The following is a 57,671-nucleotide window of genomic DNA, read 5'->3' on the forward strand; positions in this document are numbered from 1 at the left end:
TGAAACGACCCAGTTTGCAGAGGAACTTGACACATACTCCCCTGTTATTGTAACTAGTGAGAAATTAATTGCCGAAGACCCAGAAACAGTAAAAGCATTTGTTGAGGCAACAGTCAAAGGGTATGAATATGCGATTGACAATCCTGCTGAGGCAGCGGAAATATTAATTAACGCCGAGCCTGATCTAGATCCTGAACTTGTAAAACGTAGTCAAGAATGGTTATCCCCTCGCTATCAAGATGATGCGGACAAATGGGGAATCCAAGACGAAAATCGCTGGGAAACATTTGCCGAATTTATGTTTGAAAACGGCATTACTGAAAAAGAAATTGACGCAGCAAAAGCATTTACAAATGAATTTCTTGAGTAATCGGGGATAAATAAGATGAAAAAAATACTTTTAACTAGTTGGCGTCCAGCCATTGCAATCGCCCTTTTTATATGTATATGGGAATTTTCGACTCGGATCTTTCAAATAGAAACTTGGATACTTCCTGCACCAACCGTTATTGTAATGGAAATGCAGGAAGTTCTCCCTGCTTTTTTCCCTCATATGGTTTCGACGATTCGACTTGTTCTGATTGGCTTTTCAATCGGAACAACAATTGGAATTGGAGTTGCTACCCTTCTCCACCATTACGATAAGTTACGCGAAACAATTTATCCTTTTTTAGTCTTATCGCAAAATATTCCGATTATCGTACTTGCACCTCTTTTACTTATTTGGTTCGGTTTAGGGGATACACCAAAAATCATTATTATTGCGATGACTTCCTTTTTTCCAATCACAGTCGCAACTTTAAGTGGATTTCAGCAAACAGATCGGGAACTAATTCATTATATGAAAATGATGGGCGCATCAAAACGCCAATTATTTATGAAATTGGAGCTTCCCCATGCATTGCCAGCAGTTTTTTCTGGAATAAAAATTGCTGCCACGTACAGTATTCTTACAGGAGTTGTCGCTGAATGGCTTGGAGCCCAAAAAGGTATTGGCGTATTTATGACACTCGCCTCCTCTTCGTATCGAACGCCACGAGTATTTGTTGCAATTATTATTACGATGTTGCTTAGTTTAAGTTTCTTTGCACTTATTTTATTGCTGGAACGTATGTTTATTAAATGGAATAGAGAGGAAATAAAGTGATGGATCTAACACTTGAAAACATTAGCAAATCATTCGGAGAAAAAGAAATTTTACGCAATATTTCATTATCCATAAATTCAGGTGAATTTGTTTCCTTACTTGGACCATCAGGAAGTGGAAAAAGTACGTTATTTAGTCTAATTGGCGGACTACTAAAACCAGATGTAGGTGATATCTTTTTAAACGGGAAAAAGATCACGAATAAAACAGGCTATATTAGTTATATGCCACAACAACCTTCCCTTTTTCCGTGGCGGACTGTTTTGGAAAATGCTATTCTAGGACAGGAACTAAGTAGAAAACGAGACGAAGAAAAAGCAAAAATGCTACTTGAAAAAGCGGGTTTGAGAGAATTTATCCATGCTTACCCCCATCAATTATCTGGTGGGATGAAACAACGGGTTGCTTTTATTCGCGCCCTGTTAAGTCCGCAATCGATGATGTGTTTAGACGAACCGTTTTCTGCATTAGATGCTTTTACACGTTTAGATATGCAAAAGTGGCTCCTCGAGACGTGGGAAGCCTATGAACAGTCGATTTTTTTTATTACACATGATATCGAAGAAGCACTCTTTTTATCAGATAAAATTGTCGTGTTATCGTCTAGACCAGCACAAATCAAAGAGATTATTCAAGTCCCTTTTGAACGGCCACGTAATGAATCACTCTTATTAACGTATCCATTTTTAGAAGCAAAAAAACAACTAGCGAAGATACTCGACCATACTAATTTATGAAGAGGCCGGGACAAAAGTGTTTTCACCAAAGAAAACCCAAACAATGGTGCTGCATATAACCCGCTCCGGAAATATACTTCGCTTTCCACGGGCAACGCCTCAACTAATTTCAAACGTTTTATCCAAAACGTTTGAAATGGATTTTCGGCTGTTGCTTTTCCCGCAGGAGTCTACGTATATTTCCTCTGCTAAAGTAATGCATTGTTCGTCTTTAGATTTTGTCGTTTTAGTTATGTCCCGGTCTCTTTAAAATAGAAACTTTCTGTTTAACTTATATAAATTTTCTACATCTTTAAAAGATACACGGAATCCAATAAACCATTATTTCATAAAGGATTTAGTTACTCTGTTATTTTTGTTTCCGTTTGTTTTTCTTTCCATCAAGATTGACGAATTCACTTTCTTCTCCCATTTCCACATGATGCTTTGGGCTCGTATCATATTTTCTGGCAATATTCCGCTGCTTTCCTTTATCTTTGTTCCGGTTTTTATTCTCTTCCGCCATGATTCATTCCTCCTCCACATGTTCTTTTTTACTTTCTCCAGTGAAGTAAAAATTTATTCCAAGTTCTGTAATCTCTAGCAAATTAACATAAATAACATATGAATCTAACGTTTAATTTACTTTCGCTTGTTATTCTATGGATTGATTAAATAATTAGTAGAGGAGAATTCGGAAAGTGAAAAAGAAATTAGTTTTATTCATCATGATGTTACTCATTATTTTCACACCAATTTTACCGGCTATTTCACATGCGGAACTGAACGTAAATCCAGCGGAACTAGACGGACAGGAAGAAATGGTTTTAGAAGGAGAAGGAGACGAACAAAAAGATGAAGAGAATTCAGAAGAAGGGACTACTGAATTAAGGGAGGAAGAGCAAGCTGAATCAAAAGATGAAAAAAAAGAAATTGATCAAGTAACAAAGCAACAACCCCCCGCTGTAAAAGAGCAAATTGGAGAAAATGCAGATTCTCAACTTAAAGTACCTGCACCAGAAAATGAATCTAATCTAGAAGCGGAAGAAGCATTAGAAGAAGATACAATAAAAGAAGTTACTAAGCCCAATATCATTTTAGCAGATTTTGAAAATGGCTTAGGTACTTGGACTGTTTCAGGTGCTCGTTATCATAGTGTTGATGTTTCCATTTCTAATCAGATTAAACGTTTTGGATCAGGATCTTTAAAAATAGATTACGATTTTACGAATCAAGAAGGAACATCAGGCGTGTACGCGTCTTTAGGCAAACCGATTGAAATTCCTGGCGAACCGAAAAAAATTGGTATGTGGGTTTATGGTGATGGAGAAAAACATTGGTTACGCCAACAACTTACCGATGCTAACGGACAAAATTTTAATATTGATTTAACACCAAGCTACCCATCTGGTGTCACGTGGGAAGGTTGGAAATATGTTGAAGCAACGATTCCAGATACGTGGAAAGCTCCTTTTACTTTAGGGAATCAAGCGATACGTTATATGGCAACTAGCGAACAAGCCAAAGGTGCTGGAACGATTTATATCGATCATATTCGTGCTATCTATGAAGATGTGCAGGAAGATGTAAAAAATCCTGAACTTTCCGCATTTACCCCATCAGATGAGCAATTGGTGTATACGAACAAACCAGAAATTGCTGTCATTGCAACAGATGATGATTCAGGAATTGATTTTACTAAAACGAATATGACGGTGGACGGAAAAACAGTCACACCCGAAGTAAAAGAATCAGAGGGAATTATTTCATACATACCTGAAAAACCTTTAGCGGAAGGATTACATACCATTTGGATTGAAGTTTTCGATAAAGCAGGAAATCATACATTTACGACTTGGACTTTTACCGTTGAGACAGATGGTCCTTCTATTCACTGGAGTGGAGATACAGAAGTATATGCAGGAAGTACATTTGATGTAGATTTGGTCGTAAAAAATGGACTTGCTTTATCAGGTGCAGACTTCATCATTAACTATGATCCAAACTTATTAACGATCATTGATAGTGATGAGGCAACAGATGGCGTTCAACTTGCCATTCCAAATCAATTAAAAGAGACTGTCATCAAAAATGAAGTAAACACTGAAACAGGAGAAATTAAGTTACAATTTAAAAATTTAAAACAACACCAATTCGAAAAAGAAACGAAAATTGCAACTTTATCTTTTGAGCTTGGTTTAGATGCTAGCGGAGAATTTAAATTAGCGCTACAAGACGGAAACTACTATTATGCTGAAGAAAAAAATGAAGCAGTTCCTTTCTTTTTAGCACCTTTTAAAGGAAACATTGCTCAACCTTTGACATTGGAAGTGATTGGGAAATCAGTAGGGACACCTTCCACATTCATTGTCACAGATCAATATAACGAACCTGTTGCCGATGCAACGATTACTGTGTTAGGCAATCAAAAATTAATTGAAGTAATAGAGCCTACATCCATTTATAAAGGTGGAAGTGGAATTGCTGGAGAACCGTTTGAAGAATTAGCGGTAGGAACGATTATTCCTGTTGCAAACGAACCATACAGTGGGTTCGATTTTTACCGGATTTTTATGCCAAACGGAGAACAACGTTATTACCATGTTCCAAAAGAAGATGTGAAGGAAGTGGATTGGGGAGCGTTATTTGGTAAAACAAATGCGCAAGGGGAAATTAAAACAGAGCAGTTAACCATTTCACGCATTCCAATAAAACTTCAAGCAACAAAAGATGAATTAGTAAGTCAAGTCGAGTCTTTTACGATCTCACCACAATTGGGCAAAAAAAAGCCAGAAAATATTTTCTTGACGTGGACAGATGATCCGAAAACGACTCAACATATATCTTGGCGAACAGATACACATACAAAAAACTCAATCGTTGAATTCAAAGTTAAAGCAGATGTAGATACGGCACCAAAACAAGTTCATGGTAACTCAGAATTATTTACTGATCCAACAGGTGAAATGAATATCCATAAAGTGCAGCTCACACAACTTACACCTGGCACAACCTATGAATATCGTGTAGGTGATGGCTCACCAGATGGATGGAGTGATTATCGCACATTTACAACTGAAGCGGATAACAAAGATGCCTTTCGATTTTTACTTTTTGCAGATACACAAGCATATGATAAAGAAGGATTTGCCCTCTTTACAGCATTACATGAGCTAGGTTTACGTAAGTTTCCTGACACGAAATTTGCCGTTCATGCGGGCGACATTGTAGAAGAAGGAAATAAATTAAAGCAATGGGAAGACTTTTTAGAAGCATCACAAGGTCTCACAGATCAAATGGCCATGATGATGGTGCTGGGAAATCATGATGTATATGGTAATGGGGCTAATACATATAAATCTTTATTTACATACCCACAAAATGGACCAAATGGAAAAGGAAACTTTGTCTACTCTTTTGATTATGGGAATGCACGATTTATTATGTTAAATTCTGAGTTCGGTGTACAAGATATGAATGAACAGTTAGCTTGGATAGAAGAAGAATTACAAACTGCAGATGACAAATGGACGATCGTCATGTTCCACCGATCACCATATAAAAGTAATCCAAAACGTGGACAAGATGCAACAGTTGATATTTTTGCACCATTAATCGAGGAAATGCAGGTTGACCTTGTTTTAACAGGACATGATCATGCATATATGCGCACCCACCCAATGCAAAACGGGAAACCACAGGTAGATGGAGATGGAACGTTATATATCATAGGTGGATCCGCGGGACCAAAGTTTTATCCAGGAAGTGCTGAAGACTATGTCGATGTATTATATGATGAACAAAAACAATTATTTACTTCCTTACTCGTTGACGGCAATACAATTACAATCGAAGCATACACAATTGATGATGAATTAGTTGATTCATTTATATTGGAAAAGCGTGAAAAAACAATCGCCGAGAAAGCAAATCTGCAGGCGCTTATCAATGAAATAATGGAAGAAAAATTAGATGAAGGAAAATACACACCTGATAGTTGGACAACATTTACATCATCACTACAAGTTGCTGAAGATGTTTTAGCTGATCATACTGCAACGAAAAAAGAAATTAATGAAGCTAGACTGAACTTACATCAAGCTTATGAAGCATTGCAATTAAGTGAACAACATGATTCAGACGAAGATTCAAGCAATGATGGTGATAAAGACACGAATGATGATCCAAGCAATGATAAAAATGAAGATACGGACGATGAATCAAACGATAAAGAAGACGTAGACTCAAATAATGATTCGGACAATGATCCACTTGATAACATAGATGGAAAGGAGAACAAAGAAAAAGAACTACCACAGGAATCACCAGAACAAGATCATGAGCAAAAAGGCAATAATCAAGCGGTTGATAAGGAAACATCCAAGCAAAATGCAGGCGAGCAAACAGAAAAAGTTCCAGCAACTTCAACTGACTCACTAAAAGTAGACAAAAAAGATAATATATTACCAAGTACAGCTACAAATCTATTTAATTTGTTATTATTCGGTTTTGCGACCGTTTTAGTAGGGATAACTATTATTGTATATCATAGATTTATTAAGAATCAAAATAATGAATGATAAAATTAAATGAAAATTTATACTTTATGATCTAGGTTGCCAGATTTAGTAGTAACCTAGATCTGTTTTTTTATTTATTCTGTCTCATTTTGCCAATAGAACCTATTAATAATAAATTGCTCCTATCTTTACCCAAAAGAAAACTACTTTTAGACTAGGATTTAATAAATGTGCAATTATTGGTTCTATAACTCTTGCCAATTAAGATAAATCCCTACATGTTTCCACTTGTTATACTTATCATAAATTGATTTTCATTCTCTTGAACTGTTGCATTATAATCCTCCTTCTCTTGATTCGTATCCGTCTCCTAAGTTGTGCATGCAAACAAACTTAAAACGAACAGAATGACAAACATTTTTTTCAACACAAGCTTTGCACAATATGTAGGTGGTGACTATTTAAGTCGAGCACCCCCCTATTAGTTCATGAAAATACTTCCTCCATTTCTCTTTAATCATACTACTCTAATTTTCTATTTCCAAAAAACCCTTATACTCGTTTTTCCATAAAGGGGTATCTTTTCCTGTGCCCATATCCTCATGAAATGAAGTGGAATACATGATAATATGAAATCGTATCAAAGGGAATACACCCTTTCAATTTAAAAAGGAGGTTGAATGATCCTATGGAAGTAAAAGTGAAACGCAGAACTGGCTTTATGGGAGCTGCATCAAAAGTTGTTTTACTCGTAGATGAAAAAGAAGAAACAAAACTGAAAAACAACGAAGAATATAACGTTACGTCAAATAAAAATAGCATTACACTTAAGGCAAAGCAAATGTTTTTCGGCAGTAATGCGTTAGAAGCAAAAAATGGGGACAATGTAGAATTAAAAATAAATCCAATTTGTCTACTACTTTATGTTGTATCATTTGTCCTTTTATTTATCGCCGTCTTCAACGACGGACGTGAAATCAAACTCCTTTTTTTAGCTGGAGCATTAATATTGCTTATTATTACCTCCATTTTTTCAGTTAAATCATGGTTTGTTTTAAAATAAACTTTCCATCATTTTTCTGCCATCACATAACACATCGGTATGGTATAATGTAGATAAAGTCCCTCTATATTAGGGGGGTATTTGGCAAAAAGGAGTACCGTATATGATTGAAGTGTATACTGATGGCGCATCCAACGGCAATCCAGGAGTTAGTGGAGCTGGAATTTATATAAAAGCAAATGGAAAAATGGATGAATATTCTTTATCCCTTGGAATGATGTCAAACCATGAGGCAGAGTTTTATGCTGTTATCAAGGCGTTAGAGATTTGTGACAAACAGTTTCCAGGTGAAATCTTATCCTTTCAATCTGATTCACAAGTAGTGGTCGATACAATTGATAAAAATTTCACCAAAAATAAAGTTTTTCAACCTTTACTTGCACAAATTATGGAGAAAGCGCACTCTTTTCCTTATTTTTTTATTAAATGGATTCCGAGTAAACATAATGTTCATGCCGATCAATTAGCTAAAAAAGCAATTAGGATGCAACTAAATCATTGCACTTCCTAATTGCTTTTTTACGCCAATTATAAACCAAAATTCATTTGATTAATCTTTTAATAGCTTCTCTAGTTCCTTTTCGGTTTGGTTAAAATTTGGTTCATTCCTTAAGCCTTCAAATGCTTCTTTATTAGCAAATTTTCGTTGATCTTGGATGGAAGAATCAATAATATCATAAATATCTTGCCTATCAAATGAACCATCATGTGGCCAAAATAGTATTTTGTAATGGTAAACTTCATCTGTCCAAGTAAAGAGAAAAGTGTCATTATCTTTATCTTTATATTCTGTCACTGTTGTTTTGGCGGCTGTCTCTTTTTCACCTTCAAGATCATAATAGTCTTCTGGTATGTTTACCTCTTTGTCAACCACTGTAAAATGAATATAGCCTAATCCCTTCGGTTCGTAGCTAACTTCTAGTTCCATATACGCTTCACTTGAATCCCAAAAACCAATTCTTACAGATTCTACGTTTGTATAATCCTCACTTAATGTCGGAAACTTCACTTGATCTAAATCGATCGTAATACGATTGTACAATGGGTCATACGCACCATCGGCCTCTGTTTTTAATGATTCGGTCATCCGTTCCATTATTTCTAAATTGTCTGTTTCTTCTTCTGCAGCGACCGTGATATTATATGAAACATCATCGTGTAAAGCTCGCATTTCATAATGATCACTATCCCAATCCGTATTTCTAACTCCATAAAAACCTTTCAACTCATCATGTTCGATTTCTTTATCAACCTCAAAGTTCTCATTCATACTATTAAATATTTCCTTATTAGAAACTGGTTGCCTATCATAAAACATCATAATTAAGTTCCCATATGACCCATAAGAAGCACTATAATATAAATCACCTTCTGGAAGATAATAATTAATACCCATATGACCTATCTTATAATCGTCTGTAATAAAACCGGGCTTTAAAATCTCTTTCTGTTTTTCCATCGCTGTTTCTATTACTTTTCGTTCGTCAAGCGGATTTTTTTGATCAATTAGTTGATTATTAATTTCTCCCTCTTTGCTAAGAGAATCATGCAATGCTTCAAACACTCCCGTAATGTAGCTACAGCCTGACAGCAACATACTAACCAAGATAAGACAAACAATTCTTTTCATTCTATATATCTCCCTACTCAAAAAAATAAATTAAGAGTCCGAATAAACCGTATCAAAATAAACAATCACACACAAGAGCCTAAAGTTGCAAGGGCAGATAATTGATCTAAGACTTTTTAATGAAAAAAATCGATTTTACCTCTTGAAATTTGTACTGTAAATATAAAAAAGAAACTGCTCAGTTTGAACAGCTTCTAAAAAAAGATATGTTGGAATTATGTCTAAAAACTAGAGTCATTAATAATTGTTATGTAAACAGCTAAAGAAAAAGATAACCGCTCTATTCTTTTACAGTATTAACCTGCTTCATCGGGGCAACAATAACAATTTACATGAACCTAATGTAGTACTTACCTAAATAATTTTATAGTAGCCCCTTTGTTTATTTTTTTAGAACACCCAATTCATAGCCGCGTCTCCCTATCGGTCAATTTTTATTACACTTTTCGTCGGCGTAAGATAGTCTTGTTCCTTCATGGAAAAATCGGATTGCAAACGATCTATTTCGACATAGTAAATTGCTTCTCCTTCATTCAAAAATACAAGTAAATAAATATCGTCTCGATAGTCAATATTGCTTGGATCCTTAAACCCCTTTATTTGCTCTTCGATACTTTCTTGAGGTGTGTAGGGCGTTATTAGAAATGCTTTTTCCCAAGTAAAATCGGTTAACATCGCTATGTCTATCTCACTATTTTGTGAGTCTTTGACAACCGAATAGATAGCCTCTTCTAATTCCTTATGTTGCTGAGTGTGTTGACTACACCCCCTTAACAATAAAATAGATAAAATGACAATCATAATTCTGTTCAAATCAAAACCACCTTTGTGGTATTACTATACTAACTAGGTAATCCTATTTATCATGTTATCATTTTTTAACTAATAGATTAAATCCATCTCACCAATATTAATGTAGTGAGATATTTTTTTGTTTTAATAACGGAAAACAATTTCATCATTCATTATTTCAGTTAAAAATCCGAACAACGGATTAGTTACTAGTTTCCACTCTAGATGGTCGCTTTTTAGCGGATCACCGTTAATCCAACTCCTAAGCTAAAGCCCTACTAGTCTTACATGTGCCTTTCCTGAGGTCACTGAAAAACATATTTTGGAAATTATTTTCCCCACTTTGATCCTAAAATCGAATGAAAAACGGCATCCATTCCCCACTTTCATAAGGAATTTCACATGAATTTTGGGAATGGATTTGCATACGTTAAAAAATAGTGGACTTTTTCAGTGGCCTACCTTTCCTCCCACAGGAGTCGACCACCTAGAGTGAAAGCTTAGATAAAAGTTACAATACGCGAATAGTAAGTTTTTTCAGTGTCTAATGTTCGGATTTATTCTTGGAATTAACATGTATGAAATTGACCCAATTTCATAAGTCATCTTCATTCAAATCCATTTATCCCTACTCACTAAGGACCAAATATTGGTATCGTTAGTGAATTACTAACAATATCCTCTCAAAACCTTGTCAGTTCAACGTTTTATTTATAATTCAGTAAAAACTGCTTTTCAGACATCCCCAATATTTTTCGCACTTCTTAATAAAATTTGCGCACTTACCTTCTTTTTTCCGCACTTCATATGAAATTTACGCACTTGCTCTCTTTTTTCCGCACTTCATATAAAATTTACGCACTTACCCTCTTTTTTTCCGCACTTCAAGAAAAATTTACGCACTTATTTTCGGTATCTACCATATATGTGTAAATTTCAACCTACTCTGCGCTTCTCTTTTTCATTAGAAAGGTTTGCTGTACCTTTTCCACTCTATTACTCTCTAATTCTTCCTAATATTTATGAACCTTGTACATAAAATATAGAGACAACCATTAAATCAAGGTGGTGAATGGAAACCTATTAAAACTTTCAAGGAGGAAGATCAATGAGTAACATCATTTTAATTGAATTTATTGTTTATTTTATTGTCATCATTGGAATTGCTTATATGACGAGTCGGACAAAGTTAAATCACGCGATATTCATTTTAGGAGGGAAAAAGCTTCCGGGTTGGGCACTTGCTTTTTCAGAGCGGGCAACAGGAGAATCCGCCTGGCTTTTGTTAGGATTTACGGGGTTTGTGTTTGCAACGGGGCTTGCTGGCATTTGGGTTGCTATCGGAATCACTTCGGGAATTATCTTCTCTTGGTTAGTATTAGCACGAAGGTTTCGGGAAGAAGCAGATAAATATAATATATTAACACTTCCCGATTATTTAGCTGTTAAATTTTCTCAAAAAGCAGATTTTATTAGATGGGTTACGACGATCCTAATTGCTAGTTTTTTCATGTTTTATGTTGGAGCTCAATTAGCTGGTGCTGGAAAATTATTTCTAACTACGTTTGATATAAATGAATCGACAGGCATCGTTATTGCAACGGTCGTCATAATGGCAACAGCATTTTTTGGGGGTTTTTTATCCGTCGTCTGGACAGATATGATACAAAGTATGATGATGCTACTAACGTTAGTCGTGCTTCCCATCGTTGCATTTATCTATCTTAGTACAAATGATCTATCGATTGCGACCTCATTAGGAACAGCAGGAGAAGGTTTCGATTCTTGGTTGGGTGGTGTCACTGGATTTTCCATTGGAGTATTATTTTTTAATAACTTCTCATGGTTTTTTGGTTATTTAGGAGGGCAACCACAGTTAAGTGCACGGTTTATGGCTTTAAAGAATGACCAAGAAGCAAAACAAGGAATTACCGTGGCAATCATTTGGACATTCCTTGCTTATACCGGTGCTTTTCTTATCGGTATTGCTGCCATTGCGATGTATCAACAAGGAACATTTACTGATGTTGAGACTGTTTTACCACATATGATTTTAGATTTGATGCCACCATGGATAGCTGGTATATTACTAGCCGGAATTATGGCGGCAATTATTACGACTGCTAATTCCCAACTAATGGTCGTGACAAGTTCAGTCAGTGAAGACATTATTCATAAAACACTTGGCATGAAATTAAAAGATAAACAGTTAGTAACGATTTCGCGATTCACTATACTTGGTGTTGGCCTAATCGGTATGGCAATTGCTCTAACATCAACATCGTTATTGTATTTAGTTGTCAGTTGGGCATGGGCCGGAGTCGGTGGAACTTTATCTCCTGCAATTCTCATGACTTTCTTTTGGAGACGTTATTCAAGCGCCGGCCTAATTGCAACGATTGTATCAGGATTTATCTTTACATTATTATGGATTAGCACTCCACTAGATGAAATCATTACATCACGGTTTTCCACCTTTTTTATCGCCCTCCTCTTTGGAATCGCCTTTAGCCTCATCGTACCTGATAAAAAGAAAGGGTCGAATTAAATAGGAAAAAGAAGTAATCGCTAAGCAGCAGATGCGATTACTTCTTTATTTGACGGAGAAGATGCAAGCTCTATTAATTAGCTATTTACATAAAAGCATCTTTCTTTTTCGGAACTTGCTGTAAACCTTGTGCAAGCATATTAAAGGTAAAAATCGTAAAAGTCATCGCAAAAGCTGGCCAAAATGCAATCCAAATTGGTCCACGAATATCCATAAAAGCATTCGCCAACAACATCGGCCAAGAATAGGAAATATTCTCAATTTCAAATTGTGCTGGATCGACCTGCACTAATGCTTGCGAAATAAAAATGCCAATAAATCCTAGTTGACCGAGCAAAAACATTACTTTGCCCAAATCAGAAATAATATAAACAATCATTCTCTCATATAGAAAAGGTAAATAATATGACTTGAGCATTTTAAATGGTCCGGCACCAATTGCAAGTCCACTAAGCATATATTCCTTGCCAGCCAGCACATCAAAATCTCCCTTCATTGTATGTGCCACCCTACCAGCTTCCACTAATGCGATAATGACAATCATCCAAAAGGGACGTGCATCTGTTAGTAGCACAGGAGGCAAAATAGCCAGCATGACAACGATTACAATCGTAGGTACATAGGAAAAAAACGCGTTCAAACTTTTAATTAGTGTATCCATTCCTAACACCCTTTTATGAGCTAGAAAAGAGAGTGGTATTGCAACAGCATAACGAATAATCGTCACAAGAAGTACGATTAGTAGTGTTTCCCTAGCTCCCATTACAATTAAACTGAGCATGTCCCTACCTTTTCGATCCGTACCAAACCAATACTCACTAGAAGGCTCAAATGGTGGGGCAAATATAGCCCCATCGATTCGCCTATAATCTTCCTGTTTCAGCTCTGCATCAACGAATGGTAAATATTCACCAAATAATGCCGCTACAAGCAAAACCATTAACATGACGAACCCACAGTAAAGTAACAAGTTTTTTCTGATAAATCGTGTAATTTTAATCATATACCATCCACATCCTTAGGCATGACCCGTCCCCGCGCAAATTGAGATACCATCACAACTAGATACATTAAGAGCAGAAATGGGATGAAAAATAAAACTGCTCGGACAGATTCATAGGCAAAAATACTTTCTAACAATTGATAGCCTGCTCCATTATAATTGGATAATTTTTCAATGATCGGTAGACTCGATAAAATATAAAGCATCACCATATGGGACTGATTCACAATGGTTGCCCAAGCGTTCCAAAATATATGAGCGAGAACTTGCCGTCTGTTCATCCCTTTCGCAAACGCTGTACGGACATACTCCTCCCCTACTTCGTTTTCCATGGAAACTGCTGTCATCTTCACCATATGAAATAATGGATAGATCGTTAAGGAAACACATGGGATGATAAAACTGTACCAATCTTCATTATTGTATAAATTAAAACTAGGAAAGCCATGAATCATCGCTAAAATAAATATGTATTGTACCGTAATAAATAGGAAAAAATCAGGAATAGAGGCTAACATCCAAGATAAGAAAGAAAAAATACGACCTCGTCTCTTATTTCTAATATAAAATAACCATATACCTAAAGCTGTTCCAATTGTCGTGGACAGTAAAAATGCTGGAATAACTATTTTTAAACTACGCAGCAAAAACCTTACTAACTCTTCCGTAAATGGCACACCACCTGGCGTTGTCCCAAACCCTTTTTCCTCTTTAAAATAAGTAAGAAATTCATTGATATTTTCCTTATATAACGCCATTGTAAAAGGATAGTCTGCTTCAAATTTCAATCCACCGAGACTATGTATTTCCATTTCTTTTGGAAGTAACAAAATTAAAATAAATACAACCATTACTAAAAAGAAAATAACTGTATTTCTAGTAACCTTCCATACCATTAGCATCCCCCCTGCAACTTTTTTCCAAGTTATGACAATATTAGCGTAAAGGAGATAATGTGTCAAATTGTTCTAAATTTAATGTAGTAAAGCTGGAAAGTAAACCGATATAATAAGTTGCGTAATGTAAGGGGTGGGTAAAATCTTTTATTCAAAACTCAATATCACCTCATCTTTGGGAGACTAATTTTTTACAACATAATCTGCCTTTAAACAAGGACTACACTTTTCTTGATCATATTCCTCAGCGGGAAAATAGCGTTTTTCATATTTTTCTAAAATTTTCGCATGATTTCCAATATAGGTATCCCTAGCCAGAACCCTTTGCAACCGCTTCTCCTTTGACACGTCTATATAAATCACAAAGTCAAAGTATGCCCTTAGTTCCAAACGCTGAATAAATACTCCTTCTACTAAAACAATCGTATCATTATCAATGAAAATAGTTTCTTTTTTATATGTATCGTGCTCTTTATCGTACAGTTCTATGGCTTGATTTATTTTTTTACCCATTTTAATCGGAGTAAAAATTTGGTCAATGACACACTGATAACGCCACTGATCGTTGTAATAACATGACCATTCGGGAGCATTTGCATGATACCGAATACGTTTAGGGTGGATAAAATCGTCCATATGTAGGAGAACAGTAGAGAATCCTTCCGCTTCTAAATTTTTTTTAAGTTCTTGTGAATAAGATGTTTTAGCAGCTCCTCCAAGTCCATCAATTCCAATTAAGAGGGGATTACGTTTATTAGTACTGTGCAGGTTGATCATTCGTTCTACAATATTTTTCATCATGTTGATCTCCTTCATCTATTTTTAATGTACAGCATTGTAATGATATGTAAACTTTTCGGAAAATCTCTAACAGTGAAGGGATCTAAATCACTATTTTTCCACTTCTTTAAGTAGTTTTTGATCAATTAAATAGATGATCATTCAGTATAATCGAGTATGTACTCAAGGTATTCCCCAGCCAACCACTATTCCATTAGATTTTTCCCTACAATTCATTCGTAGTTCTATTCCCGCTTCTAACTAAAAAAAGGTGCCTCTCTTTATCAAGATTAGCACCTTCAAGTTTACATTCATCCTTTATGAAAATAACTCCTTTAATCGAACCCAGAACCCTTTTTTTCCCTCTACTGGTTCTTTCGTTGTTTCAGATTCTTCGGATTTAATGCTCTCTGTTTTCATCACAAATTGTACAGAATTCACTTTACCGTTTTCAGTAGAAACAAAAGATACGGCTTCAAAATCGGATTTATCATATTCGGCAATCATCTGGCCGATTTCCTTTGTTATTTGTTCCGGTAAATCGCTAGTAGACTGTTGCAATCTCATTGTTCCATTGTGAAGTTCAGTGGCACCATTTTCTAATTCCTTCGTTCCATCCGCCAATTCTCCGATTCCATTGTGCAACTCCCCATAAGAGTTAGACAATTGGCTCACTCCCCCAGTATATGCCACCAAGCCAGTATGAAATGTATGATAGTTGGTAGACAGCAACTTGATTCCTTCTTGGAATTGGGCAAAACCTTCTGAAACGTCCATATCTCCTAATGAAGAAGAAAGTTCATTTACCATCGTATCAACGTTATCAGCCATTTCATGCAACGAACTAATTACACCATCCAATGTAGTACCGACTGCGTCGAAAGCTTGCTTTACTTGGGTGTAAGTCCCTTTCGCAGTTTGGGCAGCAGTATACGTTTGAACTAATTGATCGACGATTTGTGGATCTGCCCCATTTTTATATAAATCTTGGATTTCTTTTTCCGTCATGTCATAAGTAGGAATAGCTTGCATCGAATCATCCAATGCATTGTAGGCATCCACGTAATTTTTATTTAACGTAGCTAAACCGGCAGCCGCTTCTCTTAATCCACTCGAAAGTGAAGATAGTCCATCTGTTAATTGTTTCCCTTCACTTATATCTATCTCTCCTATATCATCAAGCGAGCTACTTAGCTTTTCAAGTGCTTGATTCATTTCCTTAGAGCCATCCACCAGTTCAGAGGAAGCTTCGTCAAGTTCAGAAATCCCATCATTGAATTTACTAGAACCGTCTTCTAAGGCTACGACACCATTATTTATTTCATTAATCCCATTTTTTAGTTCTCCGACCACTGCATTTATGTCCGCCATAGCATCTTGCAACGTTTTCATGTCACCCGTCATCTCATCTGTATCCGGTGTATCAATGTTAAACGATGAAGGAACACCCGTAATATCGATGCCATCTAACTCAAAATCAACTACATCTGCTTCCACAACAAGTTCTTCTTCATTTTGAGGCATAACCGTAAAAGTCACTTGCTTATTCTTGCCAGCATTTGCGATCATTCCATCTTCTGCCTTCAATTTTGTAAAAAGATTTGTATCAAAAGAAAGTGAGATTTGTAAGACATAGTTTTCAAAAAATACGGAATCAGCCTTCTCATTAGCAGTAGTTTCAATGTGAATTTTTACTTGCCCGTCTTTTCCAGCCAACTCCTCGGGAGAAATTTCTTTCCCATCCAAGTAATAAAAAATGGATATATCCCAAGGCAAAGCTCCTTCATTCATATTTCCTTGGTAATAATATTTCCCCTCTTCTGCGGTAAATTGTACTTGATTCCCCACCTGTTCAATCTCCGTTAAATCGGTTAAGTTTTTCAAGCTAGAATAAGTACCATGATCAATCATTTTTCCTGCTTTTGTCACATCAAATGCGTTTACAACATAAATCTCTTGCTTTTCACCTTGAGCCGTTAATGTTGCATAGACGACCTCATCTTTAGCAGTAAATTTCCCATCCCCATCAACTTCTTCCGATTTGCTTGCCGTTGTAGAGGCTGGTATAAGAAATGAGGGTAACAGTAAAATAACGGCTACGAAAACAAGTATTATTTTTTTCATTCTCCTCATCATCATTTCCCCTTTAGAAAACTTGAATTATCGTCCAGTGTTTGGCGAAAGCCTTAGTTGTACTTTACGAGCATAAACCTTTATAGTGGGATGGGCAAGCGTAGTTCCTCCCCGGCGCACTATTAGCCAGTTAACAGTAGGAAGATTCATCTTATCCTATCTGCGGTAAAAATTTGCTCTCCAAGTCGTTTTTTCGATTACCTTATCAAATACTAATAACATAGCTGGTAGAAAGAACAGAACGTTAATAAAAGCAAGTAATGCTCCTCGACCAAGCAATAATCCGATTGCCCCAACAATTGGGTTTGATGATGTGAGCCATAAAATAAACCCAACACTCGATAAGATAGAGGCAGAAACCGCAATCGAGAATGTTTTTTCGTCAATTGTTTTCTTCATTGCTTTTAATGCCGGCATTTCTTTTCGATTTTCTTTATACGCTTCCGTCAGAAGAATAGCATAATCAACTGTTGCAGCCAACTGTACCGTACTGATAATTAAGTATCCTATATAGACTAAGGAAGAATTGGTAAAGTAAGGTACTGATAAATTAATCCACACCGCCGACTGAATCGTCAACAAAAGGATTACTGGATAGGAAACCGATTTAAACGTGAAAAGTAGGACTAGTGCAATTGTGATAACAGTAAGCAGATTCACGAATGTGTTGTCTTTTTGAACAACATTTTTCATGTCATACAAAGTCACGCTTTCTCCAAGCGAATAGAAATCATTTCCATAATAACTTTCTGCTGTTTGTTGAACTTTTTCAATAAAGCCAAACGCTACTTCTCCCTCAAGATCCGTGTTCGTATGAAGAATAATGCGACTATAATTTTCCGAATAAAATTGTTCAGTTACTGATTCATCTAGATACTCTGGAGGAATAACTGTACTAACCGTATTCACATAAGCAAGTACACTCGTCACATGTTCCATGCTCTCTAAATCTTGCACTAATTTTTCTTCATTCGCAATATCTCCTTTTGGAACTAGTAAAACTATTTGCGTATTCTTACCAAATTCCTCGTCAATCTTAAGCGTATCATTACCAACACGTGTTGATTCTGGTTGTTCACCAAAGCCATAGGTGAAATCAGTCTGCCCTTGCGCTAAAAATGCTGGTGCGATAAGTAGCAAGACAAAAATCATACTAGGGACTTTAAATCTGACAACTCTTTTGCCGATCTTTTTAAAACTTGGAATAAATGGTTTGTGTTTTGTTTTATCAATCCATTTATGAAACGTGATTGTTAATGCTGGTAAAAATACCATGACACTAATAAAACTTAATAAAATCCCTTTTACTAGATTCAACCCCAAATCGGAACCAATCTCGAAGCTCATAAAAGACAGGGCCATAAATCCAAAGAAAGTTGTCGATGCACTGGCAATAATAGCAGGAAAAGACCTTTTCATCGCAAGGCGCATTGCTTCTTTTGGTTCCGCTATTTTCTCTCTATAATCCGAAAAACTATGAAGCAGAAAAATGGCATAATCTAGTGAAACAGCAAGCTGTAAAATCGGTGCTACTGATTGTGTGACGAACGATATTTCACCAAGAAATATATTTGTTCCTAAATTGATTAATACAGATACACCGATAGCTGCTAGGAAAAATACTGGTTCAACCCAAGAGCTTGTAGATAGAACGAGGATGATAATAATAACCGGTATAAGTAAAGCTGCCGCATACATCGTCTCTGTAAAAGTCATTTTTTGTTGCGTCGCAGTATTTAACGCCTCACCTGACATGGCATTTTCTTCACCAATAAGATCATAGATCGCATCCGTAATCTCCATTTCATCGCCAGAGCGAATACTAAAAGAGAATAAGGCTTGATTGTTTTTATAAAAAGTTTCTACTGTATCTTTATCTGCCATTTCGATCGGCGTTTTAATATCGATGACATCGTCCAACCAAGTAACATCCGTTATCCCATCTATCGAAGCAAGCGCTTCTTTGATAACAAGTGCTTCTTGTATCGTCACATCATGAATCATTACTCGTGTATTTGGAACTGAACCATCAAATTCCTGATCCATGACATCCATTGCTTTCGTAGATGGTGCATCATCTGGCAAGTAATCTACCATGTTATAGTTTACAGAGACTGCAAACTGAAGGGCAGTACTGATTACTGCAAGAATTAAAAAAATACCCACTATCGGCTTTTTATGTTTAATAATTCGTGCCGCTATATCTATTGCCATTCACCCCTCTTGCATAAAAAAGTGTAAGCACTCTTGCAGGCTGCATTTGCCACGTCGTTAAACTACACTTACTCGTTCCAACAAAAACTATTGTGGCAACGTCCGTTTTTAGTCGTCCTTCCAGTACAGTGTTAACTTAACGTACGAAGACTAAAAGAAGTCAGACTAGTCGATGAGTGTTGGAGCTAGACAAATCAAAACGCTCACTTTATCATTATATAAACACAGTGTTGGTTTTACAACAAACAGTTTTGCAACGAACGTACAATACCCAACAGAACAGTTCATTGTGTTGGAAAACGTAGAAACTTTTAGGAGGGATTCTGATTACTACTGAAAAATTAGATCGTCGAAAAAAATATACGCAGATGGTTTTAAAGGAAGGCCTAATGAAATTACTGAAAGAAAAACAAATTTCAACCATTACGGTGAAAGAAATATGTGAACTCGCTGATATTAATCGTTCCACTTTCTATGCACATTATTCCGATTTGTTTGACCTCCTTGAGCAAATCGAAGAAGAGCTTATTGAGGATATGAGCATGTACTTAAGCGCTTTTAAATTTGATCAAGAAGAAAATGCTTTAGAGATGACGGAAAAATTGATTGAATACTTCGCTTCCAAGAAAGAGGAATGCCAAACGCTTCTCAACGAAAATAGCGACTCTTCCTTTGAAAAGAAAGTAAGTATTGTCACTCGTCGTTTTATCATGCAAAATTGGTTGGAAGTAAAACATCTTGATGAAGATATCTCCGAGTATTTGAGTGCGTTCATCATTAGTGGCAGTATACAAGTGATGAAGGTCTGGTTGAATAGCGGAATGGATAAATCACCAAAAGAAATGGCAGGTATGATAACAAACATCGTTAATAAAGGACTTTGGGGATTGAAGATAAAGGAGTAAGAGGTTCCGTTTTTAAGCTTGACGTTTATTCTGTGTGCATCGGTCTTCATTAAAGTGTGCTGTCGGGCATCATTATTCGATTGTATTGCTTTGATTACGTAGTCTGTTATGAACCTAGGTTACCCTTGATTCAAACATAAACACTAATGACGCCGCATAATAATCTGAATATTACCTTGATTAAAAATAATTAGAATGATATATTGATATTGTAGTTGAATTGGAGGGAGGAATTGAATAAATGAGGTTAATAGTAAGGTTGGCACTAGGTATTGTTGTTGGAATTATTATTGGCTTAATTGCGCCTGAATTCCTTTCTAGAATCATCGTAACCTTTAAGGACATTTTTGGCCAGTTTCTCGGTTTCACCATCCCATTAATTATTATTTTTTTCATCGCTAGTGGGATTGCAAGTTTCGGTAAACACTCTGGAAAAATGCTCGGTTTAACTTCAGCATTAGCCTACTCATCAACCATACTTGCTGGCACTTTAGCTTATATTGTTGCTTTTATGTTCATTCCAAGACTCATCGGTGTAAGTGGTGGTGAAGTGAAGGAAGCTGCTGGATTTGAATCTTATTTTGAGTTAACGATTGATCCAATTACTGGAGTAATGACGGCATTGGTACTTGCTTTTGTATTTGGTATAGGTATGACAAGAATGAAGAGTCCAACATTAACATCCTTTTTTGATGAAGGAAAAGACATAACCGAAAGATTGATTTGGAAGATTATTATCCCAATTTTACCTTTTTATATCGCGAGTATATTTGCAGAACTCGCTGCTGATGGAACCGTATTCGAGACTTTAAAGGCGTTTGGGTTAGTGCTTGTCATGGCCGTGATTGTTCATTGGATATGGCTCATCGTATTATACATAATAGCAGGAAGTTTAACTGGAAGAAATCCTTTTACCGCTTTGAAAAATATGCTCCCAGCCTATTTTACAGGTCTAGGTACAATGTCAAGCGCGGCCACTATACCGGTCACGGTTAGACAGACAAAAGAAAATAATGTAAGTAAAGGATTAGCAGATTCCGCAGTTCCATTATGTGCTACCATTCATTTGTCTGGTAGTACCATAACACTTGTCCTATGTTCTGTCGCCGTCATGGTCCTCTCAAATGATCTATCTATGCCTACTTTTGGTATGATGTTACCTTTTATTTTAATGTTAGGCTTCATTATGATCGCCGCACCTGGCGTACCAGGAGGAGCAGTGATGGCTGCATTAGGTTTATTAGGCACAATGCTCGGTTTTGATGAAACGGCTTTAGGTTTGATGATCGGCTTATACATGGCGCAAGATAGTTTTGGTACCGCAACAAATGTAACTGGAGATGGTGCCATCGCTTTAGTAGTTGATAAGCTTATAAAATAATAATAATATGCCTTTCGTTGTTTCTAAAGTAAATAACCTTAAGGTAAAAAGGTGATTAAGGCCATTTTAAGTAGATAACATAAATAACCATCCTTGCGCTAAAAACAATAGGATGGTTATTTCTATTTGTAGGCTATATTAACTCCGTCGTTACTTTCTTTTTTAGACAAAAAGAAGAATCCTCCCGGAATTTATCGTTGGTCAGCCGCTCTTTATTCAATAAAGGATTAGCTATTTTCCATTTTGTATCGCCATTCGAACAAACTTACTTGCTAATTTTTCTACTCTGTCATAATGATCATCTTTAGCCGGATAAGTAATATCACTTCCTACCCCAACTAACGTAGCACCTGCATCTAACCAAGTATTCAAATTGTCTAAACTTATACCACCAGTAGGCATTATCTGTATATAAGGTAACGGTCCTTTAATATTCTGAATAATAGATGGTGAAAATAATTGACCAGGAAATAACTTAATAATAGTAACACCGTATTCAATCGCATGAATCATTTCGTTTATCGTCATACATCCCGGTAAATAAGGGATACAATATCTGTTACATAGTTTTGCGGTTTCAACATCAAAGTGTGGACTCACAATAAAGTCTGCGCCTGACAAAATTGCTAATCTAGCAGTTTCACTGTCTAACACTGTACCGGCTCCAACAACAACTGAATCATACTTTTCTCTTATTTTCTCCAATAAGTGGTGAGCTTTTGGTACTGTAAAAGTAATTTCAAGGGATTTTACCCCACCATTTACACATGCTGCTACAATTTTTTCAGCTTGCTCAATCGTATCTCCCCGAATAACAACTGTTATCTTACTTTCGTTTAGTTTTTTTAAAATATTGTAAGATTTCATTATTCCCTCTCCTTTTATACACCTGAATAAGCAGAGAATCCTCCATCTACAGGAATGACAACACCATTCACAAAGCTTGATGCGTGATGATGTACTAACCAAAATAATGTTCCTATTAACTCTTCCGGTTCACCAAATCGTTCCATTGGTGTTTTAGCTATAATTTTCAGTGCGCGGTCACTATAATTACCATTTTCTTCAACTAATAAAGTTTTATTTTGTTCAGTTAAAAAGAAACCTGGAGCGATCGCATTAACACGAATACCTACTTTAGAAAAATAGACAGCTAGCCATTGAGTAAAATTACTTATGGCAGCTTTCGCCCCACTGTACGCTGGTATTTTTGTTAACGGTTGAAATGCGTTCATAGAGGAGATATTAATAATCGTCGCATCTGACATGTTGACCATATCTTTTGCAAAAACTTGAGTTGGTAATAATGTACCTAGAAAATTTAAATTAAACAGGTGTTCTATCGAATTTTGTTCAAGCTCAAAAAATGTTTTTTGCATATCGTTCTCTAGATCGTCTACGACTAATCGTTCATTTGTAGTCGTTGCTCCGGAGTTATTTCCGCCTGCACCGTTAATTAATATCGTACACAGTCCTATTTCTTTTTTGATTTCTCTATGTACTTGTTCTAACTGACTTTTATTTAATACGTCTACACTATACCCAAAAGCTTGTCCACCCTCTAAATAAATCTCTTCTACAACACGCTCTATTTTTTCCTTATTTCGTGCTAAAATAACCACCTTAGCACCTGCTTTAGCGAGGGCTTTACAAATTATTGAGCCTAAAACCCCACTTCCGCCAGTTACTACTGCAACTTTACTATGTAAGTCTACATTAAATGGCAATTTCACTTATTACCCTCCTGACGATATTTCACCGTATCAATTATTCCATTCAAATAAGTAACTCCTAATGCTCTATCGTATAGTCCGTATCCCGGCCTTCCTTCTTCTCCCCAAATCATTCTTCCATGATCAGGACGAATCGGACCATGGAAGCCAATTTCAATTAACTTACTTATCACTCCTACCATATCAATAGATCCATCTCTAGCTAGATGTGATGTTTCTTGAAATGACTTTTTACCAATCCATTTAATATTTCGAGCGTGAACAAAATGTATACGATTTTTTGCAACTTCAATGATATCTAGTAAATTATTTTCAGGGTTAGCTCCATAAGAACCTGTACAAAATGTGATACCATTATGAATACTATGAACCGTTTCTAAAATATACTCCACAGATTCCTTATCTTTTACAACTCGAGGTAATCCAAATATGGACCACGGTGGATCGTCTGGATGAATAGCTAAGTATACATCTTCTTCCTCGGCTACAGGAATAACTTCTTGTAAAAAGTAAATTAAATTTTCCATTAATTTTTTTTCTGAAATATCTTGATAAGCATCGATAATATTGCGCAATTCACTTGCTTGATAAGATATATCCCAACCTGGCAATGTTAATTCGCCACTTAATGGATCGATATTTTTTACTTTTTCCTCATCATATAATAATGAATTAGATCCATCTGCTAAAGGAGCATCTAACTGTGACCTTGTCCAATCAAAAACCGGCATGAAGTTGTAACAGACTTTATTTATCCCGGCTTTCGACAGATTTCTGATTGTTTCTTGATAGTTTTTAATCCATTTATCTCTGTTATCTAGCCCCATTTTAATATCTTCATGAACTGGAACACTTTCAATAATACTTAACTTAAATCCACTCTCTTCAATAATTGTTTTTAACTCCATAATTCTTTCATACGGCCACACATCGCCTACAGGTATATCATAAATAGCCGAGACAATACCTGTCATTCCTGGTATTTGCTTTATCTTATCTAGCGTTACGGGATCATCCATACCATACCAACGAAAGCTCATTTCCATATAAATCTACCTTTCATCTTTTACAATCTTTTATTTAAATAATGCTCATTGTACTTATCGTAGTTTTGAATCATACACTGTTATTTTTCTTTCAACTAAAAAAGGACATGAATTTTTCTATCAATATACGATTTATCTCATCAGTGTCTCCACTTTCAATCTAGTCTGACAATTACAATCCAAGGAGCTCAAGATGTTTCCCAATATGTTTTACTAATGCTTTATTGTATTCTTCCTCACGATCATTTAATGTACCGAAAACATCATTTCTAAATAAATAATCTCCCACTTGATCTTTTTTAACCAAAAGTAGACCATATGTGATATGAAAAAGTTGTCTAGCAGCATCATTATTCATATAGTTAGGTAATTCATTATCTTTAACTTCTTCGAGTGGTAAAACAGTGGACATATTCGGTGTTACATGATAGTGCTTTTGAGCTTCTGAAAAATTTTCTAAAGCAAATGTATGCATTTTCCTATATAAGTTAGGGTTGACAGTTGCTATTACTCTAACTGCTTCAAGCCAATTTGTTCCAGCAGTTTTCACATGATAAATTCCTTTAGTATGTTTTGCAATAATGGGATAAACTTTAAATTTATCACTTCCAGAATGAATACTTAATTTATAACCAAAATGTGCTGCAATTAATGCATGTTCCCTTAGTTCTACTTCAAATTGATGTACATCTCCAATATAATCAATTCCCTTTTGAAATTCTCCACAAAATCTTGGAGCAAGACTGGTAATCGTAATATTATGTCGCTTTAATTCATTGGCTACAAAAAAATGGGACAAAGGGGATGTAATTGTTTCTGTTTCATCAATCGAAAGTTCAAAATCAATTTCTCTCTCCGCTTTAGTAATATATTCATCATATATACAACACGTATAATGAATAGCTTCATGATACAAAAGCACATTCTTCATCAATGTTATTTGATTAAAAGTTAGCGAGAGATCATCAACATTAAAAGTCTTATCTAGATAATTATTATTATAGTAATGTTGAATTTCATCTGATAATTTTTCATACTCTGTTACGATCTCATGATCATTTGCATGTTCAATACTATTATAAATGTGATCTGAACAGTCTAGTGTTATCATGGAACATCCTAAAGACAGAGCATTCTCAATATCTGCCCCTTCTTTTATATGGTCCCCATCAGCTCCGAAACCACCTTTGTATCCTTCTTGGAAGACTGCAAAAGAAGCAGCATCAATCATTTCTTCCATCGTACGGTTCGTTAACGTTAGCTCACGAATACTTTGTTGTGCAAGAATTGGTTTAATACCTTTCTCTTCTACTGTTTGTATATGTCCAGGTGAAGCTAGACCTAATCTATCTCCTAATCCAATTGTTGCAGTTTTAGTGCCAAAAGCTTTGGGGACAGTGTAATCAAAATACTTGTTAAGCACTAAACGATTTTCATGGCTTAAAGGACAATTTTTTCCTTTTTCCACTATGGTCTCCCCACTCAATTCATCAAATAATTTCCCTTTTCCTGCCGCAATGATGCTTTTTTCGTTGTCGACTCTTATCATCATTAGATGAACATTGTCATGTATAGTAAAAGAACGTTCATATCGTTTAATATTTGTCTTCATTTTTCCTTTGGAAAGTGACTCAATGACTTCATTTAAGTGTTCCATAGTATCCTTGTCCTCCAATTTAAAATTTGAATATAGGCATGAAGTGAAAGGTACATAAATATGTTCTTCATGCCCTAAAATTTGCTAACAGTTCTAAAGTTGATTAACATCCAGTAAAGAAGAAGACTCTTTATCTAAATATAAGGTAAAATCCTTATGATCCTTTAATGCAGTTGCTGGTATTTTATTTGTTTTTTCATTCTCCATGGTTTCTTTAATCGCTTTAGCTTTGCTCGAAAATGGTACAGGAGAAATAATTACTTTACTTTGCAAGATTTGATAAACCGACATCGTAATCGCTTGCTTTGGCACATCATCCATCGTTTTAAACCAACCTTCTCCTACTTGTTGCTTCTTACAAGCATCGTCTAAATTGACTAAAATAAAAGGCTCTTTTGTATCAAAATTTGCAGGTGGATCATTAAATGCAATATGGGCATTTTCGCCAATCCCAATGAGTGCAACATCAATCGGGCTTTCACGAATTACCATGTTTAAATTTTTGATATTTTCTTCTATATTTCCTTCTCCATCTACGAAGTATGATTCCTTTAAGGTTACTTTACTTGTAAAACGTTCCTTTAAATATTTCCTAAAACTTGCTTGATGTTTTTCAGATAGATCTACATATTCATCTAAATGAAACATTTCAACTTTTTCCCAATCAACTTCTTGATTGATTAAATATCTAATAGTTTCAAATTGTGATTTTCCAGTTGATAATAATAATCGAGCAGAATTTTTTTCCGCAATCGCTTTATTTAATATCCTTGCACAATGTTGAGCTGTTGCCTCACCCAATTCTACTGAATCTTCCAAAATTTTGATATTCATTGTTTAGCACTCCTATATTCATTTTGAATAATTAAATATCTTTATCTATTCCGTCAATTTCTTCTTCAAGAATTGTAATAAATGTATCTAAATCAATGTCACCCATTAAATATTTTTGAAGGTGCATTGGCATGTTTTTCTCAATAACTGTATATTCACTGTAATATGGTGCTGTTTGGGATATTTCAATAATTTCTACTAATGTTTCTTTCCAATCAGCATCAATTTTTTCAAATCCTGCTTTCATCACTGGGAGCTTCCCCCATTCTTCTGCTACCGCTACTTGAATATCTGGGTTCATTAACGCCTCTTGGATAAATTGTATCGCAAGCTCTTGTTCTTCCGATGCTTTTGGAACGAGAATCCCTGCAGTAAATGCTCTGGAACCATTTATATCCGAACCTGGGATTGGAATAACATCTGTTTTTCCTTCCCCTATAAAGGACACTGCTTCAGCTGCATGAGCACCAGTTTCAAGAACCATCGCCATTTGTCCAGAATTATATGCATTACGTCCTGCATCTTTGTTTGTAAAAGTTTCCACTGAAAAAACGCCATCATCTACTCCTTTTTTCCAAATTTCTAATATTTCACGCATTTTAGGAGTGTCATAAGAGAGAACACCATCCTTCTCATACGTTCCATCCGCTGCAATTTTAGTCGCTAACATCATAGAAGCTGCATTAGGTCCCCATTGGATAGATGTTACTTCTTTCCCATCACCTTTTAATTTTTTAGCATATTCATATATTTCTTCCCACGTTTCTGGAACAAGAATATTCCCTTCCGCATCGACATATTCAGCTTCTTCAAACATTTCAGTATTAATATTAACTGCATATGTCTCTAAGCTTATTGGTATTGCAAATTGAGTATCGTTCACGTTTGCATAGGACAAAGTATTCCCTACAAAGTTATCTTTTGCAGTATCACCTTCAAAAAAATTAGTATCATCAAAATCGATAAGTAAATCCTGTTTTAAAAACTGTACAGCATTTGCTAAACCATCTGTTAAAACAATATCAACGTCTGTTTCCCCTTTACTCCACTTTAATGCGAAGGTAGAGAGTGCATCTTTGTCAGGGTAAGGTTTTAGGTTCACTGTAACGTCTGGATATTTATCCTCAAAATAATTAATAGCTTCATCTAAATGCAACTTTTCTTCCATCCAAGCATCTGGAGCTACATTTAATACCTTTGCCCCATCAGAACTTGTACCACTTCCCTCGACATCATTACTACTTTCCTCAGACTTAGAGCATCCTATCAATAAGACGAATCCAAATAACAATATAGCAATATAACTAACAATTTGTTTTTTAAACATTGTTTACCCTCTCTCCATTTAATATTTTCAAAACAATGTTGAAACAATTTTTCTAAAATACTCTATTTATGCTCACCTCCTTAACCTTTAATAGACCCTTGTGATAATCCTTCGACAACTTGTTTTTGAAATAAGATAAAGATAATGATTGGTGGCAACATGGATAAAGTAATAACTGCAGATAATGTTCCTAATGCCCATGCTTCCCCTTTAAGTAAAGTAAGACCGACAGTTAATGGCATGGCAATTTGATCTGTAGCAAGTACTTTAGCCATTGTATATTCACCCCAAATCACATAAAAGGAAAAAATAATAACGGTAATTAAACCATTTCTGGCCATAGGCAACATTATTCTCCACCAAGTTTGAAAAATTCCACACCCATCTATTTGTGCCGATTCTTCAATCTCTTTCGGAATTCCAATAAATGCAGCTCTCATAATAAAGATTGAAAATGGTAGTCCAACTGCAACATTGGGCAAGATTAATCCTAGTCTAGTATTGAGTAATCCTAAGCTATCTTCTAATAGATACATCGGTATTAGAAAAACAGCTATCGGAAGCGTAATGACGAGTAATAATGCAACTAAAATGATGTGACTACCTTTGAAAGGGAGCCTTGCAAAAGCATACCCTGCAAGCGAACTTAAAATTGCAATTAAAAGTACACCTGAAACCGTTATCAAAACAGAATTCATAAAATAATCAATAAAATGTCCCTCTAGTATACTTTCATAGTTTGTAAAAATTATTTCTCTCGGAAAAAAACTTTGTGGTACTTGAAAGATTTCATTTTCCGATTTAAACGAATTAAATAATGCATATATAAATGGAGTTAAGAAAAATACTGTAGATGTTGCTAAAACAACATATAAAACAACCACCCAAAACCATTTTTTCAATGTGTGTTCCCCCTATATGTCTTCTCGACTTCTATTAATATGGAAGTTTATTAAAGAGAATACTAATGTAATAATCCCTAAAATATAGGCCATTGCTGAAGCATATCCCATTTCAAACCTTGTAAAAGCTGTAAAATAAATTTCTTGGTACATTACTAGTGTGGACGTTCCCGGTCCACCATGTGTCATCACCATTGGCTCTACAAATACTTTTAACGCTTGAATAATTGCCCAAATACCTGTTAATATGTAAGCTTCTCTTAAGTTTGGTAATATGACATAGAAAATCTTTTTCCATCCAGTTGCCCCATCCACTTCAGCTGCTTCCAAAATATCCGGAGAAATCGATTGCAACCCACCTAAAAATAAAATTGTTACAAACCCTATCGTTGCCCATAACCCTACTCCGATAATACTACCCATAGCCGTTTTACCTTCAGTAAGCCAACCTCGTGTTAGCTGTTCTAACCCAAGAATATCACCGAGAAAATAATTCAATAAACCAATATTTTCTTGTAGAATCCATGTAAAAACGATGGAAGCCAATGATAATGGCACTACAATTGGAATAAAGATTGAAGTTCTAAAAAAAGCATTAAACTTTTTCACATTAAAAAGTGTGAGCGCTAAGAAAAGTGAAATAACCATCACTGAGATAAAGTAAATACTAGAATAAATTAATGTATTTTTCATCGAAACTCTAAAAGTCGGATCTTGAAAAGCATTTTTATAGTTCTCAAATCCAACAAAACTAGGTGAAGCATCTGTAACATAGTTATAATCCTGTAAGCTCATAAAAGCACTGTACATGATTGGATAAAACATAAATGCAAAGACAAAAATAAAAGCCGGAAGAATAAATAAAATCCCATAGAGTCTTTTTTGACGTTGCAAACTCATACTTTTTTTTCGTTTTTTAACTTGCTCCATAAGAACCCCCCTTACTCTTATTTATCTCATAGACAATTTCACCATTTGAAATTGTTTTTACTATTTTAAAATTATTATTTTCGTTACTAAAAATAATAAAGTTAGCTGGAGAGTTGACTCGTAAACTACCCGTTCCATCTTTATCTAATCCAAAAAGTTGTGCGGGATGGTGAGAAGCCATCAAAATAGCATTTTTCAAATCACATATCCCCATTTTCACTAAATTTTCCACCCCTCTATTTAAAGGAACGGCAGATCCAGCCAATATATCCGGGGTATTTGCCAGATGTAACAAACCATTTTCCTGTAAAACGACATCTCTATTAATATTTGTTTTATAATTTCCTGGTGGCATTCCAGCCAAACTAACTGCATCACTAGTAATGATTGCTTTCTTTCCTTTTGTTCGAATCATTACTTTTAGCACCGATTTTGGCAGGTGATGCCCATCTGCAATGATCCCGGCCCATAGATTATCTTCTGCTAATTGCGACCATATATAATTTGGATGGCGTTTAATAGATGGATGGGCTCCATTACCTAAATGTGTACTCATCGTAGCACCGGCTTCGACTGCTTTCTGAATATCGTCCTCTGTAGCATTACAGTGACCAATAGCTGCAACAATTCCCAATTCATAAAGAGCTTTAATAAACTCAATTGAGCCCGTTTTTTCAGGTGCTAAAGTAACTTTACAAATAAGATTATTTGAAATGGTGAGCCAATCATTTAATTCTTCTATGTCTGGATCTCTTACCCACTCTTTATTGTGAGCACCTCTAGGTCCGTCTTCTTCCGAAATATAAGGTCCTTCTACATGAATCCCAATAACTGATTTTTTCACAAGTGGATATGTTTCATAAGCTTTTGATATAACCTTTATACAATGCAACATTCTTTCTCTCGTTCCTGTTACAACAGTTGGACAAAATTGTGTTACTCCAACTTTATGGAGCTCTTTCACCACATTTAACACCGTCTCTTCTGTTGTTTCAAATCCATTTAAATCATAACCTCCTATACCATTCACTTGTATATCGATCAGACCAGGGGCTATCCAATGCTTACACTCTTCTTCTGTCTTCTGAATAGAAGAAATAGTGCCATTTTCTACTTTTATTTCAATGGACTCTTCACTTATCCAATGCTTCCCTTTATAAAACATCAAAACTTCCATTCCCTTCTCTATAATAGTTCATACACTATTTAATTTATTGGATGATTCATCTATCAATTTTCTTTCTATTTTCAAACCTACTTATCGCTTCATCTAAATAAGGTAATCCTTCATTGTCTCCATAGACTTCTACTACCATTGCCCCTATTGTGTTAGCAAACTTTAACACTTTTTCAGGTTCCCAATCATGTAACAACCCATAAATTGCTCCAGCACCAAAGCCATCCCCTGCTCCAACGACATCTACCACTTTTGTAGTATGGATAGAATCACATGTATAAAGCTGCTCATTCGTCCATAACTTCGCACCCTTTTCACCTAATTTTATGAATAGGTGAGAAATTGCGTATCTTTTTGCATTATAAATTATTTGATCAACATCTTGAGTGCCAAATAAAAGTTCTGCTTCATCTATTCCAGCTAACAAATAGTCAACTTCTGGTAGCCATCGCAACAATGTATCTTTTGCTTTCTTTTCACTCCAAAGTTTCAACCTGATATTTGGATCTAACGAAATCTTTAATTTATGTTTTTTGGCTAGTTGTATTGCCGCATCAATAATTCCAATATTCCGACTATTTATTGATGGAAATACACCTGATATATGTAATAACCGTGACTTTCTAAACACGTCTTCATTCAACGAACTCGGTGTTAACGTTAGTGTAGGTGATTTATAACGGTAATAATATGTCTCCGAAAAACCTCCCTCTCTTAACTCCTTAAAGTTTAATGAAGTTGGATGGTCTTTGACTAATTTTACTTCTGAAACATCTATTCCTTCTCCACGAAGAAAATTATAAATAAACCTTCCAAACTCGTCATCTCCAATTCTACTAAGAAATGTAGTTTGAAGACCCAAACGAGCACAACCTATAGCAATGTTTAGTTCGGCTCCTCCTACTTTTTTCTTGAATGAATCAACGAACCTTAATGGTCCTGAAACAGATGGATCAAAAGTTATCATCGCATCTCCTATTGTAATAACGTCAATCAATCCTATCACCAACTCTCTCTACTGAACCTCTAACGATTAACGATGGATCATAACGATAAATAGTTGGTTTATTTTTCGTTTGTTTATTATTTATTTTTTCTAGTAATATTTCTGCTGCTTTAGTTCCCATATCAATAGTAGGTTGTACAATTGTAGTTAAAGGCGGTGTATGAATAGCAGCAAATGAAACTTCATCCACTGTTATTAATCCAATATCCTTTCCAATTTTTATTCCGTTATCAAAAGTGTAAGATAATATTTCCATCAACGTTAAATCATTTCCTGAAATAATTGCTGTCGGTGGTTCAGATAGAGTGAAAAGTTCAGTTAACTTTTGTTTAATCAGAGATAATTCTGCTCCTTTTATGTACTCCTGATTAATTTGAATATGTCTCTTTTTTAATGCTTCTTTGTATCCTTGGATCCTCTCTACTCTAGGAGTCACATTATCAATTAAAGAAGTCGTAACAATTGCAATCTTTTCATGTCCATTTTCATATAGGCAATCGACTGCCAGCTCTGAAGCTTTTTTATTATCTAAAAGGACTGTATCGCTATCCAATCCATCCACAATTCTATCTAGGAAAACAAGGGGAAAATTTTCAGAAATCAATTTATTGTACATCTCCAAATTTCCACTAGTTGGAATGACAATTAAACCGTCAATTTGTTTTGAAAGCAATGTCTCTAAATAGTTTTTTTCTTTTTCGGAATCATCATCAGCATTACAAATGATAGTAGAAATACCATTTTCATTACACACGTTTTCAATAGCTCTAATTACTTGCGTGGAATATGCATGTAAAATATTTGCTACAATGACCCCAATCGTTGAAGTACTTTTCTTCTTTAAACTTCTCGCTATTACATTCGGTTGATAATCCAATTCTTTAATTACTTTTTCAATTTTCATGCGAGTTTTCTCGCCCATATAATCAAAACGCTCGTTTAAGTATTGAGATACTGTACTTTTAGAAACACCTGCCTGATTCGCTACGTCTTCAATCGTAATTCTTTTTGTCATTTGGTATCTTCCTTCTCCATTTTATAAACCGATTTACTAAACCGGTTTAGTAGATTATATAATAAATGAAAGCGTTTTACAAGCTTTTTTTTAAAAGATTTTTTATTTTATCTCACACGGAGAAATATATGCTCGTTTTTTGGGTATCTTCCAGTTAAAATACCTTTCTCAATATGAATAGAATTTTTCAATTAAAAATACGCAAAGAAAATAAATTTCATTGCGTATCATTCACGAAAGTTTTTTTCATCTTAATTTCAATCTTTCTTCGCTTTTTATAAAAGTCTTAAAATTTACTTTTTAATTGTATTCCTTAACACACCTATTTGTTCAATCGTAAGTTCTACTTCATCTCCATCTTGTAACCAAGGATGAACGCCTTCTCCGAACTCTAATAAACAACCAGTTCCAACTGTTCCTGACCCAATAATATCTCCCGGATATAGTGTTGTGCCACTTGATGCTTGGGCAATCATTTCGTTAAATGAATAATAAATATTTTTGAAATTTCCTCGAGAAATAACTTTTCCATTGACAGAAGCTGTCATTTCTAAATCAAATCCTTTATTTTCTCGAAATGGCTCAAGTACCTTTGGCGTAACAATACAAGGTCCAATGGAAGTAGCAAAATCTTTCCCTTTGGCGGGTCCAAGTCCAATCGGCATTTCTTTTAATTGGAGGTCACGTGCAGACCAATCATTAAAAATGGTATAACCAAAAATATATTCATCCGCTTCATCGACCGAAATGTTTTTCCCTTCTTTTCCGATGACGATGGCAATTTCTAATTCGTAATCCAGTTTTTCACAACCCGGTGGTCGTTCAATCCCCTCATTTGGATCATGAATGGTCGTATGATTAGTAAAATAAAATGCAGGTATTTTATACCAATTAGGATGTACTTGAATACCACTCGTTTTAGATGCATTTACGATATGATCTTCAAACGCCATAAAATCTCTTACACTATTTGGATTTCCCAATGGTGCATGCAGATTTACTTCCGTCACCGGAATACTGCTATTTTGGTCTATGTTATGATTTACTATTTCTTCTAGAATCGGCAAATTTCTTTCAGCATCTTCAATAAAAGAACGCATTGTATGTGGTAGTTTACCTTCACTAATTTCCTCTATTGAATATACGTTATCATTGATCATCATCCCCGCTTGTTTTTTTCCATCAGCGATCGAGTATGTGATAAATTTCATCGTTGTCCATCTCCCCTAATAATGCTTCTTTCCCCTTCGCCGTTAAAGCAACACTTCTACGCCAAATTCCTTCTTCTTTCAGATAACCCTGTTCGATTAGTTTAGCTAATAGGACTGAAAGCCTTAATGAATCAAATTTTTCAGCTTGAAGATATTGATTTAAAACGTCAGGACCTTCCTTTAATTTACGTAAAATAACTTTCTCTTCCTTATTCATGTAGTAATCTGTAGACCCTTTTGAAATATCGATCGTCACATGACGATAACCTTCATCGGTCAGTGTAAAAGAATAGAATCCTGGTCCTGAATACTTCTCTCTCGTCAACAATAACTTTTGATCTAATGATTCAATAATTTCATTTGTTTTTGAAGAATCTGTACCAAACATATCTGTCACTTCCGCCATTGTATGATAACCCTCAGCAATTAAATTTAGTGCTTTAATTTCATCCCCTGTTAAAGAAGAGAATGATGGAGCTTTCTCTTTCCAATTTGGCCTTGAGTAATAATTTGGTTCAGATAATAAACTAATTACAATCGTTGTCACTAATGTAAATACAAGACCTACGACACCAATATGTGTGTAGTTGGAGATCACAAATATTCCCGTTAATTCAAGCACTGTTAGTAATGCTGTTATAGACATGCCAAGAACTGCTCCATAGAACGCTCCCGCTTTTGTCGTTCTCTTCCACCAAACTCCTAAGAAAACTAAGATAGAAGGTGCCCCTAACCAGGCTGTTGAAAAAGCGAATAGGTAGAGCGGTCCACCCGGATAAAAGGATAATAACCAAACAAGTATCCCTAAAATGAGTGTAATGATTTTTGACGGCATCGTTAGTTGTTCACTTGTAGCATTAGGGTGTAAAAACCGTTGATACAAGTCACGAACCGCCGTACTTGACGCACCAATTAAAGCAGTTGTGGAAGTAGATATCGATGCCGCTAACGCACCAATTAAAGCTAATGCCGCCACACCAATTGGTAAAGCTTTTAAAACTACACCAAAAGCAGACATAGGGTCGGTATCACCATGTGGTGCAAAATGATCAGGAAAAATCGATGCCGCATATACACCAACAATAGCTAATATTGTAATTGGAACGAAAACAAGCAACATGGCACCATAAATAAAACCGTTTCTAGCAACTTTTTCATTTCTAGCAGAAGAAACACGTAACCAGTAATAATTATTTCCCCAGACTAAAAAACAACCGAATAATATGGTGAATGTGAGTACACTTGGGTATTGTAATGAAAAAATTGGTAAACTTTGATCGGCAATTCCCGCAGTAAAAAAACCTTTATTTCCGGACCAATTGTTTAGTAAAAAGCTCGAGCCACCATATTTCATCAGTAACGCGATCAACATAACTGGAAGTGCAATTAACCCTACACACATTTGCATAAAATCTGTTAATGTAACGGCCCAAAATCCTCCAATATACGTAAATAAAAGAAATAAGAAGAAAATTACTGCCAAAGTGCCTAGTAACGACCACCCAGTAAACCCTGTAGTTACGATAGCCATCGAAACGACATTGTTCGCCATAATTCCGAGCAAACCTAAAATGGTAGCTAATGTTACTAATGTTCTCGTTCGACTGTCAAAACGCATCTCGAGCCATTCTGATAATGTATGTGCCCCTGATCTTCTAATATAAGGTGCAAACACAATCCCATATAGTGCAAGTCCACCAAAACCGTAAATAATCCCAAATCCAACAGCGCCCCAAAACCCTGTCATAATGGCTAGTCCTGGTCCTAATGTAATAATAGTTCCTGCAAACCCAATTGCCGCAACTCCAAATATGTTTACAAGTAATCCCACTTCTCTACCAGCGATAAAAAAGTCGTTCGAATTGCTTACCCATTTCTTTGTTATGAATCCCCCAGCTAATAACAGTAATAGAAATGCAATAAACATGATTAAAAATACGGTGTTAAACGCCATTCAATTCTCCCCTTTATTAATCAAATATGGCAACAGGACGAGCCCATCCTGCACTTGCACCAGATATTTTTACTGGAAAACAGGCTACCTTAAAACCGGTTGGACTTGGTAACTGATCTAAGTTTGCTAGTTTCTCAATTTGACAATACTCCTTTTCTTTTCCAACAAAATGTGCTGCCCATAAAATATTGTCTGCCTTCGTTTGGCGGTATTGCTCAGCTTGTAATGGCAATGGAATGTCCCATCCCCAACCGTCCGTTCCCATTACTTTAATTCCTTTCTCTATTAGCCAACGGGTCGCTTCCGCTGAAGCCCCTGCGTGGGACATGACGTAATTTTCTTGATAGTAGTTTTTATCTGCATCTGTCCTAATCAGGACAATATCATATGGCTTCAATTCGTAATTCATCTCTTGTAACTTTGCTTCAAAATCTTCTACTTGAAGTTCATATCCTGGTGCTTTATTGCTAAAATCAAATAACACTCCATTCCCGAAAAACCATTCTAGTGGCAGCTCATCTATCGTTCTTGCTTTTCTCCCTTCTGAAAATGGAGCATAATGCCAAGGCGCATCTACATGAGTTCCTGTATGTGTCGTTAGAGTAACATTCTCAACAGCCCAAGCTTTACCATCAGGAAAGTCTGTCGCTTCTAAACCTAAAATTTCCGCTGCTTGTTCCGCTCCTTTTTCATGTGCATCATATTCGATTTTTGGCGGAAATGGTTCCTTCGCCTGATTATCCATTGGGACACTTAAATCAATTATCTTCATTCGTTTCTTCTCCTTTTTTGATATAAATTGTTCTTCGTTTCCTTTTTCTCCTTTAAAACTTGTGTAACAAGTCCTCAAACTCATCCCCATACTTTTCTTTCATAACGTCACCGAAATCATTGATAACTTGGTTGATATAAATGTCATGTCGTATGTAGTTTTCAGCAACTTTCACTAGAGCAGCATGACTAGAGATTATTCCGTGAGGTGGACTTTCCATATTTAAAACAAAGACAGTTTCCTGGTCAAACACGGCAACAAGTTCGCCCAAATGTCTTTCGTTTGTAAATCTTCCTTGATGATGCCCAAAGCCCTCCCAAAGAAACTCTTGAATTCCTTTTGGATCGAATAAAATTGACTTAATATCTACCCCCTTATTGAATGCGCTTTCAAATTCATCTTTCAGTAAGAGAAATTCCTTGCTCCAACAACTAAATAATATGGATTGTTCCGCTTTATTAATTAATTGCTTTAACAAGTCGACATTGGCTTCATAACCTTCCATATGATAAAGCCTAGACCAATCTTCCTCAATACGTGGTTGGATATTTTTGAAGTAGTTTTCCATTTTACCCATATTGTCTTTGTGCGAGTCTTTTAGATTTTTCAACAACTCTTTCCAAGGAAGCGGAGAATAAAATTTCTGACCACTAGGAGTCCCGTTATTCATTAGAAAAACGACATCTCGATCAATCAGTTTAGGCAATGTTTGATAAACCTTCGCACTCGGAACACCAGACTGAACAGCTATATTATTGCCATTCATAGGACTTTGTTTCAACAGCGCAAGGTAAATTTTTGCTTCATACTCGGAAAAATTATACCTTTTTAAAACATCAATAATTTCCATCTTTTTATCACCAACCTAAAATTATACCACCGTGGTAGTTTAATTATATTAATATACTATAATTACCTAATTTTTTTGTCAATACTAAAATGAAATTTATTTTTTATTTAAGAGTCAAATTGCCACTAAAAGCAAAAACAATAACCATCCTTCACTCTTAATGAAAGGGATGGTTATTAGTATTAACTATATTTTCTTTTAGACAACAAAACGGCTTGAAAGAGCTATATTGGTCTAAAAAATCAGTCACGCCGCATGGTGAGTTGTACATAAGGAAGTCTGCATATAATCTTTCTCATATACCGGCTCCTTCAAAGGAATAGCTATTACATAGATAAAAAAATGTTTTTATCTTTGTTACTTACAATCGCTTTACGTCAAGCGTTAACACAAATGAAATAAAGGCTTCTACGATATTTAATTGTAATGCATCTGTATAATAATACATCGATGTGTCACGAGTTAGAGGCTTTCCAAAAGAATCATGTAATGGCTTAATCGTTAATTCCTTATAAGGATCTACCACTAACTGTGCTAAAATACCATAGCCTAATCTATGTAAGATCATTTCTTTACAAGTTTCCACCTGATTCACATAAATGTTCGTATACGACTCGTCTTGATAGTTTGTATACCACCATTTATCAATCGTATCTTTCATAATTCGATCGGTATGGTAATCAATTCTAGGTAACGAAGGGAGCTCTTCCCATTCAAACGACCAAGGAGCTGCAACACAAACATTTTCTTCATATAGTATTTCTCTACTTTCTTTCCAAGGATAATCACCTTTTATAAATCCAATATGAACATCGCGATTTAATACCATACGATACATTTCACTACTCCAACCAGTTACGACTTTACATTCAATTCCCGGATGTTCCTGTTGAAATAGGCTTAGTAGTTTCGGCATTTTATAACGCGCAAAAAAGTTCGACACACCCACTTTTAATGTCCCAGTCACCATGTTTTTCATATTATTTAATTTTTCCTTTAGTTTTTCCTGTTCACTTAGCATCTTTTGAGCATGTTTCACTAAGACCATACCTTCAGGGGTAAATGCAATTCCCCTTCTTTTCCGGAGGACAATTTGTAAACCAAAATCTTCTTCTAACTTTTTCAATCGAGAAGATAAAGTAGATTGTGAAAGATATAATTGTTCAGAAGCATGCGTAATATTCATTGTTTCATATAACGTGCTTAACAGTTCCCAGTCTCGAATATGCACCCGCGCTTCCTCCTTCTATTCAGCCATCGATTTTATCAATGTCTAGTAATCATAAATATATACTTCAAAAAAGTAAAAATCAACCATATAGTGAATATAGTAGCTATTTTGTATGTTCAAAATAGAGTAATAGAATTAGAGGAGGTATTTTATTTTGAGTGTTTCATTTGTTCAAGGGCTTGAAAATGTTGTTGTAAGCGAGACCGAAATTTCTTTTTTGGACACAGATGTGGAAAAGATTGTGATAAGGGGACAGGATTTAATCGAGCTTTCCTCTACAAAAAGGTATCTAGACATTGTGTATCTTTTGCTGGAGGGCGAATTGCCAGATGAGTCAAAACGACTTATGTTACAAAATGATTTATCGGAAAAACAAACAATCCCTAAAGAGTTACTTCAAGTGTTTTCGTTATTTTCAAAAGACTATCACCCAATGGATGCCCAGCGTACAGGAGTTTCCATACTAGCAAATTATGATTCCTATATAGGTGACAATTCTGCGGCAATGAATAAACAGCGAGCTTATAAACTACTTGCTCAACTTCCAACACTGACTGCAAACAGTTATCGTATATTAAACAATCAGGAAGTCATCTCACCTTTAAATGACTTATCCTACAGTGCCAATTTTTTATATATGATCACTGGTGACATTCCCTCAGAAGAGGAAGAAATAATATTCGACAAATCCTTGTTACTTTATAGCGAACATGAAATGCCAAATTCAACTTTTACGGCTCGCGTAATCGCTTCAACTAACGCTGATTTATACAGTGCCTTAACAGGTGCGGTTGGTTCCTTAAAAGGAAATCTACATGGAGGAGCCAATGAAGCAGTAATGTATTTACTAAATGAAGCTGGAAATGTAAAACAATTTGAAAAAATACTATATGAGAAATTACAAAATAAAGAAAAAATAATGGGCTTTGGTCACCGTGTGTATATGAAGAAAATGGATCCTCGCGCTCAAATAATGAAGGAATCCCTAAAAAGTCTTTGTAATCATGATGGAGATGATACACTACTGGAAATGTGTGAAGCTGGAGAAACAATCATGAGAGAAGAAAAAGGATTATTCCCAAATTTAGATTACTATGCGGCACCAGTGTATTGGAAATTGAATATTCCAATTCCACTTTATACACCGATCTTCTACTGTTCTAGAGCAGCTGGCCTTTCTGCACATGTGATAGAGCAACATGATAATAACCGTATCTTCAGACCGAGGGTGAACTATATTGGGAAGCAGTACTAATACAACTGGCAGGTTGGATGACTTCTTCCCAATAAAACTGATCATGCCATCAGTTATTATACCAACTATATGACGGAAAGGAAAGATTTTGCTTGTTAAAAACGAATGAACGCACAAAAACAGATCAGATCATAGAGGAAATCACAGACTATGTATTAAATAAAGATATTACAAGCGAGGAAGCTTTCACAACAGCTAAATATGTTTTGTTAGACACTATTGGATGTGGCATCCTTGCCTTAAATTACCCAGAATGTACAAAACTTCTAGGCCCCCATGTGCCCGGAACTATTGTACCTAATGGAGTTAAAGTGCCAGGAACAAGTAATGTACTCGACCCTGTAAAAGGCGCATTTGATATTGGAGTGCTAGTAAGATGGTTAGACTTTAATGATACATGGTTAGCCAAGGAATGGGGACATCCATCCGATAACTTAGGTGGCATTTTAGCGGCAGCAGATTATGTGAGCCGGACACGAATTGCAAACGGTAAAACCCCATTATTGGTAAAAGAAGTATTAGACATGATGATTAAAGCACATGAAATTCAAGGTATTCTAGCTTTAGACAATAGTTTAAATCGTGTCGGACTCGATCACGTCTTTTTTGTTAAACTTGCTTCCACAGCAGTCGTGACAAAAATGTTAGGCGGTGGCCGGGAAGAAATCAATAATGCCTTGTCTAATGCTTGGGTAGATAATGCTTCTTTACGGACGTATCGCCATGCTCCTAATACAGGATCAAGAAAATCATGGGCTGCTGGAGATGCAACGAGCCGAGCTGTATTTTTAGCTCAAATGGCGGTAAAAGGAGAAATGGGTTATCCAAGTGCTTTAACAACACCTGGATGGGGTTTTCAAGAAGTCATGTTTAATAGTGAAACGATGACGTTACAACGTCCGCTTGACTCGTATGTCATGGAAAACGTATTGTTTAAAGTATCCTTCCCAGCTGAATTCCATGCACAAACTGCAGCAGAAGCTGGCGTAGTTCTACACCCAACTGTAAAAGATCGACTTGACGAAATTAAAGAGATTACCATTACGACCCATGAATCTGCAATTAGAATTATTGATAAAACAGGACCATTGCATAATCCAGCAGATAGAGATCATTGTTTGCAGTATATTACAGCGATTGCTCTTATGAAAGGCAATATCGTTGCCGAAGATTATGAAGACGAAGTAGCAAAAGATCCAATGATCGATGCATTACGTGAAAAAATGATCATTAAAGAAGATCAACAATATACGAAGGATTACTTAGATCCCGAGAAACGATCCATTGCTAATGCTGTCCAAGTTACCTTTACAGATGGAACGATGACAGATAACATTGAATTTGAATATCCATTAGGACATCGTTTCCGAAGAGAAGAAGCATTTCCGCAAATCATTCATAAGTTTAAGGAAAACATAGCAACACAATTTGCGGATAAACAAAGAGATGAAATCGAAAAAGCTTGTCTAAGTATGGAAGAACTTCCTAAGATGAATGTAAATGAATTTACAGACTTATTTGTTAAATAAGCAACATATAGACGTTGCTAAACATTACTGAATACACTTTAGGAGGTTAAATCATGGCATGGATTGTTCATAAACAAACTACCCAAATAGAGTTAGCAAAACAATTTAATACGCTAATTCATGAAAAGGAAATAGTACAAATACCCGGTGCACACGATGCAATGGCAGCTCTCATTGCTAAAAAAGCTGGGTTTAACACACTTTATTTATCAGGTGGAGCCTTTACAGCGAGTAAAGGACTACCTGATCTAGGCATCATTACATCCACAGAAGTAGCGGAACGGGCACAAGAATTAATTCGTGCAACTAATTTGCCAGTACTTGTCGATATTGATACTGGATTTGGTGGTATATTGAATGTCGCTCGTACCGCAATGGAGATGTTGGAAGCAAGAGTAGCAGCTGTTCAAATTGAAGATCAGCAATTGCCAAAGAAATGCGGACATTTGAATGGAAAACAACTCGTCACAGCTGAGGAAATGGTTCAAAAGATTGAAACGATTAAAGAAGTCGCACCTACTTTAATCATCGTCGCCCGTACCGATGCTCGAGCAAATGAAGGCATTGAAGGTGCAATGAAACGTGCACAAATGTACGTAGAAGCAGGAGCAGATGCTATTTTCCCTGAAGCGTTGGAATCAAATGAAGAATTCGATCTTTTTTCAAAGAATATAGATGTTCCTTTATTGGCCAATATGACTGAATTTGGGCAAACCCCTTACCTAACAGCTAAGCAGTTTGAAAAATTAGGATATGCAATGGTCATTTATCCAGTTACTTCCTTACGTGTTGCCGCCAAAGCATATGAAAGAGTATTTGATTTGATCAAAGAAGAAGGAACACAAAAAGAAGCCGTTACAGATATGCAAACAAGAAAGGAACTATACGAAACAATTTCCTATAATGATTTCGAGAACCTTGATCACACGATTGCTAAAACAGTCTTAACTAAAAAACAATTATAAAAGTTAAGGATAAGAGGAGACTGGGACATAACTAAAACGAACAATTCTAAAGACGAACAATGCATTACATACGTAGACTCCTGGTCGGCTAAAAGCGGTCACGTCCTAGGACTGGGACTGCGCTAAATGCTCGTCCCATCGAAAAGCGTTTGTGACCAACGCTCGACACTAGTACGTCCTGGGACTGCGATAAAATCTCGTCCCATCGAAAACATTGTGCGTCGGAGGCTCACTAGCCGCCCGCGGTAAAGGAGACACTGTGAAAACAAGCGATAGCGCAGGTTGAACAGATGTCGCTCTTATGCCCTGTGGTGAAAGCGAAGTATATTTCCAGAGCGGGTTATGTGCAGCTACCATTGTTCGGGTTTTTTCTTTGGTAAAAATGTCCCAGCCTCTTCTATTTTCTTACCTATGAGGGATAGACTCAGATACATCTGTTTAAAACTTCACCTAGTCTCCAATTGCTGTAAAACAGCATCATATAGAATGTTTGTTTCTAAAAAGCGATTCTCGATTTCTTTGGTTCCTATAATAACTGATATAAATCGGATATCTTTGATTTGAACTGTTCCCGTAAAGCCATATCCAGCATCATCCGTGAATCCTGTTTTTAACCCATCTACACCTTCAAAGGTGACATCTTCCTCTATTAGATCCACTTGTAATCCGGGTAGCATCCAATTTGAATTCGTATACGTTTCATTCTGAAAAATGAACTCCTGCATTTTGGTTATTTCGAGCAGCTGAGGATAGTGATCAATGATATATTTGGCAAGCTTAGCTAGATCTTCTGCAGACATCATATTTTTATCACTTATTGATCCAGTAGAATGATTATTTTGAAGATCCTCATTTGTTAACCCTGTGCTATTGACAAAATAAGAGTCATTCAGCTCCAATTGCTCAGCTTTTTTGTTCATTAACATGACAAATTCTTTTTCACTTCCACTAACTAATTCCGCTAGGGCAATCGTTGCATCATTCGCAGAACGAATGGCCATCGCATGAAACAATTCTTGAACCGTGTAGTCTTGATCTTGTTGTAAATGAACAGAAGCAAATCCCGGATGATTGGAAATGGTAAACGCATAATCACTAATCATGACCGTATCTTCCCAGCTAATTTTACCTTCCTCAATTGCTTCTAAAACCAATAGCTCCGTCATTATTTTCGACATACTTGCTACGGCTAATGACTCATGTATATTTTTATCAAAAAGTACATCACCAGTTATCCCATTCATCAGCATTGCAGCCTCTGCTTCAATGTTGATATCGGAAATCGGTTCAATTACATATCTTTCTGGCATCGTTTTATGTTCCAGGGAACGAGTCAATTCTGGCAATGGCTTTTGCTGCTCTGATTGTTCTTTACCTATAATCGCATTCAGGGAACTACATGCCGTTACCAATAGTAAAGTAAATAGAATAGTTAATCGTTTGAATAGTTTCATTAAATCCTCCCAAATAAACGTATAGCTTTGTTTCATTATTGTCATTGTACGATAAAAAATTACTCCACATTTTTTATTCCCAGGCACTACTCTTTATTACCCCAATCTAACACTTTTCCCAAAAATACTCTCCTAAATACCGTAGTCCGTTCACTCGTCAACATCAAAATATAAACCACTTTAATAGCGTGTTTTCCTGATTCAGGATACTCTACAAAATTCATCTCTTAAAAGTATTGAAAATCCTTCGTTTTGTTATTTTTCTAGTTCTTCTACAATCAATGATAGCTCTTCCCATCGTTCCATTTTGAACGCTAATTCCGCTTCTAACTTTTGTTGCTCTTCATATAATTTTTGTAACTTCTCAAAGTCACTACCAGTAGCATCGATTTCTATTTTATATGTCGCCACTTTTTCTTCTAGTTCCATAATGTCATCTTCAATGGTGTCCCATTCTTTTTGTTCGTGATAGGATAGCTTTTTCTTTGTTTTCGTTCCTTCTTTCCTAACTTTCTTTTTTTCTTGTTTCGGCTTTTGTTGTCGTTGTTGATTGTCAATATAGTCACTATAAGTCCCAAAAAAGTGACGAATCTTTTCTGTTCCATTAAATACTAACAACTCTTCAACAACACGATCCAAAAAGTAACGATCATGGGAAACAGTAATGACTACACCAGGAAAATGCTCTAAATACTCTTCTAACACACTTAAGGTTTGTGTATCTAAATCATTTGTCGGTTCATCTAGTACGATAACATTCGGCTCTGTCATGAGCACTTTTAATAAATATAATCTCCTTTTTTCCCCTCCTGAAAGTCTGTGAATGTATGTCCATTGTTTCGAACGAGAAAACAAGAACCGTTCAAGCATTTGCTCGACAGTAATTAGCTCTCCCTCTTTTGTATGAACTACTTGTGCCACCTCTTTAACATAGTCAATGACACGCAAGTCCCCAGCTAATTCTTCTTCTCCTTGTGTATAGTAACCAATTTTTACCGTTTCACCGATTTTTACCTCTCCACTATCTGGTTCAATCCGCTTCGCTATGATGTTTAATAACGTTGTTTTTCCTGATCCACTTGGTCCAATAATCCCAAGCCTATCTCCCGGTGTAATTAAAAAATTTACATCAGTAAATAATCGCCGATCTTTATACGACTTTTCAATTGACTTTAGTTCAATCACATGTTTGCCTAACCGAGTAGAGCCAACTTGAAACTCGACATTTTCTCCACGGGTATGAAATGTTTGTTTCTGTAACTGATCGATCCGCTCGATTCGAGCCTTTTGTTTCGTAGACCTAGCCCGTGCACCACGCCTTAACCATGCAAGTTCTCTTCTTAACGTATTTTTATGTTTTTGTTGTTCACTTGCTTCTAGCTCCTCACGTTCAGCTTTTTTCTCCAAAAACATTTCATAGTTGCCTTCATACCTATAAAGTGTCCCTTTATCTAGCTCGAAAATGGTATTCGTAATCCGATTTAAAAAGTATCGATCATGGGTAACGATCAACAGTGCCCCTTTGTATGTTGATAAATACCGCTCAAGCCAAATAATTGTTTCATTATCCAAATGGTTTGTCGGTTCATCTAAAATAAGTAAATTAGCTGGCTGAATTAATGATCTCGCTATCGCAACTCGTTTCTTTTGTCCACCAGATAACTCGTTTACTTTGCTGTCAAATTCAGTAATCCCTAGTTTAGTAAGGATTGTTTTTGCTGTTGCATTTGCTTCCCATGCATCAAATTCATCCATCTGTTGTTGCATCTTTAAGACATTTGTTTGTGCAAACTCATTATTTGGATCAAGTTCCAGTTTTCTTATTGATTGTTCATATTCACGCATTGTTTTCATGATGACTGAATCACCATAATAAATTTGTTCGATTACGGTTAATTCAGGATTTAACTCCGTGTTTTGAGCTAAATATTCAATTCGGTAATCCTTTGGACATTGAATCGTTCCGTTATCAGGTGACTCAATACCTGCAACTACTTTTAGAAAAGTTGACTTTCCTGTTCCATTTACACCAATTAATCCGATACGATCACCATTTGTAATCGTACACTCAATTTCTTCGAATAGGAGCTTATCTCCATATGATTTTTGTAAGTTTTCCATTGTAAGCATGTTTTTCAGCCCTTCAATACGACATCTTAATTAAGGGTTAAAACCCCGAAATGTTTTTATCATATCATTAAATCTTTCCATACATGATCGACTTGTTCCAGTTTCAACTACTTCCCTTACTTATTATAGTATAAAGTGATAGGAAATGCTTCGATGCACGGATTACTTTCCATCCATCGAAAATTTGAAACTAGAAAAGCATCCCCCAAGTGAATGAAGTTACGAGGATAATTAACTCGAACTCAAGCATAAAAAGCACACCGGAAAAATCATCGTGTGCTAGTAAATTTATTTTGTCTCTTTTAATCACTTGATTTTTGTCTATTAATTGATTAACCATTCTACTAGAAGATCGCATTGTTTTTTCTTGCACGTTTTTACGTTGGGTTATATTGTCGCCTTGCATGATGTCATCTTTGCAGTATTTTTTAATCCTCTTTCCATGTACTTATCTTCTACATTTACAGGGGCTTTTTCATACATGTAACGACCATTTGCAGCTGTCATCTATTTAAACAATCAGGACAAAAAAGCTATTTAGCATTTTTATCTGGTTGATGAATGCCGAATACATTTCCTTCCGTATCTTGATAATATCCTTGCCACGCCATTCCCGGAAGAGCATATTTTGGTAATGCTACCTTGCCACCAAGCTCAAGTATTTTAGCTTCAGTAGTGTCATAATCTTCTACTCCCATCGTACAAGCATATCCATTTAAAGCTTGATTTGGTTCTGGGGGTGGACTTTGACGTTGCATCAATGCACCATTAATACCCGGCTCATTGTCCGCACCTGTCACAGCTCCATAATAAGGCATCCCTGCATATTCACTCCAGTCCTCAAATGCCCATCCAAATACTTCGTCATAAAACTTCTTAGCCCGCTCCATATTATCTACATGAATCTCGAAATGCACTAATCTTCCCATTCATATCCTCCTAATTGTTATATTTTTTTATTACGATCTCTAGTGTGTATTTATCAACTGTTGGTACTTTTTCTTCCTTCGTATAAAGAAGACTTGGTTCAGTATGAAGTTTTAAACTCCATACTGAACCTTAGTCGCACTTATTTCGGAGCTTAGCGGCGCTTATCTCCCGCCCTAAAGGCGGGGGTATTAGTAACGCTGCGGAGATACAATTTTTTGAATTTACTCAATCAAAAGCACTAACTTTCATCATGGACAAACCATAGGAAGTCCTACTTTTTATTTTGTCGATACAAGTCAACTGATTTGTATCCTTGAGATAAGATCTCGATCATTTGCGCGTGGCGTTTATCACGTGTTTTCTGTTGCTTCGCCGAAAAGATATGCCGAGCCCAATCCCTTCGATAACCTGGAGTCAACTCCTGATAAAACTTCCTTTCCTTCGGATGATCTTTTAATAGCCTTTCAATATCTTTCACATAATGCTCATAATCAGCTACAAGCTGACTTGAAGCAGTTGACTTTTTGGCTCGCTTCTTCTCCCGTTTCAATCCAACGACCGTAAAGACATCATCCATACTCACCATTCGTGAAAACTTCAAATCGCTCCCATCCACATAGCCATCTTCGTCCACTTTCATTGCTGGAAAAATTTCATCCCGATGAATATACGTTTCATACCGCTTATTCCCCTTTTTAGGATAAGCAAAAAACAAATATCCTTTTTCAAGTAATTGCTGCTCCTTAACGATACGCTTTGTCACATTCACCATTTCATCTAACGCCTCAATGAAAATGAAAATAGCATCATGTTCTCCAGATAAATTAGTGTTATATCCGTAAAACAGATTATAATCATTCGGTTCATTAAGTACGGCCAAAGTTTTATATTTATTTAACTTTAATTTGTTGATTATCGACATCACCAACTCCTTTTCTCCTTGTAGTAGCAAGGACAAGTTTCACCAATGCCAGGTAAATTAATTCTCTATATATTCCTTTAACGCATCTAAATCTTTTGTACATGCTTTTTTAAAGGTGCCTGCCATCAACTTTCCAAACAATCTTGACAATCCCGTGAGCCCCTTTATTTCACCATTCAAAGTGATTTCTGACTGGTTACCTGTCGAAGTAATGATGTAGGTGAAAATAAATTCACCTTTACCCGTTGTACCTTTTGTTCCATCACAGCGAAGTACTATTTTATCCGGTTCATGAAGTTCCACAACTTCAAAATGTTCAGAAGCCTCTTTTCCAAACATCTTTCTTGTTTCCTTCCACTCACTCCCCACTTGCAATGGTCCGTCATCTAGGCGTTCTATGTGTACAAAACCTTGCATCCAGTGCTTCGCAGATTCCAGATCAAGCAAACTTGAGTACGCTTTTTGTTGGGATACCTGGAACGTTCTTTTCACTTCAAAACAAATACTCACGTTCATTCCTCCTTTACCGTCCTGTCACCGTATTATAAGCTAATCGAATCATACCTTTTGTAGGTAATTCAATATGTTTACTATTCCTTCTCCTGCAAAGTCCTAATAGTATTGACCTTCTCTTCCTATCTAATTGTTTATAAGAAACCGAATAATCCTGGAAACAACATTCTATACATAACATTCTATTCGACTACTAGGCGCAGTGGGGGTAATTTATTATCCTTTAGATGCTTTTTGTATCTTCTCAAGATCAAGTTTCTTCATTTTAAAAGTTGCCTTACTTACACGATCAATTTGATCCGGTGTGCTACTTGACATTATCTCGACCATTTCTCTCGGTACAATCTGCCAGGAAACTCCATACTTATCTTTTAGCCAGCCGCATTGCTCGGATTCAGGTACCGCAGACAGCTTCTCCCAATAGTAATCGATCTCTTTTTGTGTGTCGCAATATACCATAAACGAGATTGCCTCGTTGAAATTAAATACGTGGTCTTCGGCGCTATCCATTGCGGTAAACCACTGATTTTCCAGCACAAAATCGGCAAACATAATAGTTCCTTCTTGATTTGGCTCCATGCCTTCGGGATAACGGGCAACATGACCCTGATTTGAATTATTATATACAGATAAATAAAAATGAATCGCCTCTTCTGCTTTGCCACATGTATCATTGACAAACAGTAGTGAAGGGATGATTTCAGGTCGCTCTTCCCCTTCTGGGTTGGTAAGGATAAGTTGCCACGACAAGCCATACTTATCTTGAACCCAACCATACCTCTTACTGAACGGATACGTATCAAGTGGCATTAGCACTGTGCCACCTTCAGACAACTTGTTCCATACTTCATCTATTTTTTCTTGCGCATTCTTTTCTCGTGATGGATCAAAATTAACCATGAAGGAAACCGATGGATTGAATTTAAAATAAGGTCCAGCGCTTATCGCCATGAATTTCTGCCCCCACAATTCAAAAGAAACGACATCAGTGTCGCCTGATGGTGTATCTTTCAGTTTCGTGATACTCGTAATCGTTGAATCTGGGAATATGGAAACATAAAATTCTGCTGCTTCCTTCGCCTCCTTGTCATACCACAAATGGGGAACGATGGTTTGATTTTTTTGAATCATATTATTCCTCCCAAAAAATTATTTTATTTATTCTACCATATTGTTTCCCTATTGACTTCTCATAAATGCTTAATGCCTCTGTTTTTTTGGGGGAAGAATTAACCGAATTAGCTTAAGTATTCATTTTTCCATTTTTATATGTTTAATAAAACCCTTTAAATTGTTTTTAAATGCACATGGACTTTGATCTACTAAAATAGCGCAAGAAATGACTGTTAATATTAATTTTACGCTTACTATTTTTAAAAATATAGTATCATTATTCATTTTTAAAAAAATTATCTTCAGTTTATGTCCTCTGGTATTACACTAGAAGAAGGAAAGCTTGTATTAAAAACTTCCATGGTTACAACACTCATCCAATGTGGTTTGTTAAAATCAGCATTCGATAAGCATTTATCGCCGTTTCTCCTAACGTATCCATGAGATTATGATTGGCATATGCACCGACAATTGCCCCAAAACCAGGAATCAATTGAAATAGTTTGATTAAATCAATATAATCACGATACTCCTGTTGAAAAACTCGCCAATCCATATCCATTAATCTTCTCTTTTCTTCCTCCCAATTTTCAATGATATAAAAAGTTTCTTTCCGATGATTATCACTTGAAAAGGCAAGTTGAAACACATGTAGAATAAAGAGACGTTCTTCATATTCCTCGGTGTCAAAACCATAAATTGCAGCTGCTTCAAACAGAAATTTCATTTTGATGGATAAAAGGAGTGGAAAATCGACAAGACCAAGCAAAATACCACCTGCACCAGTTCCGGCTCCTTCGATCACTGCTGTTTTCCGGTAAGATGTTAACTTTTCCTTTACTAGTTCATCCTGTTCAAAAAGTTTCATCTCTGTCATTGGACGTTTTTTTGTTGTCATATTAGAACCTACTAATGTAGCCTTCACCATGCTCTTCATACTTTCGGTGATGATTTGGTGAGCTTTCTCAGGAATCATTGCATTTATTTTAACTTGTGCTTTTTTTGACCATTGATTGAAGAGATTCGATGGTTTTAATACTTTTGAACGCCACAATAGTAGGTCCTCATTCACTTTCTTTTCATATTCGATCATTGGAACCATCCTCTCTTTTTTCTCTATGTACTTTTTTAGATTCTATTTTCACTTATATTTTTTCATGGCTATATCAATTATATGCTGATTTACATCAAAAAGCGATGCAACCAGAAATAAGAAACAAATTGACTGTCAGCTAGATTGGATTAATCAAGAGGTAAAAAAAGGGAAAAGATGATATCACACTAGACGAACGGTTACTTCTTAATAGTAATAGCTAAAACTTTGCACGGTCGCCTTTGATATGGACTGTAGTGGCTACCCCGGCAATTCGCGCTTTACGTACTTTTTTTCCTACTACGGTTTGACCAGAAAATGAATGCGACAAAATAGCCGATCCATATTCCAAGCATATTCAACAATACATCATCAATATCAAGCGATCTTGTCCCATATCCGACTAAATAAAGAAGCAGTTGCACAATTTCTATATAAACAGGGATATAGAAGGAAAAAAATAAAATAACGATGCCCCCCATATGGCGGAGATAATTGAATAATAGGAAGCCGATCGGGATGAAAAGAACAATATTGCCGATAAGATTGCTAATAATAATATACATTGGGACATATCCATGAATGAAAGCAGTAAAATACAATCGAATTGTTTGCAAAGGAATTAAATTCATCGTCGCATGAGGTTTTGCTTCACCCGGCAAAATCCAAACAATATAGACTAAAAAAAGCAAATATAAAAAATAAAAAAGGCGTTTCAACATTGTATTCACCCAATCCGTTTGCAGATTCATCGTATTAATGATATTTATTACAAGCCAGCAATAGTCATGACAAAATTTCTCAAAACGAAAAAATAGCCCAATCGATTATTCATTGGACTGTGTGTGATGATCGCTACAGAGAGGGAAAAGAAGGAAATACGCGTATAATAAATAAATCTCTCGTCGGTCTTTTCAATTATCTTTACTTATCAGATGCCACCCCAAATTCATTACTATGACGCCATAAGAAAATTAGAAAAATGAACATGACTATATCAAGTCTCGATTCAAAAACAAATGATAAAATACCTTCCTTTAAAAAGATGGGGAATTTCGCAATACAAAGCGCACCAATCATTATCGCTATGAGCGGAACAGTTGCTTGTTTTACATACACTCTAGCGATAATTAGTGCGCCACAAGTTATTTCAATCATTGCCACAAGAAAAAGAGTTGCACTAGGGAATGGCAACCCTAGGCTTAAAAATATATCTTTAAAATTTGGAACTAATAACTTCACAATTCCTGTTGACATGAAAACATATCCGATTACATAGCGAAACCAATTTAATAATTGTAGTTGCAATGCACAAGCACCTCCAAAAAATTGCAATATCATGTTATTTCATACTATGCAATAGAGAGGACAAACTTGTTATATTTCTTTTCAGGATTTAATACAGGAGGTTGATTCAATGAACCGAAAATTGGTCAAAGAACAAATTAATCAATATACAAAGAGTGAACTTAAATTCTGGAGAAATCACGTTGTAAAGGCTATCCTGATGACTCAAGATTGAAGAATGCGATTTTGTTCTTTTCCATATCGATCAGTGGTTAAAGGAAATAAAAGATGAAACTATTATTTACATGTATCCATCCCCTTTTTCTTTCTGGTTCTTGCCGGAATTTCCTACTTTTGAGGGTGCGATTAGATATTTTCGATTCAAAGGGTTGACATCAAAGATTATTTTTTATATCATATATACCCATAGGGGTAATCGTATGAAATTCCCTTTAACGATCACTTTTACAGGAGGATTGGAATGACGGATAAGAAAAGAACAACCATTGTATTATTCAGTGGCGATTATGATAAGGCGATGGCGGCTTACATCATTGCGAACGGGGCTGCAGCTTACGATCATGAAGTAACGATTTTTCATACATTCTGGGGGCTTAACGCTTTGCGAAAAGATGAAAATATCGAGGTAAAGAAAAGCTTCATGGAAAAAATGTTTGGTAAAATGATGCCGAGAGGAGCGGACAAAATGGGATTATCAAAAATGCATTTTGCCGGCATGGGACCAAAAATGATCAAAGGAATTATGAAAAAGCATAATGCGTTGCCATTACCAGATTTAATTGAAATGGCGAAAGAGCAAGAAGTGAAGTTAGTCGCATGTACGATGACAATGGACCTACTTGGTTTACAAAAAGAAGAGCTATTAGATGGTGTAGAATATGCCGGAGTCGCTGCATATCTTGGAGATGCACAAGATGGTCAAGTAAACTTATTTATATAATTTTTTTAAAATAAAAAATACCTATCCAGGTATATAAGGAGGAAATTTGCATGGAAATGAGTGCAAATGTAATACTTGATGCAAAAGGATTAGCGTGCCCAATGCCCATCGTAAGAACGAAACAGGCAATGAACAATTTGGAACCGGGTCAAGTACTTGAAGTGCAAGCAACGGATCAAGGTTCAACATCTGATATTAAGGCGTGGGCAGAGAGTACGGGTCATCAGTTTTTAGGCACAGTGGAAGAAGGTGAAGTATTGAAGCATTATGTCAGAAAAGCAAGTCGTCATGATTCAGCGGAAACGAAGCATCCTCACGTATCAGATAATGAGCATTTGGAACAAAAATTAGCAGCAGTTGAAAAGATTGTCGTACTCGATGTGAGAGAATCTGCCGAATATGCATTTAACCATATTCCAACTGCACTTAATATTCCACTCGGAGAACTGGAAGAGCGTGCGAATGAATTAAACAAAGAGGCAGAAATCTATGTCGTATGCCGTACAGGGAACAGAAGTGATGTCGCATCACGAAAATTAACACAATTAGGTTTCACCAATGTGACGAATGTCGTTCCTGGTATGAGCCAATGGACTGGGAAAATGGAAAAGCTATAAATAGGGAGGAGAAATGAAGATGAGTCATGTTACTGTATATACAACAAACAGTTGTCCATATTGTGTGATGATGAAAAACTTTTTGGAGGAAAAGAATATTCCATTTAAAGAAGTGAATGTTGAGAAAGATCCAAAAGCAATGGAAAAAGTAGTAGAAACAACAGGACAAATGGGTGTTCCGCAAACGGAAGTAAATGGAACGTGGATAGTAGGATTTGATCCTAAGCGTGTAATGGCTGTAATAAACCGTCATTAATATATTTTTTTGAAACTAATTATACCATAGGGGGTAGTCGGAGTGACTATAAATGCAATGACTGCGAAAGAAGTAACAAAAATGGTGATGAACAAAGCAGCTTTATTTATTCTGGATGTTCGAAACGAGGACTCTTTTCGTGATTGGAAGATTGAGGGAGAAAACTTTGACTATTTGAATATCCCTTATTTTGAATTATTGGACGGAGTTGAATCAATCGTTGATAAAATCCCTACAGACAAAGAGGTTCTTGTCGTCTGTGCAAAGGAAGGCTCTTCGATCATGATTGCTGAAATGTTGGATGAGGCGGGTATATCAGCATCCTATCTAGAGGGCGGAATGAAAGTGTGGAGTGAGCATTTAGAGCCAGTAAAAGTTGGCGATGTAAAAAATGGTGGAGAAGTGTATCAGTTCGTCCGTATTGGAAAAGGTTGCTTGTCTTATATGATCATTTCAGACGGAGAAGCAGCGATTATCGATGCAACTCGTATGGTGGATGTGTTTATCGATTTTGCAGAAGAAAAAGGTGCTAAAATCACACATGTTTTGGATACTCATTTACATGCTGACCATATTTCTGGAGGTAGAAAGATCGCTGAAAAAACGGGTGCAACTTACTGGTTACCTCCCAAAGATGCGTCAGAAGTTACCTTTGATTACGCTCCCTTAGAAGGTGGAAATGTGATTACGATTGGGCTTACGGCGATTAATATTCATGCTCTTTATTCACCGGGACATACAATCGGATCCACCTCCTTTATAGTTGATGAGAACTATTTGTTAACGGGAGATATATTATTCATCGACTCGATCGGAAGACCAGATCTTGCCGGAAAAGCAGAAGACTGGGTTGGAGATCTACGAGAAAGTTTATATACACGCTACCGGGAATTGTCGGAAGAGCTCATTGTGTTACCAGCACATTTTATGATTGTTGAAGAGTTAAATGAAGACGGCTCAGTTGCTGCAAAACTTGGAACACTCTTTGCAGAAAATCACGGTCTTACTATTACCGAAGAAGATGAATTTAGAAAAATTGTCACAGAAAATTTACCGCCACAGCCGAATGCATACCAAGAAATACGGGAAACAAATATGGGGAAGATGTCACCTGATGAAGAAAAACAACGTGAAATGGAAATTGGTCCTAACCGTTGTGCAGTAAGATAAAAAAATCAATTATATTTACATCCCGTCATGGGAAAATGAGGAGGATAAAAAATGGAAATAACAAAAGTATTAGATGCGAAAGGACTTGCATGTCCAATGCCAATTGTTAGAACGAAGAAAGCAATGAACGAACTGGAGACAGGTCAGATTTTAGAAGTACATGCAACAGATCAAGGATCAAAAAATGATTTAACAGCATGGGCAAAGTCTGGTGGTCATGAAATAGTAAAAGATACGGAAGAAGACGGAATACTAAAATTTTGGATTAAAAAAGGCTAAGTGTGAATGGGCTCGTAAAAAGCTTATGAAAGCTTTGATGAGATGCTGATAAGGTCACATATTAAAAATTACTGTGACCTTTTTCAGTTGGATAAGTGGAATAAGATAACGATTTGGTTGGAGTCGTTTCTTATTTTGATGACATGGAGCTGTTTATGAATGAACCGATTGTATCGTGCTTAATTCGAATAGTACCAGAAACGATTCATAGGTATTCATAGCGTAGAAAAATATGTTGAGCTCCCCAATAGTATAGCTTTTTTAAAGGAGTGAAAGCGATGGATGTTGGAATGATGATTACCATTTTTTTAATCGGATTTATCGGATCTTATATTTCAGGGATGCTAGGTATTGGTGGCTCGATTATTAAATATCCAATGCTTTTATATATCCCCCCTCTTTTTGGATTTGCAGCATTTACTGCCCACGAAGTTTCTGGGATCAGTGCAATACAAGTATTTTTTGCAACAATAGGCGGCGTTTGGGCATATCGGAAAGGCGGGTATCTTAATAAAACGTTGATTGCCTATATGGGAACAGCCATCCTGGTTGGTAGTTTTATTGGTGGATACGGTTCGAAACTTTTATCTGAAGGAAGTATTAATGTTGTCTATGGAATATTAGCTTTGATTGCTGCAGTGATGATGTTTGTGCCGAAAAAAGGAATTGATGATATTCCGTTTGATCAAGTAAAATTCAGTCGATGGTTAGCAGCATTCCTTGCATTCATCGTCGGTCTTGGTGCTGGTATCGTCGGTGCTGCGGGAGCCTTTTTGCTCGTCCCTATTATGTTAGTTGTCCTTAAAATTCCGACACGGATGACGATTGCATCATCACTTGCCATTACGTTTATTTCATCGATTGGGGCAACGGTTGGAAAAATTACAACTGGTCAAATCGATTATTTTCCTGCTGCCATTATGGTCGTTGCAAGTCTCCTTGCAGCACCACTTGGAGCCATGGCTGGTAAAAAAGTAAATACAAAAATATTACAAGTTATTTTGGCCGTTCTGATCGCGGCAACAGCAATCAAGATTTGGAGCGATATTTTATAATTTTGTTTTATTTCATCCCTATAACGGTAATGTGATAAAGAAGATGAAAAGGGAGAACATAGATACAAGAATATGTTTAGGAGGATAAAAAATGTTTCATTATACAGTGGAAACAGATCAATCAATTGAACAAACAATTAAGGCGTTAGAAGCAAGTTTAAAAGAGGAGAAGTTTGGAGTGCTCTGGGAGTTTGATATTAGGAAAACATTAGAGGAAAAAGGGTTTGCATTTGATAAGAACTTTATTGTGCTTGAAGTGTGTAATCCAAAAGAAGCACAAGAAGTGTTAACGAGAAACCATATGGTAGGGTACTTCTTGCCTTGTAAGATAGTTGTCTACGAAGATAGTGGAAAAACGAAAATCGGAATGCCAAAACCATCAGCACTCATACAAATGGTAGAAGATGATGAACTGAAGGTATTTGCGAAAAATATTGAAGACAGACTAATTGCTTGTATAGATAAAAGTGTTGCATAATAGATTCAGAATTTCACTAAGAAGCAGATGAGCATTGTTCTTACTGAAAATTAAGCGATCTAATGCTTGTCGCGAGAGATTCGCATTTTATTGTTGAATATACTGCAAAACTAAGGAGGGCGTCTATATAATGATTCCCCTTACAATATATTTTCAACATGTCCATTGTTTATTTTTCCACAAAAATAAGGTATACTATAGGTAGAAATTCATACCATATAAAAGACCGCTCATGCAACGACACGAACGGTCAAGCGTGTAATAGCCCTTCAAGGGGGCGACTCGCAGATT

Annotated in this window: 52 protein-coding genes (1 of these 52 cut by a window edge); 19 read left to right on the top strand and 33 right to left on the bottom strand. The window is 36.1% G+C overall.

Translation table 11 applies throughout. From position 1 onward, the window contains the following. The 3 genes in view from DFR56_RS03640 to DFR56_RS03650 are tightly spaced (at most 15 nt apart) and all read left to right on the top strand, a layout consistent with a single transcriptional unit that may run on beyond the window. Positions 1-370, top strand: the final stretch of a protein-coding gene (locus tag DFR56_RS03640; protein ID WP_110394076.1) for an ABC transporter substrate-binding protein. It extends 638 nt beyond the left edge of the window; the window shows 370 of its 1,008 coding nt (coding positions 639-1,008); its start codon lies beyond the left edge, outside the window; its stop codon occupies positions 368-370. A gap of 15 nt (positions 371-385) precedes the next feature. After that, positions 386-1,147 (top strand): ABC transporter permease, encoded by a 762-nt coding sequence (locus tag DFR56_RS03645; RefSeq protein ID WP_110394077.1) that lies wholly within the window; start codon positions 386-388, stop codon positions 1,145-1,147. Further along, on the top strand, positions 1,144-1,884 hold the full coding sequence (locus DFR56_RS03650) for an ABC transporter ATP-binding protein (protein ID WP_110394078.1): 741 nt from the start codon (positions 1,144-1,146) through the stop codon (positions 1,882-1,884). The genes DFR56_RS03645 and DFR56_RS03650 overlap by 4 nt, the downstream gene beginning before the upstream one ends. 349 nt (positions 1,885-2,233) lie before the next feature. Here DFR56_RS03650 and DFR56_RS23240 read toward each other — a convergent pair whose 3' ends face one another. After that, on the bottom strand, positions 2,234-2,389 hold the full coding sequence (locus tag DFR56_RS23240) for a hypothetical protein (RefSeq protein ID WP_170124491.1): 156 nt from the start codon (positions 2,387-2,389) through the stop codon (positions 2,234-2,236). Between the two features lie 175 nt (positions 2,390-2,564). Here DFR56_RS23240 and DFR56_RS03655 point away from each other — a divergent pair, with 175 nt between their 5' ends. The 3 genes from DFR56_RS03655 to DFR56_RS03665 all read left to right on the top strand — a co-directional run bounded on the left by DFR56_RS03655 (position 2,565) and on the right by DFR56_RS03665 (position 7,957). Then, on the top strand, positions 2,565-6,443 hold the full coding sequence (locus DFR56_RS03655; RefSeq protein ID WP_110394079.1) for a fibronectin type III domain-containing protein: 3,879 nt from the start codon (positions 2,565-2,567) through the stop codon (positions 6,441-6,443). A 628-nt stretch (positions 6,444-7,071) separates the two neighbouring features. After that, on the top strand, positions 7,072-7,446 hold the full coding sequence (locus DFR56_RS03660) for a hypothetical protein (RefSeq protein WP_110394080.1): 375 nt from the start codon (positions 7,072-7,074) through the stop codon (positions 7,444-7,446). Positions 7,447-7,549: 103 nt separating this feature from the next. Further along, positions 7,550-7,957: a ribonuclease HI family protein gene (locus tag DFR56_RS03665; RefSeq protein WP_110394081.1), complete on the top strand. Its 408-nt coding sequence runs from the start codon at positions 7,550-7,552 to the stop codon at positions 7,955-7,957. Positions 7,958-7,996: 39 nt separating this feature from the next. On the opposite strand, the gene DFR56_RS03670 is transcribed toward DFR56_RS03665, so the two are convergent. Next, the gene (locus tag DFR56_RS03670) at positions 7,997-9,076 is read right to left on the bottom strand and encodes a hypothetical protein (RefSeq protein WP_110394082.1); all 1,080 of its coding nucleotides are present in this window, start codon (positions 9,074-9,076) and stop codon (positions 7,997-7,999) included. A 420-nt stretch (positions 9,077-9,496) separates the two neighbouring features. After that, complete coding sequence (locus DFR56_RS03675) at positions 9,497-9,889, bottom strand: hypothetical protein (protein WP_110394083.1); 393 nt, start codon at positions 9,887-9,889, stop codon at positions 9,497-9,499. Between the two features lie 1,087 nt (positions 9,890-10,976). Here DFR56_RS03675 and DFR56_RS03680 point away from each other — a divergent pair. Beyond that, complete coding sequence (locus DFR56_RS03680) at positions 10,977-12,416, top strand: sodium/proline symporter (protein ID WP_110394084.1); 1,440 nt, start codon at positions 10,977-10,979, stop codon at positions 12,414-12,416. An 85-nt stretch (positions 12,417-12,501) separates the two neighbouring features. Here DFR56_RS03680 and DFR56_RS03685 read toward each other — a convergent pair whose 3' ends face one another. From DFR56_RS03685 to DFR56_RS03705, 5 genes are all read right to left on the bottom strand, one after another. Further along, positions 12,502-13,419: an ABC transporter permease gene (locus tag DFR56_RS03685; RefSeq protein WP_242694464.1), complete on the bottom strand. Its 918-nt coding sequence runs from the start codon at positions 13,417-13,419 to the stop codon at positions 12,502-12,504. Continuing rightward, entirely contained in the window at positions 13,416-14,315 is a 900-nt protein-coding gene (locus DFR56_RS03690) for an ABC transporter permease subunit (RefSeq protein WP_158525491.1), read from the bottom strand. The genes DFR56_RS03685 and DFR56_RS03690 overlap by 4 nt, the downstream gene beginning before the upstream one ends. A gap of 183 nt (positions 14,316-14,498) precedes the next feature. After that, the gene (locus DFR56_RS03695; RefSeq protein WP_244916419.1) at positions 14,499-15,113 is read right to left on the bottom strand and encodes a nucleoside/nucleotide kinase family protein; all 615 of its coding nucleotides are present in this window, start codon (positions 15,111-15,113) and stop codon (positions 14,499-14,501) included. A 300-nt stretch (positions 15,114-15,413) separates the two neighbouring features. Then, complete coding sequence (locus DFR56_RS03700) at positions 15,414-17,228, bottom strand: YhgE/Pip domain-containing protein (protein WP_110394086.1); 1,815 nt, start codon at positions 17,226-17,228, stop codon at positions 15,414-15,416. A gap of 156 nt (positions 17,229-17,384) precedes the next feature. Next, positions 17,385-19,442, bottom strand: a complete 2,058-nt coding sequence (locus DFR56_RS03705; protein ID WP_110394087.1) for an efflux RND transporter permease subunit — start codon at positions 19,440-19,442, stop codon at positions 17,385-17,387. Positions 19,443-19,831: 389 nt separating this feature from the next. Here DFR56_RS03705 and DFR56_RS03710 point away from each other — a divergent pair, with 389 nt between their 5' ends. Further along, positions 19,832-20,347: a TetR/AcrR family transcriptional regulator gene (locus DFR56_RS03710; protein WP_244916420.1), complete on the top strand. Its 516-nt coding sequence runs from the start codon at positions 19,832-19,834 to the stop codon at positions 20,345-20,347. A 241-nt stretch (positions 20,348-20,588) separates the two neighbouring features. After that, positions 20,589-21,728, top strand: a complete 1,140-nt coding sequence (locus DFR56_RS03715) for a dicarboxylate/amino acid:cation symporter (protein WP_110394089.1) — start codon at positions 20,589-20,591, stop codon at positions 21,726-21,728. 231 nt (positions 21,729-21,959) lie between these two features. Here the strand turns inward: DFR56_RS03715 and DFR56_RS03720 are convergent, their stop codons facing one another. From DFR56_RS03720 to DFR56_RS03795, 16 genes are all read right to left on the bottom strand, one after another. Continuing rightward, positions 21,960-22,595, bottom strand: a complete 636-nt coding sequence (locus DFR56_RS03720) for a bifunctional 2-keto-4-hydroxyglutarate aldolase/2-keto-3-deoxy-6-phosphogluconate aldolase (protein ID WP_110394090.1) — start codon at positions 22,593-22,595, stop codon at positions 21,960-21,962. Between the two features lie 14 nt (positions 22,596-22,609). Further along, complete coding sequence (locus DFR56_RS03725; RefSeq protein WP_110394091.1) at positions 22,610-23,461, bottom strand: SDR family oxidoreductase; 852 nt, start codon at positions 23,459-23,461, stop codon at positions 22,610-22,612. Continuing rightward, the gene (uxuA, locus tag DFR56_RS03730; protein WP_110394092.1) at positions 23,458-24,507 is read right to left on the bottom strand and encodes a mannonate dehydratase; all 1,050 of its coding nucleotides are present in this window, start codon (positions 24,505-24,507) and stop codon (positions 23,458-23,460) included. The genes DFR56_RS03725 and uxuA overlap by 4 nt, the downstream gene beginning before the upstream one ends. 172 nt (positions 24,508-24,679) lie before the next feature. Next, entirely contained in the window at positions 24,680-26,164 is a 1,485-nt protein-coding gene (locus DFR56_RS03735; RefSeq protein WP_110394093.1) for a tagaturonate epimerase family protein, read from the bottom strand. A gap of 93 nt (positions 26,165-26,257) precedes the next feature. Next, positions 26,258-26,998 carry a 6-phosphogluconolactonase gene (locus DFR56_RS03740; RefSeq protein WP_110394094.1) on the bottom strand — a complete coding sequence of 247 codons (741 nt, stop codon included), beginning with the start codon at positions 26,996-26,998 and terminating at the stop codon, positions 26,258-26,260. Positions 26,999-27,029: 31 nt separating this feature from the next. After that, a complete protein-coding gene (locus DFR56_RS03745) occupies positions 27,030-28,325 on the bottom strand; it encodes an ABC transporter substrate-binding protein (protein WP_110394095.1) in 1,296 nt (431 codons plus the stop codon). An 80-nt stretch (positions 28,326-28,405) separates the two neighbouring features. Continuing rightward, positions 28,406-29,227 (bottom strand): carbohydrate ABC transporter permease, encoded by an 822-nt coding sequence (locus tag DFR56_RS03750; protein WP_207518899.1) that lies wholly within the window; start codon positions 29,225-29,227, stop codon positions 28,406-28,408. A 12-nt stretch (positions 29,228-29,239) separates the two neighbouring features. After that, positions 29,240-30,157, bottom strand: a complete 918-nt coding sequence (locus DFR56_RS03755; RefSeq protein ID WP_110394096.1) for a carbohydrate ABC transporter permease — start codon at positions 30,155-30,157, stop codon at positions 29,240-29,242. After that, positions 30,144-31,322 carry an N-acetylglucosamine-6-phosphate deacetylase gene (gene nagA / locus DFR56_RS03760; RefSeq protein ID WP_158525492.1) on the bottom strand — a complete coding sequence of 393 codons (1,179 nt, stop codon included), beginning with the start codon at positions 31,320-31,322 and terminating at the stop codon, positions 30,144-30,146. The genes DFR56_RS03755 and nagA overlap by 14 nt, the downstream gene beginning before the upstream one ends. Positions 31,323-31,380: 58 nt before the next feature. Next, entirely contained in the window at positions 31,381-32,331 is a 951-nt protein-coding gene (locus DFR56_RS03765; protein WP_110394098.1) for a sugar kinase, read from the bottom strand. Further along, a complete protein-coding gene (locus tag DFR56_RS03770) occupies positions 32,324-33,355 on the bottom strand; it encodes a LacI family DNA-binding transcriptional regulator (RefSeq protein WP_110394099.1) in 1,032 nt (343 codons plus the stop codon). The genes DFR56_RS03765 and DFR56_RS03770 overlap by 8 nt, the downstream gene beginning before the upstream one ends. Before the next feature lie 293 nt (positions 33,356-33,648). Further along, entirely contained in the window at positions 33,649-34,566 is a 918-nt protein-coding gene (locus tag DFR56_RS03775; protein WP_110394100.1) for a fumarylacetoacetate hydrolase family protein, read from the bottom strand. After that, positions 34,538-36,520, bottom strand: coding sequence for a sodium:solute symporter family protein (locus DFR56_RS03780; protein WP_110394101.1), 1,983 nt, complete (start codon positions 36,518-36,520; stop codon positions 34,538-34,540). The genes DFR56_RS03775 and DFR56_RS03780 overlap by 29 nt, the downstream gene beginning before the upstream one ends. 16 nt (positions 36,521-36,536) lie before the next feature. After that, positions 36,537-37,292: a cyclase family protein gene (locus DFR56_RS03785; RefSeq protein ID WP_110394319.1), complete on the bottom strand. Its 756-nt coding sequence runs from the start codon at positions 37,290-37,292 to the stop codon at positions 36,537-36,539. A 52-nt stretch (positions 37,293-37,344) separates the two neighbouring features. After that, positions 37,345-38,142 carry a TrmB family transcriptional regulator gene (locus tag DFR56_RS03790; RefSeq protein WP_110394102.1) on the bottom strand — a complete coding sequence of 266 codons (798 nt, stop codon included), beginning with the start codon at positions 38,140-38,142 and terminating at the stop codon, positions 37,345-37,347. A 361-nt stretch (positions 38,143-38,503) separates the two neighbouring features. Then, complete coding sequence (locus DFR56_RS03795; RefSeq protein ID WP_110394103.1) at positions 38,504-39,373, bottom strand: LysR family transcriptional regulator; 870 nt, start codon at positions 39,371-39,373, stop codon at positions 38,504-38,506. 154 nt (positions 39,374-39,527) lie between these two features. On the opposite strand from DFR56_RS03795, the gene mmgD reads away from it, so the two are divergent. The 3 genes from mmgD to prpB all read left to right on the top strand — a co-directional run bounded on the left by mmgD (position 39,528) and on the right by prpB (position 43,122). Further along, positions 39,528-40,628, top strand: coding sequence for a citrate synthase (gene mmgD, locus DFR56_RS03800; protein WP_110394104.1), 1,101 nt, complete (start codon positions 39,528-39,530; stop codon positions 40,626-40,628). A 92-nt stretch (positions 40,629-40,720) separates the two neighbouring features. Then, positions 40,721-42,157, top strand: coding sequence for a bifunctional 2-methylcitrate dehydratase/aconitate hydratase (locus DFR56_RS03805; protein ID WP_110394105.1), 1,437 nt, complete (start codon positions 40,721-40,723; stop codon positions 42,155-42,157). Between the two features lie 53 nt (positions 42,158-42,210). Beyond that, complete coding sequence (gene prpB, locus DFR56_RS03810; protein WP_110394106.1) at positions 42,211-43,122, top strand: methylisocitrate lyase; 912 nt, start codon at positions 42,211-42,213, stop codon at positions 43,120-43,122. 446 nt (positions 43,123-43,568) lie between these two features. Here the strand turns inward: prpB and DFR56_RS03815 are convergent, their stop codons facing one another. The 9 genes from DFR56_RS03815 to DFR56_RS03860 all read right to left on the bottom strand — a co-directional run bounded on the left by DFR56_RS03815 (position 43,569) and on the right by DFR56_RS03860 (position 52,585). Continuing rightward, the gene (locus DFR56_RS03815) at positions 43,569-44,576 is read right to left on the bottom strand and encodes a D-alanyl-D-alanine carboxypeptidase family protein (protein ID WP_110394320.1); all 1,008 of its coding nucleotides are present in this window, start codon (positions 44,574-44,576) and stop codon (positions 43,569-43,571) included. A 255-nt stretch (positions 44,577-44,831) separates the two neighbouring features. Next, positions 44,832-46,706, bottom strand: a complete 1,875-nt coding sequence (locus DFR56_RS03820) for an ABC-F family ATP-binding cassette domain-containing protein (protein ID WP_110394107.1) — start codon at positions 46,704-46,706, stop codon at positions 44,832-44,834. Between the two features lie 533 nt (positions 46,707-47,239). Next, positions 47,240-47,635, bottom strand: coding sequence for a VOC family protein (locus DFR56_RS03830; RefSeq protein ID WP_110394109.1), 396 nt, complete (start codon positions 47,633-47,635; stop codon positions 47,240-47,242). A gap of 272 nt (positions 47,636-47,907) precedes the next feature. Continuing rightward, the gene (locus DFR56_RS03835; protein ID WP_110394321.1) at positions 47,908-48,558 is read right to left on the bottom strand and encodes a YdeI/OmpD-associated family protein; all 651 of its coding nucleotides are present in this window, start codon (positions 48,556-48,558) and stop codon (positions 47,908-47,910) included. Positions 48,559-48,615: 57 nt separating this feature from the next. Continuing rightward, positions 48,616-49,074, bottom strand: coding sequence for an SRPBCC family protein (locus tag DFR56_RS03840; RefSeq protein WP_242694462.1), 459 nt, complete (start codon positions 49,072-49,074; stop codon positions 48,616-48,618). Between the two features lie 213 nt (positions 49,075-49,287). Continuing rightward, complete coding sequence (locus DFR56_RS03845; RefSeq protein ID WP_110394111.1) at positions 49,288-50,202, bottom strand: VOC family protein; 915 nt, start codon at positions 50,200-50,202, stop codon at positions 49,288-49,290. A 355-nt stretch (positions 50,203-50,557) separates the two neighbouring features. Further along, the gene (locus tag DFR56_RS03850) at positions 50,558-51,277 is read right to left on the bottom strand and encodes an EcsC family protein (protein ID WP_110394112.1); all 720 of its coding nucleotides are present in this window, start codon (positions 51,275-51,277) and stop codon (positions 50,558-50,560) included. Positions 51,278-51,558: 281 nt separating this feature from the next. Continuing rightward, positions 51,559-51,999 (bottom strand): VanZ family protein, encoded by a 441-nt coding sequence (locus DFR56_RS03855; protein WP_158525494.1) that lies wholly within the window; start codon positions 51,997-51,999, stop codon positions 51,559-51,561. Positions 52,000-52,201: 202 nt separating this feature from the next. Next, positions 52,202-52,585: a DoxX family protein gene (locus DFR56_RS03860; protein WP_242694461.1), complete on the bottom strand. Its 384-nt coding sequence runs from the start codon at positions 52,583-52,585 to the stop codon at positions 52,202-52,204. Positions 52,586-53,045: 460 nt separating this feature from the next. Here DFR56_RS03860 and DFR56_RS03865 point away from each other — a divergent pair, with 460 nt between their 5' ends. From DFR56_RS03865 to DFR56_RS03895, 7 genes are all read left to right on the top strand, one after another. Further along, entirely contained in the window at positions 53,046-53,525 is a 480-nt protein-coding gene (locus DFR56_RS03865) for a DsrE/DsrF/DrsH-like family protein (RefSeq protein ID WP_110394115.1), read from the top strand. A gap of 50 nt (positions 53,526-53,575) precedes the next feature. Continuing rightward, positions 53,576-54,142 (top strand): sulfurtransferase TusA family protein, encoded by a 567-nt coding sequence (locus DFR56_RS03870; protein ID WP_110394116.1) that lies wholly within the window; start codon positions 53,576-53,578, stop codon positions 54,140-54,142. A gap of 19 nt (positions 54,143-54,161) precedes the next feature. Then, the gene (locus tag DFR56_RS03875; protein ID WP_110394117.1) at positions 54,162-54,398 is read left to right on the top strand and encodes a glutaredoxin family protein; all 237 of its coding nucleotides are present in this window, start codon (positions 54,162-54,164) and stop codon (positions 54,396-54,398) included. Between the two features lie 42 nt (positions 54,399-54,440). Next, positions 54,441-55,568 carry an MBL fold metallo-hydrolase gene (locus DFR56_RS03880; RefSeq protein WP_110394118.1) on the top strand — a complete coding sequence of 376 codons (1,128 nt, stop codon included), beginning with the start codon at positions 54,441-54,443 and terminating at the stop codon, positions 55,566-55,568. A 51-nt stretch (positions 55,569-55,619) separates the two neighbouring features. Next, positions 55,620-55,847 carry a sulfurtransferase TusA family protein gene (locus DFR56_RS03885; protein WP_110394119.1) on the top strand — a complete coding sequence of 76 codons (228 nt, stop codon included), beginning with the start codon at positions 55,620-55,622 and terminating at the stop codon, positions 55,845-55,847. Between the two features lie 278 nt (positions 55,848-56,125). Beyond that, positions 56,126-56,902: a sulfite exporter TauE/SafE family protein gene (locus DFR56_RS03890; RefSeq protein WP_110394120.1), complete on the top strand. Its 777-nt coding sequence runs from the start codon at positions 56,126-56,128 to the stop codon at positions 56,900-56,902. Between the two features lie 91 nt (positions 56,903-56,993). Continuing rightward, a complete protein-coding gene (locus tag DFR56_RS03895; RefSeq protein WP_110394121.1) occupies positions 56,994-57,380 on the top strand; it encodes a DUF302 domain-containing protein in 387 nt (128 codons plus the stop codon). Positions 57,381-57,671: the final 291 nt, after the last annotated feature.

Origin of the sequence: Pseudogracilibacillus auburnensis, from assembly GCF_003201975.1 — a bacterium.
GTDB lineage: Bacteria > Bacillota > Bacilli > Bacillales > Amphibacillaceae > Pseudogracilibacillus > Pseudogracilibacillus auburnensis.

Coding starts and splice junctions, on each gene's coding strand:
- DFR56_RS03770 (WP_110394099.1), bottom strand. CDS start 33,355: ATGACAAAAAGAATTACGATTGAAGACGTAGCGAATCAGGCAGGTGTT.
- DFR56_RS03665 (WP_110394081.1), top strand. CDS start 7,550: ATGATTGAAGTGTATACTGATGGCGCATCCAACGGCAATCCAGGAGTT.
- DFR56_RS03790 (WP_110394102.1), bottom strand. CDS start 38,142: ATGGAAATTATTGATGTTTTAAAAAGGTATAATTTTTCCGAGTATGAA.
- DFR56_RS23240 (WP_170124491.1), bottom strand. CDS start 2,389: ATGGCGGAAGAGAATAAAAACCGGAACAAAGATAAAGGAAAGCAGCGG.
- DFR56_RS03820 (WP_110394107.1), bottom strand. CDS start 46,706: ATGCTTACAATGGAAAACTTACAAAAATCATATGGAGATAAGCTCCTA.
- DFR56_RS03755 (WP_110394096.1), bottom strand. CDS start 30,157: ATGGAGCAAGTTAAAAAACGAAAAAAAAGTATGAGTTTGCAACGTCAA.
- DFR56_RS03835 (WP_110394321.1), bottom strand. CDS start 48,558: ATGTCGATAATCAACAAATTAAAGTTAAATAAATATAAAACTTTGGCC.
- DFR56_RS03700 (WP_110394086.1), bottom strand. CDS start 17,228: ATGAGGAGAATGAAAAAAATAATACTTGTTTTCGTAGCCGTTATTTTA.
- DFR56_RS03895 (WP_110394121.1), top strand. CDS start 56,994: ATGTTTCATTATACAGTGGAAACAGATCAATCAATTGAACAAACAATT.
- uxuA (WP_110394092.1), bottom strand. CDS start 24,507: ATGGAAATGAGCTTTCGTTGGTATGGTATGGATGATCCCGTAACGCTA.
- DFR56_RS03695 (WP_244916419.1), bottom strand. CDS start 15,113: ATGAAAAATATTGTAGAACGAATGATCAACCTGCACAGTACTAATAAA.
- DFR56_RS03885 (WP_110394119.1), top strand. CDS start 55,620: ATGGAAATAACAAAAGTATTAGATGCGAAAGGACTTGCATGTCCAATG.
- DFR56_RS03710 (WP_244916420.1), top strand. CDS start 19,832: ATGAAATTACTGAAAGAAAAACAAATTTCAACCATTACGGTGAAAGAA.
- DFR56_RS03780 (WP_110394101.1), bottom strand. CDS start 36,520: ATGGCGTTTAACACCGTATTTTTAATCATGTTTATTGCATTTCTATTA.
- DFR56_RS03705 (WP_110394087.1), bottom strand. CDS start 19,442: ATGGCAATAGATATAGCGGCACGAATTATTAAACATAAAAAGCCGATA.
- DFR56_RS03815 (WP_110394320.1), bottom strand. CDS start 44,576: ATGAAACTATTCAAACGATTAACTATTCTATTTACTTTACTATTGGTA.
- DFR56_RS03680 (WP_110394084.1), top strand. CDS start 10,977: ATGAGTAACATCATTTTAATTGAATTTATTGTTTATTTTATTGTCATC.
- DFR56_RS03690 (WP_158525491.1), bottom strand. CDS start 14,315: ATGGTATGGAAGGTTACTAGAAATACAGTTATTTTCTTTTTAGTAATG.
- DFR56_RS03830 (WP_110394109.1), bottom strand. CDS start 47,635: ATGGGAAGATTAGTGCATTTCGAGATTCATGTAGATAATATGGAGCGG.
- prpB (WP_110394106.1), top strand. CDS start 42,211: ATGGCATGGATTGTTCATAAACAAACTACCCAAATAGAGTTAGCAAAA.
- DFR56_RS03855 (WP_158525494.1), bottom strand. CDS start 51,999: ATGTTGAAACGCCTTTTTTATTTTTTATATTTGCTTTTTTTAGTCTAT.
- DFR56_RS03890 (WP_110394120.1), top strand. CDS start 56,126: ATGGATGTTGGAATGATGATTACCATTTTTTTAATCGGATTTATCGGA.
- DFR56_RS03840 (WP_242694462.1), bottom strand. CDS start 49,074: ATGAACGTGAGTATTTGTTTTGAAGTGAAAAGAACGTTCCAGGTATCC.
- DFR56_RS03850 (WP_110394112.1), bottom strand. CDS start 51,277: ATGATCGAATATGAAAAGAAAGTGAATGAGGACCTACTATTGTGGCGT.
- DFR56_RS03715 (WP_110394089.1), top strand. CDS start 20,589: ATGAGGTTAATAGTAAGGTTGGCACTAGGTATTGTTGTTGGAATTATT.
- DFR56_RS03685 (WP_242694464.1), bottom strand. CDS start 13,419: ATGATTAAAATTACACGATTTATCAGAAAAAACTTGTTACTTTACTGT.
- DFR56_RS03670 (WP_110394082.1), bottom strand. CDS start 9,076: ATGAAAAGAATTGTTTGTCTTATCTTGGTTAGTATGTTGCTGTCAGGC.
- DFR56_RS03645 (WP_110394077.1), top strand. CDS start 386: ATGAAAAAAATACTTTTAACTAGTTGGCGTCCAGCCATTGCAATCGCC.
- DFR56_RS03845 (WP_110394111.1), bottom strand. CDS start 50,202: ATGATTCAAAAAAATCAAACCATCGTTCCCCATTTGTGGTATGACAAG.
- DFR56_RS03740 (WP_110394094.1), bottom strand. CDS start 26,998: ATGAATATCAAAATTTTGGAAGATTCAGTAGAATTGGGTGAGGCAACA.
- DFR56_RS03785 (WP_110394319.1), bottom strand. CDS start 37,292: ATGAAGATAATTGATTTAAGTGTCCCAATGGATAATCAGGCGAAGGAA.
- DFR56_RS03865 (WP_110394115.1), top strand. CDS start 53,046: ATGACGGATAAGAAAAGAACAACCATTGTATTATTCAGTGGCGATTAT.
- DFR56_RS03775 (WP_110394100.1), bottom strand. CDS start 34,566: ATGAAATTTATCACATACTCGATCGCTGATGGAAAAAAACAAGCGGGG.
- nagA (WP_158525492.1), bottom strand. CDS start 31,322: ATGTTTTATAAAGGGAAGCATTGGATAAGTGAAGAGTCCATTGAAATA.
- DFR56_RS03875 (WP_110394117.1), top strand. CDS start 54,162: ATGAGTCATGTTACTGTATATACAACAAACAGTTGTCCATATTGTGTG.
- DFR56_RS03745 (WP_110394095.1), bottom strand. CDS start 28,325: ATGTTTAAAAAACAAATTGTTAGTTATATTGCTATATTGTTATTTGGA.
- DFR56_RS03720 (WP_110394090.1), bottom strand. CDS start 22,595: ATGAAATCTTACAATATTTTAAAAAAACTAAACGAAAGTAAGATAACA.
- DFR56_RS03660 (WP_110394080.1), top strand. CDS start 7,072: ATGGAAGTAAAAGTGAAACGCAGAACTGGCTTTATGGGAGCTGCATCA.
- DFR56_RS03735 (WP_110394093.1), bottom strand. CDS start 26,164: ATGGAACACTTAAATGAAGTCATTGAGTCACTTTCCAAAGGAAAAATG.
- DFR56_RS03870 (WP_110394116.1), top strand. CDS start 53,576: ATGGAAATGAGTGCAAATGTAATACTTGATGCAAAAGGATTAGCGTGC.